Genomic DNA, 56580 nt, shown 5'->3' with positions numbered 1-56580 from the left:
ACGCAGTTCTGCAACGGCTCGACCATGTCCAGGTGCTCGTCGCTGCTGACCCAGCGCAGGAAGGGCTCGGCGGTCTCCCACTCGCTGGTGAGGAGCCATTGGGTGGGGTTGTCGACGGACTGGCACAGCTGGTCGGTGATATGTCCCGGAACGGCGGCGACCCGGTCGCGGATGCCGTCGTAGGCGTTCAGGAACTCCTGCTGCATTCCGTCGTGGATGTCCAGCATCAGCACGACCCGTACGCGGGATCCGTCGAACGCCGATGTCGATACGCCGTCGGCGTCCGCGGCCGGGGCGACGGGCGTCGCCCGGGCGTCAGTGGTCAGGGCATCCGCCGACACGCCATCCGTGGTTTCGACGGGAGAGACCGTCATCCGGCCCACCTCTTCTCCGGGGAACTTTCTCTGGGACTGGGGGCGATCGTCGCGGCGCACGCCATGGCTCGGGCGGGTACGCCGGTCGCAATAAGCCGATCGTCGGCCGTGCCCGCGAGGACCGCGCGCCAGGCGTGACAAGCGGGTGAAAGCTCCTCCACCGCGGGCCTCATCAGGCCCGACGGGGAAGGCATGAGAGCCCCGGCGCACATCTGGCGCGGGGCGAATCACTCGACGACGGTCCCGCACACGCGGACGCCCGTCGGTCACAGCGAGGACTACGTCCGCCAAACCGAAGGACGGACGTGTGTCACAACGGAGGACGAACAATGAACGAAAGAGCCGACCGGCCCGGAGGCGCCGCCGCCCCTGCGGTCCACCGGGTCCCGGTCCTCATCGTCGGCGGATCCCTGGTGGGCCTGTCGACCTCGGTGTTCCTGGGGCGCCTCGGCGTCCGGCACACCCTGGTGGAGCGCCACGCCGGCACCTCCATCCACCCCCGCGGACGCGGCAACAACGTCCGCACCATGGAGATCTTCCGGGTGGCCGGCACCGAGCCGGACATCAGGAAGGCCGCCGCCACCCTGGCCGAGAACCACGGCATCCTTCAGACCACGACGCTCGTCGGCGACGAGGGGGAGTGGCTGCTCAAGGAGATGGACCCGGGCGGCGGACTGGCCCGCTTCAGCCCCAGCGGCTGGTGCCTGTGCAGCCAGAACGACCTGGAGCCCGAACTCCTCACCCACGCCACCAACCTCGGCGGTGACCTGCGTTTCGGCACCGAGCTGCTGTCGTTCGAGGACGACGCGGACGGCGTCACGGCGGTGGTGAAGAGCCGGGAGACCGGCGAGCACACCACCATCCGCGCGGACTACCTGGTCGCCGCCGACGGTCCCCGCAGCCCCATCCGCGAGCAGCTCGGCATCGGCCAGAGCGGCCCGGGCGACCTCTTCCACAACGTCAGCGCCACCTTCCGCTCCCGCCGCCTGGCCGACGTGGTGCGCGACCGCCGCTTCATCGTCTGCTACCTGACCGGTGAGGACGCCGACGGCGCCCTCCTGCCGGTCGACAACCGCGAGAACTGGGTCTTCCACCTCCCGTGGCACCCCGAACAGGGCGAGACGGTCGAGGACTTCACCGAGGAGCGCTGCGCCGCGCACATCCGCCGCGCGATCGGCGACCCGGACCTCGACGTCGAGATCACCGGCAAGGCCCCCTGGCACGCCGCCCAGCGCGTGGCCCGCAGCTACCGCGCCGGCCGCGTCCTGCTGGCCGGCGACTCGGCCCACGAGATGTCCCCGACCGGCGCCTTCGGCTCCAACACCGGCATCCAGGACGCGCACAACCTCGCCTGGAAGCTGGCCGCGGTCCTGGAGGGCTGGGCGGGCGAAGGCCTCCTGGACACCTACGACGCGGAACGCCGCCCGGTCGCCGAGGCCACCAGCGCCCGAGCCGCGGGCCGCTCGGTGGAACACAGCCACCCGGGCTTCGCCCCGCCGCCGGGGATGACGGGTGGGGGGCCGGGTGCCGGCGGTGGGCCCGGTGGTCCTGCTGATCCTGGCGGTCCTGGTGGGGCGCCTGGTGGTCCGGGCGGTCCCGGTGGTGCGGCCGGTAGGCCGGGCGGCCCCGGTGGCGCGCCTGGCGGCCCGGGTGGGCCCGGTGGTCCTGGCGGCCCTGGCGGCCCTGGCGGTCCTGGCGGTCCTGGCGGAGCACCCGCCGGCGGCCCGGGCGGCATCCTGAACGTCGCCCTCGGCTACCGCTACCCCCAGGGCGCGGTGGTCGGCGCCGACCCGGCGACCCCGGTGGTCCCGGAGGGCCTCGACCTCTCCGGCGCACCCGGCAGCAGGGCCCCGCACCTCTGGCTCCGCCAGGGCGACGCCCGCGTCTCCACCCTGGACCTCTACGAGGACTCCCTGGTCCTGCTCAGCGACGCGGCCCAGCCCACCGGCTGGCACGAGGCGGCGACCCGACTGGCGGCCGAGATGCGGATCCCGCTGAAGCCGTACCGCGTGGGCGGCACCCCGGAGGCCGACCTGGTCCAGGACGACGAGGACAAGGACTGGGCGAAGTCCCACGGAGTGACCCGTGGCGGCGCGGTCCTGGTCCGCCCCGACGGCTTCGTCGCCTGGCGCTCCCCGGGCCCGGCCCCGGACCCCGAGTCGATGCTGCGCCAGGTACTTAGAACGGTGCTGGCCCGCGCGTGACGCGCACGGGACCGAGCACCTGACAGGGGCACCCCACCCTAAACGTGGACCACTCCCCACTTGTTTGCTACCGTCTCGACGGCAGCCAAAACGGGGAGTGGTCCCCGTTAATGCGGTAAGGGGTCGGACATGACGAAGCAGCTGAACACCGCCCTGGTCCTGGGCGGAGGGGGCCTGACCGCCTACGGCTGGCAGGTCGGCGTACTGGCGGGACTGGCCGACGCCGGTGTGCACCTCGGCGACGCCGACGTCCTGGCCGGCACGTCGGCCGGCTCCCTGCTGGCCCTGGACCTGGCGAAAGGCTCGACACCGTCCGCCCTCTACACGGAACAGATCAACCGCGACCGCCGCATGATCGACGTGGACTTCACCCTGTCGATGACGGTCAGGTACCTGTGGGCGTCCCTGCGCTCGCGCGACCAGGACAAGACACTCGAGCACCTGAGCCGGCTGGCCCTCTCCGTACGCGACATACCGGAGTCCGCGGTCCTGGAGGCGATAGGCCCCCACATCCCGGTCCCGGACTGGCCGGAGCGCGAGGTACGCCTCTTCGCGGTGGACGCCCTCACCGGCACGCCCACCGCCTTCACGGCGGCCGACGGAGTCGACCTCCCGCACGCCATGGCCGCCACCTGCGCCCTGCCACCCCTCTTCCCGCCGATCACCATCGGCAAGGCCCGCTGGATGGACGGCGGCGTACGCTCCACGACCAACGCCGACCTGCTCACGGACTGCGCGAGGGTGGTCGTCCTGGCCCCCATCCCGAAGGCGGCGGGCGCCACCCCGAGCGCCCAGTCCCACATCCGCACCCTGACGAACCACGGCACGCGAGCCACCCTCCTGACCCCCGACCGAGCCGCCCGCCGAGCCTTCGGCCGCAACCCTCTCAACGCGGCCCGCATCCCGGGCTCGGCCCGGGAGGGCCGACGCCAGGGCAGGGAGTACGCGGAGGTGGTACGGGGGGTGTGGGACGGCTCGGGTGGACCGGAGGGCGAGCAGGTCCCGGCGCGGCGGTCGCGCACGGCGCGGAGGCACTGAAAGAAGCCGCCTGCGCGGCACGGTCGGTGTCGGCCGTGGTCGGACAAATGCGACGCCCGCCCTGGGAGAGTGTCACGCGACGGAACCCCGTACTCGCCCGTGGCCACCCGCTCAGGAGGACCGACATGCGCACACTCGCGATCACCGAGAACATCACCGTCGACGGCTCGATCGAGATGCTCACCGACTGGTTCGATCCCCAGGCCCAGGGCGAGGTCGACATGGCCGACGTCATGGAGGAGAGCCACCGGCAGGACAGCCGCGCCGACGCGCTGCTGCTGGGCCGCCGGACGTTCGAGGACTTCCGCGGCTACTGGCCGAACCAGACCGACGACCCCACCGGCATCACCGCGTACCTCAACCAGGTCCAGAAGTACGTCGTGTCCACCACGCTCACCGACCCGAGGTGGGACCACTCGACGGTACTGACGGGCGACCCGGTCGAGGAAGTCCGCGCCCTCAAGGCACAGCAGGGCGGCAAGGACATCGTCCTGACCGGCAGCATCAGCCTGGCCCACACCCTGATCGAGGCCGGCCTCGTGGACGAGTACCGCCTCTTCGTCTACCCGGTGGTCCAGGGCAGGGGCCGCAGACTCTTCCCCGACGGCTTCGAGATCCCCACCCTCCGACTGGCCGACACGAAGACGTTCCGCAGCGGCATCGTGCTGACCCGATACGTCCCGGCGTGAATCTTTCCCCGACTCTGCGTCCACGGATGTCGAGACAGCGCCCGCGGCTCCGTCCCAGGGACGTAACCGCCACCACCGGCCGCACGACAACGGCCGAAAAGGGAGAACAGAGATCATGGCGATTCAGCGCATGGACAACATCGGCATCGTCGTGGAGGACATGGACGCCGCGATCGCGTTCTTCGTGGAACTCGGCATGGAGCTGGAGGGCAGGACGGAGATCGAGGGTCCCGTCGCCGACCAGTGCACCGGACTCGACGGCGTCCACTGCGACATCGCGATGCTCCGCACCCCGGACGGCCACAGCCGCCTCGAACTGTCGAGGTACCGCACCCCGAAGGCAACAGCCGACACCCCCCGCGACCGCCCCCACAACATCCTGGGCACGCACCGAGTCATGTACGCCGTCGACGACCTGAAGTCCACGCTCACCCGCCTGCGCCCCCACGGCGCCGAACTCCTCGGCGAGATCGCCAACTTCGAGGACACGTACCTCCTCTGCTACGTCCGCGGCCCGGAGGGCATCATCATCGGCCTGGCCGAGCAACTGGGCTGAAAGACCGCCCTTGTTGCTGCGCTTGTCAGCCGATGAGGGCTTGGGTGATCTGCCGGGTCGTCTGCGCGGCGACCCGGGGGTTGACGGCGGCGTAGTAGGTGTAGGCGTTCAGGCCGGTGGCGAGGGCCCAACCGCGGCCCCGCATCCAGGTGGCGTCGTCCACGCCGAGCGCGTCGCGGAATGCGGCTCGGCTGTCCGCCGACATCAGGGTGAAGGCGATCATCAGGTCGCAGGCCGGGTCGCCGATGCCGAGCCCGCCGAAGTCGATCACGGCACTGAGGCGGCCGTCGCGAGCCAGCAGGTTGCCGGTGTGGAAGTCGCCGTGGAACCACACCGGAGAGCGGTCCCATCCGGGCGCGCTCAGCGCCGCGTTCCACAGCTCCGTCATCGCCGTCGCGTCGAACACGCCGTCGACCTCGGCGATGGCGACCCGCGTCGCGCGATCCCGGTCGGACAACGGGCGGCCGGCGAGGGCGTCCCTGGCGTTTCCGTCGGCGTAGCCCTCGGGCGCTACCCCTTGCAGGGCGACGAGGAACCGGGCCAGGTCAACTGCGGCTCCGGGGGAATCCCCCAGCGCCTCGACGGTCGCCACTTCCCCGTCCAGCCAGCGGGACACCGCCCACGGCCACGGATAACCGAAGTCGGGTTCGCCCACTCCCACTGGCACCGGGACGGCCAGGGGAAGGTGCGGGGCGAGCCGCGGCAGCCACTGCAATTCCTTCCGGGCCTGCCCGATGGCCCCGGAGTGACGGGGCAGCCGAACGGACAACTCCTCACCCAACCTGTAGATCACATGATCGGACCCAGCGGGCTCGAGCAGCTTCAACTCCATCCCTGCCCACTGCGAAAACTGACTGTCAACCAGCCGCCTGACCAGCGCCTCGCCGATCTGAGGACGGACGTCCACAGTTCTCTTAGCCTCCAAGACCAACTCCCATGGCCGGCCCGCCCCGTGCGACGGACGGTCGCAGCCATCACAGTCGTCCATACCCGCACCTGTCGAGTATCCGAGCTCAGCCTACTCACGAGAGTAGGTGGGGCTCCTGGTGGATGCTGGAGTGAAGGAAGGCCTGGCAGAGGATCGCCCCTGGCAACTCGCAGCAGGTCGCAGCAAGCGTCTGAACTCAGCCTGCCAACTGGCCCGGAACCCTCTGGATACGGCACCGTGTCTCCGGCTGGTTGAGTCGACTAGGGGGAATTGACTTTGTGGGATCAGGTGCCAGCTTTGCTGGGTGTCGTCGTTGGAGCCGCGAGTTCCTACGTGGCGACGAACATGACGGAGCGGAGCCGGTGGCGACGAGGCAAAGCTGAGCGGTGGGATGAAAAGAGGCTGGATGCGTATGCGTCCTACGCCAACACCTTGAAGCAGCAGCTGAGCGTTGCACAGCGCATGGGTGCGGCAAGAGGGTTTCCGCATGCAGTGGACCCCCTGGATCCCGAGCAGGGCATGACGCAGCTTGCCGAGAATGAAGTACGGCGTGCAGCCGAGTGGGAATCCGTGCTGCTGATCGGCGACGCAGAAACGATCGGGGCGGCACGTACGTGGCACGAAGCGGTTTGGAACGTTGAGCTGTACGCGCGCGGTATGAAGGACGATCATGCGGGATGGACAAGAGCCGTGAAGCAGGTGAGCCGAGCGCGTGACGCCTTCTACGCCCTTGCCCGACGTGATCTCGATATAGCAGGGCCGCCACCCCCCTCTGGTAACTGGCCGCGGGTCTGGCAGCGCGAGGACGAGCCCGGCGGCGGGACCTGACCCCGGCACACCTCCGACACGCGAACCTGCGGCAGGACGGCCACTGGACCACAGTCCGGGGGCCTTGGCGTTTCCAGGTTCTGATCCTCCGGTTCCCTGGCCCTGCGGCCAGCCCACCCCGGCACTCGACATACAGCCGCTCCGGGCGGCACAGGCCCGCACATACGCGAAGACCCCGTCTCAGCGAAGCGCTGATGGCGGGGTCTTTGGGCGCCTCATGCAAGGTGCCCCCGGCAGGATTCGAACCTGCGCACACGGCTCCGGAGGCCGTTGCTCTATCCCCTGAGCTACGGGGGCGTGTTCGTCGCGTTCGGTGTTGCTCGCGGCGACGGGTAGAACACTACCAGCTCCCCCGGGGTGGTCATGAACGGGTTTTCGCGGGTCGTGGGGGCCGTCGGGGGCACGCGCGCGGGGCGTTGTCCCCCGCAGGGGTGGAAGTGGGGAAAAGCCGGACGCGGTGGCCGGTCCGGACCTACTCTCGAGTTGTGCCTAGGGCGTCTGGCCGGGTTCTTGTTGTGGACGACAACAAGGTCATCCGGCAGCTGATCAGGGTCAATCTCGAGCTGGAGGGCTTCGAGGTCGTGACCGCGGGCGATGGTGTCGAGTGTCTGGATGTCGTCCATCAGGTGCGGCCCGACGTGATCACGCTGGACGTGGTCATGCCCCGCCTGGACGGGCTCCGGACCGCCGCGCGGCTGCGTGCCGATCCGCGTACCCAGGAGCTTCCGATCGCGATCGTGAGCGCCTGTACGCGGTACGAGGTCGACGCGGGGTTCGCCGCCGGGGTCGACGCCTTCCTCTCCAAGCCCTTCGAGCCGGCCGAGCTCGTCAGACTCGTACGGCAGTTGGCCGAGCGGACCGTCACCGGGGTCGGTGTGGCGGGTGGGGACGGGGCCGCCTCGTCCTCCCGTGCGGGGGAGAGTGAGTCCTCCGCGCAAGCGTGATCGCCCCCGCTGCCTCCCTCGGGCGCCTTCCGTCCATATCCCGGGACTCCCCGAAACCGGTTGGCCACCCCACCCCCCTCCTCCCATACGCTTGACCCGTGACCCCCGTAGAGCTCTCCCGTACCGTGCTGCGCGCGGTGCGTCGCGCTGTCGACGACGGAGAGCTGGACGTGGACGTGCCCGTGCGGGTCCGGGTGGGGCCGCCGGGGCCCGGTGGGTACGGTGACTACGCCACCGGTATCGCCCTGCAACTGGCCCGGCCGGCCGGGCAGCCGCCGTACCAGGTCGCCGAGGTGCTGCGGGCGCGTCTCACAGGAGCCGACGGCATCGCCGACGTCGTCCTCACCGGGCCCGGGTTCCTCAACATCAGCCTCCACCGCGCCGCCCCGGCCGAGCTGGTCGCCGAGGTGCTGCGGCGCGGGCCACGGTACGGCCACTTCGACCCCGAGGGCGAAGAGGGCGAACGGCGGCGCGTGCGGTTGCAGTGCGACCAGCATCCCCGCGCCCTCGTCGTCGCCGACGCCGCCGCCCGCATCCTGCGTTCCCAGGGCGCCCTCGCCCGCGTCAGCTGCGCGACCCCGCCCGCGCCGGGATGGGCCGGGGTCCTCGGCGTACGTGTCGATGCCGAGGGACCCGCGCCCGACGAGCCGGCCGTCCAGGTCAGGCCCGTGCCCGCCCCCGGCGACCCCCTCCCTCTCGGCCGGGACGCCGGGCGCTGGGCGCTGCTCCACCCCGCCGCCCACGACCGGCCCCGGATCGGTGACGAGCACCTCGTCCAGCGCGAGAGCAACCCCCTCTTCCGTGTGCGCTACGCCCACGCCCGCACCCGCGCCCTCGCGCGCAACGCGGCCGACCTCGGCTTCGCCGCCGAGCCGGGGTCCACGGAGGACGCGAACGAGATCCACGCGCTGCTCGCCGACCACCCCCGCGTACTCGCCGCCGCCGCGGCCCACCACGCTCCCGACCGCCTCGCCCGGCACCTCGTCACCGTCGCCGATGCCGTGCTGCCCTTCCTGCCCACCGTGCTGCCGCGGGGTGGGGAGAAACCCTCGGCCGCCCACCGTGCCCGGCTCGCCCTCGCCGAAGCCGCCGGGACGGTGCTGGCCGGCGGCCTGACCCTGCTCGGTATCGACGCACCCGACCACCTGTGAAGCCAGCGAGAGAGTCAGCGAAGAAATGAGCCGTTCCGCACACCCCGCCGGGCCCCGTCACGCCGACGTCCTCACCGAGGGGCGCTCCGCAGCAAGCACAGTGCCGCCCGCCGATCTCAACGCCCTCGACCCCAAGGTGTGGGCCCACACCGTCGGGCGGGACGCGGACGGTGCCGTCACCGTCGGGGGGATCGCCGTCACCCAGCTCGCCGAGGAGTACGGCACCCCCGCCTACATCCTCGACGAGACCGACTTCCGGGAGCGGGCGCGGGCCTGGCGCACCGCCTTCGGGACCGGCGCCGACGTCTTCTACGCCGGCAAGGCCTTCCTGTCGCGCGCCGTCGTGCGGTGGCTGGACGAGGAGGGGCTCAATCTCGACGTGTGCTCCGGCGGCGAGCTGGCCACCGCGCTGTCCGCGGGCATGCCCGCCGAGCGCATCGCCTTCCACGGCAACAACAAGTCGCCGGAGGAGATCGAGCGGGCCGTCGCCGCGGGCGTCGGGCGGATCGTGCTCGACTCCTTCCAGGAGATCGTGCGCGTTGCCCACACCGCCGAGTCGCTGGGCAGGCGGCAGCGGGTGCAGATCCGTATCACCGTCGGCGTCGAGGCGCACACCCACGAGTTCATCGCCACCGCCCACGAGGACCAGAAGTTCGGCATCCCGCTGGCCGGCGGGCAGGCCGCGGAGGCCGTGCGGCGGGCGCTCCAGCTCGACGGGATCGAGCTGATCGGGATCCACTCCCACATCGGGTCGCAGATCTTCGACATGTCCGGGTTCGAGGTCGCCGCGCACCGGGTGGTCGGGCTGCTCAAGGACATCCGCGACGAACACGGGGTCGAGCTGCCGGAGATCGACCTGGGTGGTGGGCTCGGGATCGCGTACACGAGCGACGACGATCCCCGTGAGCCGCACGAGATCGCCAAGGCGCTGACCGAGATCGTGACGCGGGAGTGCGAGAACGCGCGGCTGCGCACGCCGCGGATCTCCGTCGAGCCCGGGCGGGCCATCGTGGGCCCGACCGCCTTCACGCTCTACGAGGTCGGCACCGTCAAGCCGCTCGACGGGCTGCGGACGTACGTCTCCGTGGACGGCGGGATGTCGGACAACATCCGGACCGCGCTCTACGACGCCGAGTACAGCGTCGCCCTCGCCTCCCGCACCTCCGACGCCGAGCCGATGCTGGCCCGCGTCGTCGGCAAGCACTGCGAGAGCGGGGACATCGTGGTGAAGGACGCGTTCCTGCCGGGTGACCTGGCCCCCGGCGACCTGATCGCCGTACCGGCGACGGGCGCGTACTGCCGCTCCATGGCCAGCAACTACAACCACGTGCTGCGCCCGCCGGTCGTCGCGGTGCGGGACGGCGAGGCGCGGGTCATCGTGCGGCGCGAGACCGAGGAGGACCTGCTGCGTCTCGACGTCGGCTGAGAGCCGGGGTCGGGGGAGGCCGGGGAGGGGAAGACGGGCGCGGGCGAAGATCTTTCGTTCCGGGCCCGTCGGAAAATGAAATAAACGTCTCACGATCCGGACGAAAGGCAGAAAATCCCGTCCGGTGCGTGAGACTGGTCCAACCGTAGACGGTATGAGGAAACGAGGTCGGATGATGCGTACGCGTCCGCTGAAGGTGGCGCTGCTGGGCTGTGGTGTGGTCGGCTCAGAGGTGGCGCGCATCATGACGACGCACGCCGACGACCTCGCCGCCCGCATCGGGGCGCCGGTGGAGCTCGCGGGCGTGGCCGTACGGCGGCCGGACCGGGTGCGCGAGGGCATCGACCCCGCCCTCGTCACCACCGACGCCACCGCTCTCGTCAAGCGCGGGGACATCGACGTCGTCGTCGAGGTCATCGGCGGCATCGAGCCCGCCCGGACCCTCATCACCACCGCCTTCGAGCACGGCGCCTCCGTCGTCTCCGCCAACAAGGCGCTCATCGCCCAGGACGGCGCCTCGCTGCACGCCGCGGCCGACGAGCACGGCAAGGACCTGTACTACGAGGCCGCCGTCGCCGGCGCCATCCCGCTGATCCGGCCGCTGCGCGAGTCGCTCGCCGGCGACAAGGTCAACCGGGTGCTCGGCATCGTCAACGGGACGACCAACTTCATCCTCGACGCCATGGACACCACGGGCGCCGGATACCAGGAAGCGCTCGACGAGGCCACCGCCCTCGGGTACGCCGAGGCCGACCCGACCGCCGACGTCGAGGGCTTCGACGCCGCCGCCAAGGCCGCCATCCTCGCCGGGATCGCCTTCCACACGCGCGTGCGCCTCGACGACGTCTACCGCGAGGGCATGACCGAGGTCACCGCCGCCGACTTCGCCTCCGCCAAGGAGATGGGCTGCACCATCAAGCTGCTCGCCATCTGCGAGCGGGCGGCGGACGGGGGCTCGGTCACCGCGCGCGTGCATCCCGCGATGATTCCGCTCAGCCACCCGCTCGCCAACGTGCGCGAGGCCTACAACGCCGTCTTCGTGGAGTCCGACGCCGCGGGGCAGCTCATGTTCTACGGGCCCGGCGCCGGCGGTTCGCCGACCGCGTCCGCCGTACTCGGCGACCTCGTCGCCGTCTGCCGCAACCGGCTGGGCGGCGCGACCGGACCCGGCGAGTCCGCGTACGCCGCACTGCCCGTCTCGCCGATGGGCGAGGTCGTCACGCGTTACCACATCAGCCTCGACGTGGCCGACAAACCGGGCGTGCTCGCCCAGGTCGCGACCGTGTTCGCGGAGCACGGTGTCTCCATCGACACCGTGCGGCAGTCCGGCAAGGACGGCGAGGCATCCCTCGTCGTCGTCACCCACCGTGCGTCCGACGCCGCCCTCGGCGGTACGGTCGAGGCGCTGCGCAAGCTCGACACCGTGCGGGGTGTCGCCAGCATCATGCGGGTTGAAGGAGAGTAACCAGCAATGACCCACCAGTGGCGCGGAATCATCGAGGAGTACCGGGACCGGCTGCCCGTCTCCGACAGCACGCCCGTCGTGACGCTCCGCGAGGGCGGCACGCCGCTCGTGCCCGCACAGGTGCTCTCCGAGCGCACGGGCTGCGAGGTCCACCTCAAGGTCGAGGGGGCGAACCCGACGGGGTCCTTCAAGGACCGCGGCATGACCATGGCCATCAGCAAGGCCAAGGAGGAGGGCGCGCAGGCCGTCATCTGCGCCTCCACCGGCAATACCTCCGCCAGTGCCGCCGCGTACGGCGTGCGCGCGGGCATGGTGTCCGCCGTGCTCGTGCCGCAGGGCAAGATCGCGCTCGGCAAGATGGGCCAGGCCCTCGTGCACGGCGCGAAGATCCTCCAGGTCGACGGCAACTTCGACGACTGCCTCACGCTGGCCCGCGCGCTCAGCGACAACTACCCGGTGGCGCTGGTCAATTCGGTCAACCCGGTGCGTATCGAGGGGCAGAAGACGGCCGCCTTCGAGATCGTGGACATGCTCGGCGACGCGCCGGACATACACGTCCTGCCGGTCGGCAACGCGGGCAACATCACCGCGTACTGGAAGGGGTACCGCGAGTACGCCGCCGACGGGGTCAGCACCAGGACGCCCCGCATGTGGGGGTTCCAGGCCTCCGGCAGCGCCCCGATCGTGCGCGGCGAGGTCGTCAAGGACCCGTCGACGATCGCCACCGCCATCCGGATCGGCAACCCGGCCTCGTGGGACCTCGCGATCGCCGCGCGGGACGAGTCCGGCGGCGCCATCGACGAGGTGACGGACCGTGAGATCCTGCGCGCCTACCGGCTGTTGGCCTCCCAGGAGGGCGTCTTCGTGGAGCCCGCGTCCGCCGCGTCGGTCGCCGGTCTGCTGAAGGCCGCCGAACTGGGCAAGGTGGACCCCGGGCAGCGGATCGTGTGCACCGTCACCGGTAACGGCCTCAAGGACCCGGACTGGGCCGTCGCCGGCGCCCCGCAGCCGGTCACCGTCCCGGTCGACGCGGCGACGGCGGCCGAGCGGCTCGGCCTGGTCTGAGCCGGCGACGCCACTCCCACCGGCGTACGAGGGCGTAAGCGACGTCCGGCCGGGAAAGCCACTTACGGGGGGTGCACAGGGGGCTTGCGACACGCATCGTGCGCCTCCTGTGCGCCCTATGTCGCCACGGAACCTTCCTTCGATAGGCTGTACCCGAACCCGCCTGCCGCATATGCCGCCCAGCCGCGCCGGCAGTGGCGGCCACCGAAGGTTCCGTACGTCATCGGATGCCGGATCGAACGTCATTCGACAAACCACGCAGCTCAAGGAGAGTCATCGAGAGATGGCCGGTCCAGCGTTCCGCGCCGCCGCCGTCAGGGTGCGCGTCCCCGCAACCAGCGCCAACCTCGGCCCGGGCTTCGACGCCCTCGGTCTCGCGCTGGGGTTGTACGACGACGTGGTCGTCCGGGTGGCCGACTCCGGGCTGCACATCGACATCGCCGGTGAGGGCAGCGAGACGCTGCCGCGCGACGAGAAGCACCTCCTCATCCGCTCCCTGCGCACCGCCTTCGACCTCCTGGGCGGCCAGCCCCGCGGCCTGGAGATCGTCTGCGCCAACCGCATCCCGCACGGCCGCGGCCTCGGCTCCTCCTCCGCCGCCATCTGCGCCGGCATCGTCGCCGCGCGCGCGGTGACCATAGGCGGCGAGGCCCGCCTCGACGACGCCGCGCTGCTCGACCTCGCCACCGAGATCGAGGGCCACCCCGACAACGTGGCGGCCTGTCTGCTGGGCGGCTTCACCCTGTCCTGGATGGAGTCCGGCGCGGCCCGCGCGATCAGGATGGAGCCCGCCGATTCCATCGTTCCGGTGGTTTTCGTGCCCGGAAAGCCGGTACTGACGGAGACCGCGCGCGGACTGCTCCCGCGCCATGTCCCGCACGTCGACGCCGCCACCAACGCCGGCCGCGCCGCGCTGCTCGTCGAGGCCCTGACCAGGCGCCCCGAGCTGCTGCTTCCGGCCACCGAGGACCGCCTCCACCAGGAGTACCGCGCACCGGCCATGCCGGAGAGCGCGGCGCTGGTGGAACGGCTGCGCGGCGACGGCATCCCCGCGGTGATCTCGGGTGCCGGACCCACCGTGATGGCCCTCGCCGACGCCGACACGGCCGACAAGGTCGAGGCGTTGGCCGGGACGGACTGGGCGGCCAACCGGCTGAGCCTGGACCAGCAGGGCGCGAGCGTGCTGCCTCTGGCAACCCCCGGTGACATCTAGACGCGGAGGGTTGCCGGATTTCGAGAGGGGGAATGTTTGTTGGATCCGGTAGTGTTAACCTCAAGTCTGCACCCGACCCCACCATGGCGAGGTGCCTCGTGTCCCCGTCCGGGACAGACATCCTTCCGGGAGCCCCCCAAGTCGCACTGTGTGGTGGATGTCGTACGTGAACAGTACGACCGACACGGACACTGAGCGACCCGCCGGGCACGCTTCGGAACCGGTGCGACCAGGCCGCGTGTCACAGACATTGGGTGCCACGGCCAGGGGGCGCGCCATCACCAGATATCTCTTCCGCCGTTCAGGCGGACCACCGCCCCGGCACGGTTCGCACAGCAAGGACCGAAGCCGGACAGCACAACCGGTCGCCGAGCCAGACAGGCCGACGTCCGCTCCAGGGAAGGACCCTTCGTGAGCGACACCACCGATCTGATGGGCGCACGTGTCGAGGAGACCGCTGCCGCGCCCGCCACGGACGCCTCCGCGCCTGCCAGCGGTGCCGGCTCCCGGCGGCGCCGCGGTACCGGCCTCGAGGGCATGGTGCTGGCCGAGCTGCAACAGGTCGCATCCGGCCTCGGCATCAGGGGCACCGCGCGTATGCGCAAGAGCCAGCTGATCGAGGTCATCAAGGAGGCGCAGGCCGCCGGGGGTGCCCCCGCCAAGGCCGCGCCCGCCGCGGACGCCGCCGGCGAGACCAAGCCGAAGCGCCGCAGCACCTCCCGGGCCCGTACGGGCGACGAGGCCCCCGCCGAGAAGGCGGAGAAGGCCGGCAAGGCCGAGAAGAAGGCGGACAAGGCGACCGCCGACCAGCAGCAGATCGACATCCCCGGTCAGCCGTCCAAGGTCTCGCCCGCCGCCGACCAGTCCGGTGCCGCCGGTGACGACGCCCCCTCCGAGCGCCGTCGTCGCCGCGCCACCGCCGACGCGGGCAGCCCGTCCGCCGAGACGGTCGCCGTCGAGACCCGCGAGCCGAAGGGCGACTCGGCCCAGCAGTCGCAGGGCCAGGGCGACGGCCGCTCCGACGGCGACGGCGGCGAGGGCCGCCGCCGCGACCGCCGTGACCGTGGCGACCGCGGTGAGCGCGGTGACCGTGGCGACCGCGGTGACCGCGGGCGCGACCGCCGCAACAAGGGCGACGACCAGCAGGGCCAGGGCGGTGGCCAGCAGCGTCAGCAGGGCGGCGGCCGCCAGGACCGCCAGCAGCAGCAGGACGACGACGATTTCGAGGGCGGCCGCCGGGGCCGTCGCGGACGCTACCGCGACCGCCGGGGCCGTCGCGGACGCGACGAGATCCAGGAGCCGCAGATCAACGAGGACGACGTCCTCATCCCGGTCGCCGGCATCCTCGACATCCTCGACAACTACGCGTTCATCCGGACCTCCGGCTACCTGCCCGGACCCAACGATGTGTACGTCTCCCTCGCCCAGGTCCGCAAGAACGGCCTGCGCAAGGGCGACCACCTCACCGGTGCCGTGCGCCAGCCCAAGGAGGGCGAGCGCCGCGAGAAGTTCAACGCGCTGGTGCGCCTGGACTCGGTCAACGGCATGGCGCCCGAACACGGCCGCGGGCGGCCGGAGTTCAACAAGCTGACGCCGCTGTACCCGCAGGACCGCCTCCGCCTGGAGACGGACCCCGGTGTCCTCACCACCCGCATCATCGACCTGGTCGCGCCCATCGGTAAGGGGCAGCGCGGTCTGATCGTGGCCCCGCCGAAGACCGGCAAGACCATGATCATGCAGGCGATCGCCAACGCGATCACGCACAACAACCCCGAGTGCCACCTGATGGTCGTCCTCGTCGACGAGCGTCCGGAAGAGGTCACCGACATGCAGCGGTCGGTGAAGGGCGAGGTCATCTCCTCGACCTTCGACCGTCCGGCCGAGGACCACACGACGGTCGCCGAGCTGGCCATCGAGCGCGCCAAGCGCCTGGTGGAGCTGGGTCACGACGTCGTCGTGCTGCTCGACTCGATCACCCGCCTGGGCCGTGCGTACAACCTCGCCGCCCCGGCCTCCGGCCGCATCCTGTCCGGTGGTGTCGACTCGACCGCCCTGTACCCGCCGAAGCGCTTCTTCGGTGCGGCCCGCAACATCGAGGACGGCGGCTCGCTGACCATCCTCGCCACCGCGCTGGTGGACACCGGGTCCCGCATGGACGAGGTCATCTTCGAGGAGTTCAAGGGCACCGGCAACGCCGAGCTGAAGCTCGACCGGAAGCTCGCCGACAAGCGCATCTTCCCCGCGGTGGACGTCGACGCGTCCGGCACCCGCAAGGAGGAGATCCTGCTCGGCAACGAGGAGCTGGCCGTCACCTGGAAGCTCCGCCGGGTGCTGCACGCCCTCGACCAGCAGCAGGCGATCGAGCTGCTCCTCGACAAGATGAAGCAGACCAAGTCGAACGGCGAGTTCCTGATGCAGATCCAGAAGACGACGCCCACCCCGGGCAACGGCGACTAGTCACCGCCGGCCGTCTTCGGCACTGGGAGTCCCGCTCCGTCACTCGGGTGATGGAGCGGGACTTCCGCCTTGTAGGATCAGCGCACCGCAGTGGGGGGGAACGTATTTTCGGATACGCCCACAGGGCGATCTGTGCTGCCTTCACGGGCCCGCGCCCGCCGGGATCTTCTCTCCTGCCTGCGTACACAGCGACAGGAGACCTGAGTGACCTCAACCCCTCGAAGACGCCGCCTGGCTCTTCCCGCGGCCGCCGCCGCACTCGCCCTGTCGGGCGCGGTCCTCTCGACCGTTCCCGCGCAGGCCTCCGGCGCCACGCCGGTACCCCCGCAGCCCACCCTGACCGAGCGGCCCGCCGCCTCGGACGCCGAGCTGGTCCGGCGGATCCAGGGCTCCGGGGCCGCCCTCGAGGACTACACCGCCGCCGCGCCCGGGACCACCCCGGAGGCCCAGGCCCCGTCCGGCCGCGTCGACCCGAAGATCATCGGCGGTAAGGACGCCACGATCAGCGAGGCGCCGTGGATGGTGCAGCTGCACTACTACGACGACAAGGGCACCTCCAGCACCGCCGACGACGAGGGCTACTTCTGCGGCGGCACCCTGGTGGCCCCCGCGAAGGTCCTCACCGCGGCGCACTGCGTCTACGGCCTCGACTGGACGGCGAACGGAGCCGTCCTCGGCGGCACGGCCCAGCTGCCGGACGGCAACGACCTGCACGGCGGCCGGGTGGCCGGCGTATACCGCCAGTGGGTCAACCCGACCTACCGGCCGAGCACCACCTCGGGCGGTGACCTCGCGGTCCTCACGCTGAACGAGGCGCTGCCGTACAAGACGCTCCAGCCCACGTCGAGCGGCGACAACGCCTCGTACGCGAACGGCACCCCGGCGACCGTCTACGGCTGGGGGCGCACCGACTCCGCCAGCCAGGACATCTCGCCGACGCTGAAGAAGGCGACCGTGCCGATGCGCACGGACGCCACCTGCGACGCGTACTGGGGCGCCGACTTCGTGCCCGGCCAGATGGCCTGCGCCGGGAACCCGGCCAGCGGCCAGAACGCCGGCACGGTCTCCCCGTGCAACGGCGACTCCGGCGGCCCGCTCGTGGTCAACGGCCGGATCGCCGGCGTCGTGTCCTGGGGCGTCAAGGACTGTGTCGCCTCCGGCGCCTACGGCGTCTACGCCAAGACCCGCTCCTACGTCGGTGAGATCAACGCCCGCGTCGACGACAGCGACCTCGACTTCGACGGACTCGCCGACCTCTTCGTCCGCACCCCGGGCGGCGAGGCCTACGAGTACTACTCGCGCGGCGACCGGGCGCCCTACCTGGCCGACCGGGTCTCGCTCGGCGACTGGAGCGGGCTGAGCCTGGTGCGCCAGGCCGACCTGAACCGCGATTTCTACCAGGACTACCTGTACCGGACCCCGGACGGTGTGCTGTACGACTTCGCGTTCAACGGCGACGACCGCTACGAGTCGGTCCGGGTCGGCGGCGGCTGGAACGCGATGGCGGACATCCGCGTCCCCGGCGACCTCTCCGGCGACGCCCTGCCCGACCTCGTCGCGAAGGACAAGGCCGGAGTCCTGTGGCTGTACCCCGGCAAGGGCAACGGCCTCTTCGGCACCCGCGCCCGCATCGGCGGCGGCTGGACCTCGTACACCATCACCGGCAAGGGCGACTACAACCGCGACGGCAGGTCCGACCTGCTCGCGCGGGACGGTTCCGGCGTCCTGTGGATGTACCCCGGCACCGGCAAGGCCGCGACGGCCCTCGGCGCCCGCGTCCGGGTCGGCGGCGGCTGGTCGGCGTACAACGCCCTCGCCACCGCCGGTGACGTCACCGGCGACGGCAGGCCCGACCTGCTGGCCCGGGACACCTCCGGGGTGCTGTGGCTGTACAAGGGCACCGGCTCCACCGGCTCGGCGACCTTCAAGGCCCGCGTCAAGGTCGGCGGCGGCTGGGGAGCGTTCAACCTCCTCGGCTGACCACGCGGCCTTCCGCGCCCTTCAGGGGCCGTCTCCGTACGGAGGCGGCCCCTTCGCGCTGCGACCTTCACCACAGGACGGGAGCCCGGGGCCGTTGCGGGGTACCCGGGCGGGCGTCCCCGGATTCCCAGGTCAGCGACGCGCTCTCGCTCGATGTGAACACGTTGCGTGACCATTTGCCCACCAGATCACCACAGACCGTTGTGCAACCCTGTCCCGAGTTCCCCCGTCTCAGCTATGGGGGGACGATGGTGAGGTACCGGTGGAAACCGCCGGATCCCGACCGACCCCGACCCTGAGCGCAGGGGGTAGACCGACCGGACGAACACTGAGGAGCCCATGTCAGCCGAGAGCACGCCGGACCCCGCGATACCCGGCCCCGGAGAGTCCAGTGGCACCGGACCCGGCCGCCGGGGCAAGGGCCGCCGCCGCAAGCCCAAGGCCAAGCGGCGCAAGGCCCTGCTCGTCGCCGCCTGGAGTGCCGCGGGCATCGTGGTGCTGGGCGGCACCGGCGCCGGAGTCCTGTACTTCAAGCTGAACGGCAACCTCACGAGCGTCGACATCGACCAGGCACTCGGCGCCGACCGGCCCGACAAGGCCGACAACGGCTCCGAGAACATCCTGGTGCTCGGCTCGGACACCCGCGCCGGCGGCAACGACAAGCTCGGCGGCGGCACCGACGACGGCACCGCCCGCTCGGACACGGCGATGATCGTGCACGTCCACAAGGGCCACAAGAAGGCCAGCGTGGTCTCCATCCCGCGGGACACCCTCATCGACCGCCCCGCGTGCGGCGGCGCCAACGGCGACGAGCAGCCCGCCGCCAAGGACGTGATGTTCAATTCCGCCTACTCCACCGGTGGCGCCGCCTGCGCCGTGAAGACCGTCGAGTCGATCAGCGGCCTGCGCATGGACCACTACCTGGAGGTCGACTTCAGCGGCTTCCAGAACCTCATCGACGACCTCGGCGGTGTCGAGGTCACCACCACCGAGAGCATCAAGGACCCCGACAGCCACCTGAACCTCACCGCCGGGACCCACACCCTCGACGGCGAGCAGGCGCTCGGCCTGGTCCGCACCCGGCACGGCGTCGGCGACGGCTCCGACCTCGGCCGCATCCAGCTCCAGCAGGCCTTCGTCAAGGCCCTGGTCGACCAGGTCAAGAACGTCGGCGTGCTCGGCAACCCGAAGAAGCTGTACGACCTCGCCGACACCGCCACCAAGACCGTGACCACCGACTCCGAGCTGGGCTCGGTGAACTCCCTGATGTCCTTCGCGAGCGGCCTCAAGGGCATCAGCCCGGAGGGCATGAACATGGTCACCATGCCGGTGGTCTACGACCCCGCGGACGCCAACCGGGTCCTGATGGAGAAGGCCAAGGCCCAGCAGGTGTGGACGGCCCTGAAGAACGACCGGCCGATCCCCGCGAGCGCCACCGAGGGCACCGCCGCCGGTGGGGCCAAGGGCGTCGTGAACGCCTCCTGACCGCCTCGGAATAGATGACGGCCGCCCCCGGTTTTGGGGAGTGACCCCAGTCCTGGCAGACTGGTACGTCGGCCCCGGTTCACGCTCCCGCATCCCGCGGCGGCGACCCGGCGCCCTCCCGAACCTAGGAGACACCTTGAAGCGCGACATCCACCCCGAGTACGTCGAGACGCAGGTCAGCTGCACCTGCGGCGCGTCGTTCACCACCCGCAGCACCATCGAGTCCGGCACCGTCCGCGCCGAGGTCTGCTCCGAGTGCCACCCGTTCTACACGGGCAAGCAGAAGATCCTCGACACCGGTGGCCGCGTGGCCCGCTTCGAGGCCCGCTTCGGCAAGGCTTCCGCCGGCTCCAAGAAGTAGCGAGCCCCCAACCGCCGGTCCACGGCCGCATCCCCCGCCCGGGGAAGCGCCGGGACCGGCGTTTTTGGTCGCCCGCCTTCCCCTTCCCCCGCAGTGCAGGAGCCCAAGATGTTCGAGGCCGTCGAGGAACTCGTCGCCGAGCACGCCGACCTGGAGACGAAGCTCGCCGACCCGTCGGTCCACTCCGACCAGGCCAACGCCCGCAAGCTGAACAAGCGTTACGCCGAGCTGACCCCGATCGTCGCCACGTTCCGCTCCTGGAAGCAGACGGGCGACGACATCGAGACCGCGCGCGAGCTGGCCGCCGACGACCCCGACTTCGCCGCCGAGGTCAAGGAGCTGGACAAGCAGCGCGGGGAGCTCACCGAGAAGCTCCGCCTCCTGCTCGTCCCGCGCGACCCCAGCGACGACAAGGACGTCATCCTGGAGATCAAGGCCGGCGCGGGCGGCGACGAGTCCGCCCTGTTCGCCGGTGACCTGCTGCGCATGTACCTGCGCTACGCCGAGCGGGTCGGCTGGAAGACCGAGATCATCGACTCCACCGAGTCCGAGCTGGGCGGCTACAAGGACGTCCAGGTCGCCGTGAAGACCAAGGGCGGCCAGGGCGCCACCGAGCCGGGCCAGGGCGTCTGGGCGCGGCTGAAGTACGAGGGCGGCGTGCACCGCGTGCAGCGGGTGCCGGCCACCGAGTCCCAGGGCCGGATCCACACCTCCGCGGCCGGCGTGCTGGTCACGCCCGAGGCCGAGGAGATCGACGTCGAGATCAACCCCAACGATCTGCGCATCGACGTCTACCGCTCCTCCGGACCCGGCGGTCAGTCGGTCAACACCACCGACTCCGCCGTGCGGATCACGCACATCCCGACCGGGGTCGTCGCCTCCTGCCAGAACGAGAAGAGCCAGCTCCAGAACAAGGAGCAGGCGATGCGTATCCTGCGCTCCAGGCTGCTCGCGGCCGCGCAGGAGGAGGCGGAGAAGGAGGCGGCGGACGCCCGGCGCAGCCAGGTCCGCACCGTCGACCGCTCCGAGAAGATCCGTACGTACAACTTCCCGGAGAACCGCATCTCGGACCACCGCGTCGGCTTCAAGGCGTACAACCTGGACCAGGTCCTGGACGGCGACCTCGACTCGGTGATCCAGGCCTGCGTCGACGCCGACTCGGCCGCCAAGCTCGCCGCGGCGTAAGCACCGCCGCACCACCCGCACCGGACAACAGCTCAGCCCCGGAGGACCAGCGTGAACCTGCTGCTCATGGAGGTGGCCCAGGCCACCCAGCGGCTGGCCGACGCCGGCGTGCCCTCACCGCGCACCGACGCGGAGGAACTCGCCGCGTACCTGCACGGCGTCAAGCGGGGCGAGCTGCACACCGTGCCGGACGCGGAGTTCGACGCCCGCTACTGGGAGGTCGTCGCCCGCCGTGAGGCGCGCGAGCCGCTCCAGCACATCACCGGCCGCGCCTACTTCCGCTACCTGGAGCTCCAGGTGGGCCCCGGCGTCTTCGTGCCCCGCCCCGAGACCGAGTCCGTCGTCGGCTGGGCCATAGACGCGGTGCGCGCCATGGACGTGGTCGAACCCTGCATCGTGGACCTGTGCACCGGCTCCGGCGCCATCGCGCTCGCGCTCGCCCAGGAGGTGCCCCGCTCGCGCGTGTACGCCGTGGAGCTGTCCGAGGACGCGCTCAGGTGGACCCGCAAGAACATGGAGGGGTCCAGGGTCGAGCTGCGCCAGGGAGACGCCCTGACGGCCTTCCCGGACCTCGACGGACAGGTCGACCTGGTCGTCTCCAACCCGCCGTACATCCCGCTCACCGAGTGGGAGTACGTCGCACCCGAGGCCCGCGACCACGATCCGCAGATGGCCCTGTTCTCCGGCGAGGACGGCCTCGACCTGATCCGCGGCCTGGAACGCACCGCGCACCGCCTGCTGCGCCCCGGCGGTGTGGTCGTCGTCGAGCACGCCGACACCCAGGGCGGCCAGGTGCCGTGGATCTTCACCGAGGAGCGGGGCTGGGCCGACGCGGCCGACCACCCCGACCTCAACAACCGCCCGCGGTTCGCGACCGCCCGCAAGGCACTGCCGTGAGCACCGCCCCGACTTCCATCCCGCAGTACGTGTACGAGGAGGCCCGCTAAATGGCACGGCGATACGACACCAACGACGCGACCGACCGAGTGACCGGTCTGCGCGAGGCCGCGTCCGCCGTCCGCCGTGGCGAGCTCGTGGTGCTCCCGACCGACACGGTGTACGGCATCGGCGCCGACGCGTTCTCCGGGGAGGCCGTCGCCGACCTGCTGGACGCCAAGGGCCGCGGCCGCAACATGCCCACGCCCGTCCTCATCGGCTCCCCGAACACCCTGCACGGCCTGGTCACCGACTTCTCCGAGCTGGCCTGGGAGCTGGTCGACGCCTTCTGGCCGGGCGCGCTGACGCTGGTCGCCAAGCACCAGCCGTCCCTCCAGTGGGACCTCGGCGACACCCGCGGCACGGTCGCCGTGCGCATGCCGCTGCACCCCGTCGCCATCGAGCTGCTCACCGAGTTCGGCCCCATGGCCGTCTCCTCCGCCAACCTCACCGGGCACCCGGCGCCCGAGGACTGCGACGCCGCCCAGCAGATGCTCGGCGACTCCGTCTCCGTCTACCTCGACGGCGGCCCCACCCCCGGCAACGTCCCGTCGTCCATCGTCGACGTCACCCGCGAGGTGCCCGTGCTGCTGCGCGCGGGCGCGCTCTCCGCCGAGGAGCTGCGCAAGGTGGTACCCGACCTCGAGGTGGCGAATTGACGGCCCCTGGGACGGGGCGTGGCATAGGCAACGGCGAACGTGCCGCGGAGATCACGACGACGTTCGTCGGGCTTCCGCGCGACAGCTTCCGCATCCTCCACGTCAGCACCGGCAACGTCTGCCGCTCGCCCATCACCGAGCGGCTGACCCGGCATTTCGTGACGGAGCGGCTCGGCGTGCTGGGCGGCGGCCTCATCGTGGAGAGCGCGGGCACCTGGGGCCACGAGGGCGCGCCGATGGAGGCGAACGCGGAGACGGTCCTCGCGGACTTCGGCGCGGACGCGGCCGGGTTCACCGGGCGTGAGCTGCTCGACGAGCACGTGATCCGCGCCGACCTGGTGCTCACCGCCACGCGGGACCACCGGGCGCAGGTCATCTCCATGGGCCACTCGGCCGGACTGCGCACCTTCACCCTCAAGGAGTTCACCCGCCTGGTCAACGCCATCGACCCGGCGACGCTGCCGTCCCTGGACGAGGGTGTGGTCACCCGCGCACGCGCCCTGGTCCGCGCGGCGGCGGCCCTGCGCGGGTGGCTCCTGGCGCCCACCGTGGAGGCGGACGAGGTGTACGACCCCTACGGCGCGCCGCTGACCTTCTTCCGCTCGGTGGGCGACGAGATACACCAGGCGCTGGACCCCGTGGTGACGGCGCTGACGGGGGTCGCGGCACGGGCGTAGGGCGTACGGCCCGCGACGCCGGGCGGCATCCCGCCCCCGGGCCTACATTGGTCGTACGTCACCGTCGACGCACGCCCGGAGCACACCATGTCGGTCACCCACGACGTCCCCCTGGCCGAATACGGCGCGCTCGCGGGACTGGGCCGCCAGGACCCCGAACTGGCCGAGATCCTGGTCGCCGAGCGCCGCCGGCAGTCGACGACCCTCCAGCTGATCGCCGCCGAGAACTTCGTGTCGCCCGCGGTGCTGGCCGCGCTCGGCTCCCCGCTGGCCAACAAGTACGCCGAGGGCTACCCGGGCGCCCGCCACCACGGCGGCTGCGAGATCGTGGACGTCGCGGAGCGGCTCGCCGTGGAGCGGGCCCGGGAGCTGTTCGGCGCCGAGCACGCCAACGTGCAGCCCCACTCCGGCTCCTCCGCCGTGCTGGCCGCCTACGCCGCCCTGCTGCGCCCCGGCGACACCGTCCTCGCCCTCGGCCTGCCGTACGGCGGCCACCTCACCCACGGTTCGCCCGCCAACTTCTCCGGCCGCTGGTTCGACTTCGTCGGCTACGGGGTGGACGCGGAGACCGGCCTCGTCGACCACGAGCAGGTGCGCACCCTGGCCCGGTCGCGCCGGCCCAAGGCGATCGTGTGCGGTTCGATCGCCTACCCCCGCCACCTCGACCACGCCTTCTTCCGCGAGGTGGCCGACGAGGTGGGCGCCTACCTCATCGCGGACGCCGCCCACCCGATGGGGCTGGTCGCCGGGGGAGCGGCGCCCAGTCCGGTGCCGTACGCCGACATCGTGTGCGCCACCACACACAAGGTGCTGCGCGGGCCGCGCGGCGGCATGGTGCTGTGCGGGAGCGAGCTGGCGGAGCGGGTGGACCGGGCCGTGTTCCCCTTCACACAGGGCGGCGCGCAGATGCACACCATCGCCGCCAAGGCGGTCGCCTTCGGGGAGGCGGCGACCCCGGCCTTCGCGGCGTACGCCCATCAGGTGGTCGCCAACGCCCGGGTCCTCGCCGCCCACCTGGCCGCCGAGGGCCTGGTCGTCACCACCGGCGGAACCGACACCCACCTGCTCACCGTCGACCCGGCCCCGCTCGGCGTCGACGGCAGGACCGCGCGGGGCCTGCTGGCGGCGGCCGGGATCGTCCTGGACTGCTGCGCGCTGCCGCACGCGGACCTCCGCGGACTGCGCCTGGGCACCGCGGCCGTCACCACACAGGGCATGGGGGAGCGGGAGATGCGGGCGGTCGCGACGCTGCTCGCGGCGGTGCTCCGCGGCGCCACCGACCCGTCCGCCGCCCGGGACGACGTGCGCGCCCTGGTCACGGAATTCCCGCCCTATCCGGACTGAGGTGGGGTGGACGTACGCACGTGCACAGCCACTCGTGCAACCATCGTCGATACCCGGAAGTCCTCAACCGTATGCGTGCATCGCTAGGGTGTGGGGCTGAGGATGGCCAGCGAGACCTGTGGGGAAGCCCGTGCGTGAATACCTGCTGACGCTCTGCATCACGGCCGCGGTGACGTATCTGCTGACAGGGCCGGTACGGAAGTTCGCGATCGTGGCCGGAGCGATGCCGGAGATCCGGGCACGTGACGTGCACCGGGAGCCCACTCCGCGGCTCGGCGGGATCGCCATGTTCTTCGGGCTGTGCGCGGGCCTGCTGGTCGCCGACCACCTCACCAACCTCAGTGAGGTCTTCGAGAAGTCCAACGAACCGCGCGCCCTGCTCTCCGGCGCCGCGCTGATCTGGCTGATCGGCGTCCTGGACGACAAGTTCGAGATCGACGCCCTGATCAAGCTGGGCGGGCAGATGATCGCCGCCGGCGTGATGGTGGTGCAGGGTCTGACCATCCTGTGGATCCCGCTGCCCGGCATCGGCACGGTGGCGCTCACCCAGTGGCAGGGCACCCTGCTCACGGTGGCGCTGGTGGTCATCACCATCAACGCGGTGAACTTCGTGGACGGCCTCGACGGCCTCGCGGCGGGCATGGTGTGCATCGCGGCGGCGGCGTTCTTCATGTACGCCTACCGGATCTGGTACTCGTACGGCATCGAGGCCGCCGCGCCGGCCTCGCTCTTCGCCGCGATCCTGATGGGCATGTGCCTGGGCTTCCTGCCGCACAACATGCATCCCGCCCGGATCTTCATGGGCGACTCCGGCTCGATGCTGATCGGGCTGGTGCTGGCGGCCGGCGCGATCTCCGTCACGGGCCAGGTGGACCCCGACGTGATGAAGCTCTTCTCCGGCTCCGAGCGCAACGCCGTGCACCAGATGGTGCCGGTCTACATCCCGCTGCTGATGCCGCTGACCATCATCGCCATCCCGGCCGCCGACCTGATCCTGGCGATCGTCCGGCGCACCTGGCGCGGCCAGTCGCCGTTCGCGGCGGACCGCGGGCACCTGCACCACCGGCTGCTGGAGATCGGCCACTCGCACAGCCGCGCGGTGCTGATCATGTACTTCTTCTCGGCGCTGATCGCCTTCGGGGCGCTCGCCTACTCCGTGAACGCCGCGTCCATGTGGATCGTGCTGGGTGTGGTCTTCCTCAGCGCGATCGGACTGGTCCTGCTCCTGCTGCCGCGCTTCACGCCGCGCGCCCCGCGCTGGGCCGAGCGGTTCGTGCCGCCCCGCTACCGGCGCCGCAGGGCCGGGACGGAGACGGAGGCCGCGGAGGAGGCGGTGGTCGCGGACGAGGCCGCCGAGGAGCGGGTGCCGGTCGCCGCGGGTGTCTCGGGCGTCAACGGGGCCACCGCCATCGGACCCCGTTCGCGCACAAGGTAAGAATCTGACTAGAGCATTGCCAAGTCGTGGTGGAGCGAATCGCCCCATTACCAGACAAGTGGGTGCAGTGATTGCACATACGCGCGCTGTCACTCTCATGTGTGACAGCAAGCACACCCACAGGTAAAGACCTCATCAAATAGTTTGTGATACGGTTCACGAGAACCCCCGGGTAGAGCCTAAGGACCGTGATGCGACGGTCTCTTGGGCGTGAGGACTCCGTTCGGCCCGGGACTACGCTCGTCCATGACGACACCCTGCCCCCTGTGAAAAGCGGAGTTGCCGCCATGCCGTCCAATGACGTCCGGACCTTGCTTCAGGCTGCCGTGCCCACGGCTGCCGTCGGCGCAGTAGCCGCCGTCGTCAGCGCCGTGGCCGCCGGCGGCAAGGGCGCGGTCGGAGCCGTCGTCGCGACCTTGGTGGCGATGCTCTTCATGGGGATCGGTCTCTACGTCCTGCAGCGCACGGCGAAGTCACTTCCGCACCTTTTCCAGGCGATGGGCCTGATGCTCTACGCGGCGCAGATCCTGCTGCTGTTCGTCTTCCTCGCCGCGTTCAAGAACACCACGCTGTTCAACCCCCGGTCCTTCGCGATCACCCTGGTCGTGGTCACACTCACGTGGATCGCCGCCCAGACGCGGGCCCACATGAAGGCCAAGATCCTCTACGTCGAGCCCGATTCCTCGAGCGACAAGCCCGAGAAGACGGGCCACTCGTCGTGAGGGGTAGGGCCGGGATAAAGAGGCATGTGAAGTCCTGCTATCGTCCGGTGCCAACTGCGGCATCGCGGGCGCGGGCATCCGAGCTGACGCCTGCTCATTCGCGAGGCGAGATGCCCCACAGCCGCCCCCACATCCGTAACACCAGTCCCGTGCCGAACTGCGGCCCCGCGCCGCGCCGACACAACGAGGTTGCCGTACCCATGCGCCACGATGAAGGAGCCCGCGGTGAGTGCTGACCCGACGCAGGTGCTCGCCTTCGAGACCGACTGCCACCTGTTCGACGGGTGTGGCTTCCCGGCTCCCGGCCTGCACTCGTTCCTCTTCGAGCCGCTCTGGGGCAACGCAGACGGCAACGGCATGTACTTCAACAAGCCGATGCTGCTGGCCCTCCTCGGCTCGATCATCATCGTGGGCTTCTTCTGGGCCGCCTTCAACAAGCCGAAGGTCGTCCCGGGCAAGCTCCAGATGGTCGCCGAGGCCGGCTACGACTTCATCCGCCGCGGCGTCGTCTACGAGACGATCGGCAAGAAGGAAGGCGAGAAGTACGTACCGCTGGTCGTCTCGCTCTTCTTCTTCATCTGGATGATGAACCTTTGGTCGATCATCCCGGTCGCCCAGTTCCCGGTGACGTCGATCATCGCCTACCCCGCCGGTATGGCCTTGATCGTCTACGTCCTGTGGGTCTCGCTCACCTTCAAGCGTCACGGCTTCGTCGGCTTCTTCAAGAACGTGACGGGCTACGACAAGTCGCTCGGCCCGGTGCTCCCGCTGGCCATGACGATCGAGTTCTTCTCGAACCTGATCGTCCGCCCGTTCACGCACGCCGTCCGGCTCTTCGCGAACATGTTCGCGGGACACACGCTGCTCCTGCTGTTCACGATCGCCAGCTGGTACATGCTCAACGGCATTGGTATCGCCTACGCCGGTGTCTCGTTCGTGATGGTCATCATCATGACCGCCTTCGAACTCTTCATTCAGGCGGTTCAGGCCTACGTGTTCGTCCTGCTGACGTGCACCTTCATCCAGGGTGCGCTCGCCGAGCACCACTGAGCAGCCCCGCTCCTCGCAATCCCAGTCGTCCGGTGGCCAACCCCCACCGGTCCGTAAAGAGAAGGAAGAACAAGCATGTCCAACCTTGCTGCTGTCACCGGTGACCTCGGTTCCGTCGGTTACGGTCTTGCGGCCATCGGCCCGGGCGTCGGCGTTGGCATCATCTTCGGTAACGGCACCCAGGCCCTCGCCCGCCAGCCCGAGGCGGCCGGTCTGATCCGCGCCAACCAGATCCTGGGCTTCGCGTTCTGTGAGGCGCTCGCCCTCATCGGTCTCGTCATGCCCTTCGTCTACTAAGACGAGCTGACGACCGACCCTTTCGACGAAAGGCACTGATGTGAACTCCGCCCTGGTACTTCTGGCGGCTGAGGGTGAGAAGGAGAACCCCCTCATCCCGCCGTGGCCGGAAGTCGTCATCGGCCTCATCGCTTTCGTCATCGTCTTCGGCTTCCTCGCCAAGAAGCTGCTCCCGAACATCAACAAGGTTCTGGAAGAGCGTCGCGAGGCCATCGAGGGCGGTATCGAGAAGGCCGAGGCCGCGCAGACCGAGGCCCAGAGCGTCCTTGAGCAGTACAAGGCCCAGCTCGCCGAGGCCCGTCACGAGGCCGCGCGCCTGCGCCAGGAGGCGCAGGAGCAGGGCGCCACGCTCATCGCCGAGATGCGCGCGGAAGGCCAGCGGCAGCGTGAGGAGATCATCGCCGCCGGTCACGCCCAGATCCAGGCCGACCGCAAGGCCGCCGCGTCCGCGCTGCGCCAGGACGTCGGCAAGCTGGCCACCGACCTGGCCGGCAAGCTCGTTGGCGAGTCCCTCGAGGACCACGCCCGCCAGAGCCGCGTCATCGACCGCTTCCTGGACGAGCTGGACGACAAGGCGACGAAGGCAGAGGCAACCCGATGAACGGAGCGAGCCGCGAGGCCCTGGCTGCCGCACGCGAGCGTCTCGACGCGCTGACGGACTCCACGTCCGTGGACGCCGGCTCGCTCGCCGACGAGCTGGCCGCCGTCACCGCGCTGCTCCACCGCGAGGTGTCGCTGCGTCGGGTCCTGACCGACCCGGCGCAGGCCGGCGAGGCCAAGGCCGACCTTGCCCAGCGCCTCCTCGGCACCCAGGTCAGCGGCCCCGCCGTCGACCTGGTGGCCGGTATGGTGCGCTCCCGCTGGTCGCAGTCCCGCGACCTGGTGGACGCGCTGGAGGAGCTGGCGAACACCGCCGACCTCACCGCGGCCCAGAAGGCGGGCCGGCTCGACAACGTCGAGGACGAGCTGTTCCGGTTCGGCCGGATCGTCTCCTCGAACACCGAGCTGCGCGCCGCGCTGACCAACCGCTCCGCCTCCACCTCGGCCAAGAGCGAGCTGCTGCGCAGCCTGCTCGGCAGCCGTGCGGACGCGAGCACCGGGCGTCTGGTCACGCGTCTCGTGACCGCGCCGCGGGGACGTAGCCTGGAGACGGGACTCGAGTCCCTGTCCAAGCTCGCCGCCGACCGGCGGGACCGGATGGTCGCCGTGGTCACCTCCGCGGTGCCGCTGAGCGACACGCAGAAGCAGCGCCTCGGCGCCGCCCTCGCGAAGGTCTACGGCCGCCCGATGCACCTCAATCTCGACGTGGACCCCGAGGTCGTCGGAGGCATCCGGGTGCAGGTCGGTGACGAGGTCATCAACGGTTCCATCGCGGACCGTCTGGAGGAGGCCGGCCGCCGCATGGCGAGCTGACTCCCCGCGAGACAACAGCACAGCAAGCAGTACGTACTTACGACGGCCCTGGTTGGGCCGTGCAGAGGATTCACCTCTTACTGGGGGGAGTCCCCGACTCGTGGAATACCCCCCAAGTGAAACTTCGGGCCCAACAAGGAGAGCAGGGAACTCAGATGGCGGAGCTCACGATCCGGCCGGAGGAGATCCGGGACGCACTGGAGAACTTCGTCCAGTCGTACAAGCCGGACGCGGCCTCGCGCGAGGAGGTCGGTACGGTCACCCTTGCCGGCGACGGCATCGCGAAGGTCGAGGGCCTGCCCTCGGCCATGGCCAACGAACTGCTGAAGTTCGAGGACGGCACCCTCGGCCTCGCCCTCAACCTCGAGGAGCGCGAGATCGGTGCCATCGTCCTCGGTGAGTTCAGCGGTATCGAGGAGGGCCAGCCGGTCAGCCGCACGGGCGAGGTCCTGTCGGTCGCCGTGGGCGAGGGCTACCTCGGCCGCGTGGTCGACCCCCTCGGCAACCCGATCGACGGCCTCGGCGAGATCGAGACCGAGGGCCGCCGCGCCCTCGAACTGCAGGCCCCCACGGTCATGCAGCGCAAGTCGGTGCACGAGCCGATGGAGACGGGCTACAAGGCCGTCGACGCCATGACCCCGATCGGCCGCGGTCAGCGCCAGCTGATCATCGGCGACCGCCAGACCGGCAAGACCGCCCTGGCCGTCGACACGATCATCAACCAGCGCGACAACTGGCGCACCGGCGACCCGAACAAGCAGGTCCGCTGCATCTACGTCGCCATCGGCCAGAAGGGCTCCACCATCGCGTCGGTCCGCCGCGCGCTGGAGGAGAACGGCGCGCTGGAGTACACGACCATCGTGGCCGCCCCGGCTTCCGACCCGGCCGGCTTCAAGTACCTGGCGCCGTACACCGGCTCGGCCATCGGCCAGCAGTGGATGTACGAGGGCAAGCACGTCCTGATCATCTTCGACGACCTGTCGAAGCAGGCGGACGCCTACCGCGCCGTGTCGCTGCTGCTGCGCCGCCCGCCGGGCCGCGAGGCCTACCCGGGTGACGTCTTCTACCTGCACTCCCGTCTGCTGGAGCGCTGCGCCAAGCTCTCCGACGACATGGGCGCCGGTTCGATGACCGGTCTGCCGATCGTCGAGACCAAGGCCAACGACGTCTCGGCGTTCATCCCGACCAACGTCATCTCCATCACCGACGGCCAGTGCTTCCTGGAGTCCGACCTGTTCAACGCCGGTCAGCGTCCGGCCCTGAACGTCGGTATCTCGGTCTCCCGCGTCGGTGGCTCCGCCCAGCACAAGGCCATGAAGCAGGTCTCCGGCCGGCTCCGCGTGGACCTCGCCCAGTTCCGCGAGCTGGAGGCGTTCGCCGCCTTCGGTTCCGACCTGGACGCCGCGTCGAAGTCGCAGCTGGAGCGCGGTCAGCGCATGGTCGAGCTGCTGAAGCAGGACCAGTACCAGCCGATGGCCACCGAGGACCAGGTCGTCTCCGTCTGGGCCGGCACCACCGGCAAGATGGACGAGGTGCCCGTCAACGACATCAGCCGCTTCGAGAAGGAGCTGCTCGAGTACCTGCACCGCCAGGAGCAGGGCCTCATGACCTCCATCAAGGAGGGCGGCAAGATGTCCGACGACACCCTTCAGGCCGTCGCCGAGGCGATCGCGTCGTTCAAGAAGCAGTTCGAGACCTCGGACGGCAGGCTGCTCGGCGAGGACGCCCCGTCCGCCGCCAAGTGACGTAAGGAAGGGACCTGACTCATGGGAGCCCAGCTCCGGGTCTACAAGCGTCGCATCCGATCCGTCACCGCGACCAAGAAGATCACCAAGGCGATGGAGATGATCGCCGCCTCGCGCGTCGTCAAGGCGCAGCGCAAGGTGGCGGCCTCCACGCCGTACGCGCAGGAACTCACCCGCGCGGTCACGGCGGTCGGTACCGGGTCGAACACGAAGCACCCGCTCACCACGGAGGCGGAGAACCCGACCCGTGCCGCGGTCCTGCTCCTCACGAGCGACCGCGGTCTGGCCGGCGCCTTCAACTCCAACGCCATCAAGGCGGCGGAGCGGCTCACCGAGCGCCTCGAGCGCGAGGGCCGGGAGGTCGACACGTACATCGTCGGCCGCCGCGGTCTGGCCCACTACAACTTCCGTGAGCGCAAGGTCGCGGAGTCGTTCTCGGGCTTCACCGACGAGCCCTCGTACGCGGACGCCAAGAAGGTCGCGGCGCCGCTGATCGAGGCCATCGAGAAGGAGACGGCGGAGGGCGGCGTGGACGAACTCCACATCGTCTACACCGAGTTCGTCTCGATGATGACGCAGACGGCGGCCGACTCCCGGCTGCTGCCGCTGAGCCTCGAAGAGGTCGCGCAGGAGTCGAAGGCGAAGGACGAGATCCTTCCGCTGTACGACTTCGAGCCGTCGGCGGAGGACGTCCTCGACGCCCTGCTGCCCCGCTACGTGGAGAGCCGGATCTACAACGCGCTGCTCCAGTCGGCCGCTTCCAAGCACGCCGCCACGCGGCGCGCGATGAAGTCGGCCACCGACAACGCGGGTGAGCTGATCAACACGCTCTCCCGTCTTGCCAACGCGGCCCGCCAGGCCGAAATCACCCAGGAAATCAGCGAGATCGTCGGTGGCGCCAGCGCCCTGGCCGACGCGACCGCGGGGAGTGACAACTAATGACCACCACTGTTGAGCCGACCGCTGCGTCGGGCGTGGCCTCCGGCCGCGTCGCGCGCGTCATCGGCCCGGTCGTCGACGTGGAGTTCCCCGTCGACGCGATGCCGGACATCTACAACGCGCTGCACGTCGAGGTCGCCGACCCGGCCCAGGAGGGTCAGCTCAAGACCCTGACCCTGGAAGTCGCCCAGCACCTGGGTGACGGCCTGGTCCGCACGATCTCGATGCAGCCCACCGACGGTCTGGTCCGCCAGGCCGCGGTGACCGACACGGGTTCGGCCATCTCCGTGCCCGTCGGCGACTTCACCAAGGGCAAGGTGTTCAACACCCTCGGTGAGGTGCTGAACGTCGACGAGCAGTACACGGGTGAGCGCTGGCCGATCCACCGCAAGGCGCCCAACTTCGACGAGCTCGAGTCGAAGACCGAGATGTTCGAGACCGGCGTCAAGGTCATCGACCTGCTGACCCCGTACGTCAAGGGCGGCAAGATCGGTCTGTTCGGCGGCGCCGGCGTCGGCAAGACGGTGCTCATCCAGGAGATGATCTACCGCGTCGCCAACAACCACGACGGTGTCTCCGTGTTCGCCGGTGTCGGTGAGCGCACCCGTGAGGGCAACGACCTCATCGACGAGATGAGCGAGTCCGGCGTCATCGACAAGACCGCGCTGGTCTTCGGTCAGATGGACGAGCCGCCGGGCACCCGTCTGCGCGTCGCGCTGGCCGGCCTGACCATGGCCGAGTACTTCCGTGACGTCCAGAAGCAGGACGTGCTGTTCTTCATCGACAACATCTTCCGCTTCACCCAGGCGGGCTCCGAGGTGTCGACCCTGCTCGGCCGCATGCCCTCCGCGGTGGGCTACCAGCCGAACCTGGCCGACGAGATGGGTCTCCTCCAGGAGCGCATCACCTCGACCCGCGGTCACTCGATCACCTCGATGCAGGCGATCTACGTCCCCGCGGACGACCTGACCGACCCGGCCCCGGCCACCACCTTCGCCCACCTCGACGCGACGACGGTGCTCTCCCGTCCGATCTCCGAGAAGGGCATCTACCCGGCCGTGGACCCGCTGGACTCGACGTCCCGCATCCTCGACCCGCGGTACATCGCGGCGGACCACTACCAGGCCGCGATGCGCGTGAAGAACATCCTGCAGAAGTACAAGGACCTCCAGGACATCATCGCGATCCTCGGTATCGACGAGCTCGGCGAGGAGGACAAGCTGGTCGTCCAGCGTGCCCGCCGCGTGGAGCGCTTCCTGTCCCAGAACACCCACGTCGCCAAGCAGTTCACCGGCGTGGACGGCTCGGACGTGCCGCTGGACGAGTCGATCACCGCGTTCAACGCGATCTGCGACGGCGAGTACGACCACTTCCCGGAGCAGGCGTTCTTCATGTGCGGTGGCATCGAGGACCTGAAGAAGAACGCCAAGGAGCTCGGCGTCTCCTGAGCCTCGCGCTCGTGGTGGGCCCCACGGCTCACACCGGAGGGGGCGGGTGCGTCCCGTCCCCTCCGTCACGCCCCTTAGACTTGTAACCAACACCCGGCTCTCCCGCCGGGTGGTGACCCGAGGAGCCACCTTGGCTGCTGATCTGCACGTCGCGCTGGTCGCGGCCGACCGAGAGGTCTGGTCCGGCGAGGCCACCCTGGTCGTCGCGCGCACCACGTCCGGCGACATCGGCGTCATGCCCGGTCACCAGCCGCTGCTCGGTGTGCTGGAGTCGGGCCCGGTGACCATTCGTACGAGTGACGGTGGGACGGTCGTCGCCGCGGTGCACGGCGGTTTCATCTCGTTCGCCGACAACAAGCTGTCCCTGCTGGCCGAGATCGCCGAGCTGTCGGACGAGATCGACGTCCAGCGCGCGGAGCGGGAGCTCGAGCGCGCGAAGGCGGAGGGCGACGCCCACGCCGAGCGTCGCGCGGACGTCCGACTGCGCGCGGCGGCGGGGCGCTGATCGACGGCGCTGTGCTATGACGTGACTCAGCCGCGGCTGGGACCGGAGCAATCCGGACCCGGCCGCGGCTGAGGCAGATCCGGGTGTTTTTTCCGTTCCGTTACCTAGGAGACGAGGAGGTCGGTGTCGATGGTCCTCGCTCTGACTGTGTGCGGAATTGTCGTCGCCCTGGTGGTGATCGGGCTCTTCGTCTTCGGTCTGCGCCGCCGGCTGATCCAGCGGTCGGGCGGCACCTTCGACTGCTCCCTGCGCTGGGACGCGCCCAAGGAGGGCGACGACGCCGGCGGCAAGGGCTGGTCCTACGGCGTCGCCCGCTACAACGGCGACCGGGTCGAGTGGTACCGCGTCTTCTCGTACTCCCCGCGCCCCCGTCGCGTCCTGGAACGCTCCGCGATCGAGGTGGCCGGCCGCCGGGTGCCCGACGGCGAGGAGGAGATGGCGTTGCTCTCCGACGCCGTGGTCCTGGCCTGTCTGCACCGGGGCACACGGCTCGAACTGGCGATGAGCGAAGACGCGCTGACCGGATTCCTCGCGTGGCTGGAGGCAGCCCCGCCCGGTCAGCGCGTCAATGTTGCTTGAGGGTGCTCGTTACTTCAGGCCGCTGTTGATGGCGCTCACCAGCTCGCCGTTCGCGGTGTCACCGCTGAACTCCCAGAAGAAGGCGCCGCCCAGGCCCTGGTTCTTGGCCCAGGTCATCTTGCCCGCGATGGTCGACGGGGTGTCGTAGGACCACCACTGGTTGCCGCAGTGCGCGTACGCCGTGCCGGCGACCGTGCCGGTGACGGGGCAGGCGTTCTTCAGGACCTTGTAGTCCTCGATGCCGGCCTCGTAGGTGCCGGGTGCCGCGCCGGTCGCCGTGCCGCCGGGGGCCGACTGGGTGACGCCGGTCCAGCCGCGGCCGTAGAAGCCGATGCCGAGCAGGAGCTTGGCGGAGGGCACGCCCTTGGCCTTGAGCTTGGCGATCGCGTCCGCGGAGTTGAAGCCCGCGGTCGGGATGCCGGAGTACGAGGTCAGCGGGGAGTGCGGGGCGGTCGGGCCGGTGTTGGCCCAGGCGCCGAAGTAGTCGTACGTCATCACGTTGTACCAGTCGAGGTACTGGGAGGCGCCGCCGTAGTCGGCCGCGTCGATCTTGCCGCCGCTGGAGCCGTCCGCGGTGATGGCCGCGGTGACCAGGTAGTTGGAGCCGAACTCGTTGCGCAGCGCCTGGGAGAGGTTCTTGAAGGCCGCGGGACCGGAGGTGTCGCAGGTCAGGCCGCAGGCGTTCGGGTACTCCCAGTCGATGTCGATGCCGTCGAAGACGTCGGCCCAGCGCGGGTCCTCCACCACGGCCTTGCAGGACTTGGCGAACGCCGCCGGGTTCTGCGCGGCCTGGCCGAAGCCGCCGGAGTAGGTCCAGCCGCCGAAGGAGTACAGCACCTTGATGTGCGGGTACTTGGCCTTCAGCTGGCGCAGCTGGTTGAAGTTGCCGCGCAGCGGCTGGTCCCAGGTGTCGGCGGTGCCGCTGACGGACTGGTCGGCGGTGTAGGCCTTCTCGTACGCGGCGAAGGTGTCGTCGACGGTGCACTGGCCGTTCTTGACGTTGCCGAACGCGTAGTTGATGTGGGTGATCTTCGAGGCGGAGCCGGAGGTCACCAGGTTCTTGACGTGGTAGTTGCGGCCGTAGATGCCCCACTCGGTGAAGTAGCCGAGGTTGACCTTGCCGCTCGGGCCGGGCTCGCCCCCGCCGCCGCCGGTGGTGCGGACCTGGACGGCGCCGCTGGCCGGTCCGGTCTGGTCGGCGGTGTCGCGGGCCTGGACCGTGTACGAGTAGTCGGTGCCCTTGGTGAGGCCGGTGTTGGTGTAGGTGGTGCCGGTGACGGTGGCGACCTTCGTGCCGTCGCGCAGGACGTCGTAGTTCTTGATGCCCTTGTCGTCGGTCGCCGCCGACCAGGACAGCTTCACCGAGGTGTCGGTGACGTCCGAGGCGGTGGGGGTGCCGGGGGCGGAGGGGGCCGCGTCGCCCGGGGTGGACCCGCCGTCACAGCTGCCGCCGTTGAGCTTGCAGTTGGAGGGGGAGCCGGGGCCGCTGCCGTTGAAGCCGAAGGAGACCGAGGCGCCGGGGGCGAGCGTCCCGTTCCAGCCGACGTTCTTGGCGGTCCAGTGGTCGCCGGAGTTGGTGACCGTTGCGTCCCAGGCGGAGGTGACCTTGGTGCCGGAGGGGAAGTCCCACTCGACGGTCCAGGAGCTGATGGACGTGGTGCCGGTGTTCTTCACCGTCCAGTTGCCGCCGAAGCCCGTGCCCCAGTCCGAGGTCTTGCTGAACGTGGCCGTGGCACTCGTCGCGGCCTGGGCCGGACTCGCCAGGCCGACCAGTCCGGCCAGCGGGAGTGACAGACACGCGACGAGGGCCGCGACTCTGTGTCTGAAGCGCATGCTGCGCCTCCTTATGTGAGGTTGTGTTGTGGCCATGACTGAGCCTCATGTCCACAGTGCCGCGAGAATAGAAAGGTCTGGACCTTAGGTCAATAGGTCTGGACCAGTGGGGGGCGCTTCCTCCTAGATCCCCAACTCCTGTGCGAGCACCGCTGCTTGCACGCGGCTGCGCAGTGACAGCTTCCCCAGCAGGCGGCTGACGTGCGTCTTCACCGTGGCCTCCGCCATGTCGAGACGCTCGGCGATCGCGGCGTTGGACAGGCCCTCGCCGAGGCAGGACAGCACCTCGCGCTCCCGCCGGGTCAGCTCCCGCAGCCCCGCCGGGTCGGCGGCCGGATCCCGCACCGGCTTCGCGGCGAACTCCGCGATCAGGCGCCGGGTGACGGCCGGGGCGACGATGCCCTCGCCGCCCGCCACCGTGCGCACGGCCGTGAGCAGGTCCCGGGCCTCCGTGTTCTTCAGCAGGAACCCGGCGGCTCCCGCCCGCAGCGCCCCGAAGACGTACTCGTCCAGGTCGAAGGTGGTCAGCACCAGCACGTCGGCCAGCCCCTCGCCGACCACCATCGCGGTCGCCGCCACACCGTCCATGCGCGGCATCTGAACGTCCATCAGCACCAGGTCGGGGCGCAGCTCCCGGGCCAGCGCCACCGCCCGCTCGCCGTCCGCGGCCTCCCCGACTACCTCGATGTCCGGTGCGCTGCCGAGGATCAGCACCAGTCCCGCCCGCACGGCGGACTGGTCCTCGGCGACGACGACGCGGATCATGCCAGGTCTCCTTCGGTCAGGGGCAGCACGGCGCACACCGCCCAGATCTTGCCGCCCGGTGCGCCGGGGTCCGCCACCGCCCCGGCCTCGAAGCTGCCGCGCAGCAGCGCGGCACGCTCCCGCATGCCGACCAGACCGGCGCCGGAACCGGGCACCCGGGGGGTGTCCCGGCCGCCGTAGGGGCTGGTCACGCGCACCCGCAGGGCCGTTTCGTCGCGGGTGAGCCGGACCAGGACCGTCCCCGGCGAGCCGTGTTTGAGGGCGTTGGTCAGGGACTCCTGCACGATCCGGTACGCGGCCAGCTCGACCGGCGCGGGCAGGTTCTCGCCGGGGGCCGCGTCCAGCGTGACGTCGAGGCCGTTGGCGCGGGCGCCGTCGACGAGCGCGCCGAGTCCCTCGAGGGTGGGGGCGGCGGCCGGTTCGGTGTCCCCGCCGTCGTCCCGCAGGATGCCGATCAGGCGGCGCATCTCGGCCAGCCCCTCCACGCTGTTCTCGCGGATCACACCGAGCGCCTGCCGGGTGGTGGCCGGGTCGTCCAGGGAGAGCGCGGCGGTGGAGTGGATGGCGATCGCGGAGAGGTGGTTGGCGACCATGTCGTGCAGCTCGCGGGCCATCCGGGAGCGTTCCGCGGTCACGGCCTGGACCCGGTCCATCTCGGCCAGCAGCGCCGTCTGCTCGGCCCGCAGCAGGGCCGCGTCGGCGGCCTCGCGGTGGTTGCGCACGATCAGTCCGGTGGAGGCGGGCGCGAAGGACACGATCCCGACGGCGACCCCGATCAGCAGCGCCTCGGGCTGCCGCCACAGGGCGAACGGCACGACCGTCCCGGCCACCGTGAGCAGCCCGGTGATCCAGGGGATGCGGCGGGCCGAGGCGGGCGGGCCGTAGAGCACGGCGGCGTACATCACGTCGGTGTACATGATCACCGTGACCAGGCTGCCCTGGGTGAGCGTGTCCCCGATCAGCGCGGCGGTGCCGATCAGCAGACCGGTGCGGGGAGCGGAGCGGCGCAGCAGTTCGCAGGCCGCCATGACCACGAGCGGGACCAGCAGCGGCCACTTGCCGTCGAACAGCACGACCGGCTCGTCGGCCGGACGCACACCCAGCCCGATGCCCCACAGCAGCAGGCCGCCGAGCAGTCCGGCCGCGGCGGCGTAGCAGTCGAAGCGGCGCGGGCGGGGGAGTCGTGCGGCCATGTCCCCATCCAACACGGCCCGCAGCCCGCCCGCCTGATGCCGGCGAAGGGTCCCGCACTGCATCTTTCGATGTACCGGAGGTTCGTCACCGGCGACGACGATCCGGGGCGGACGGCACGGGAGCCTGGAAGGGCGATCGAGAGGAGCGAACCGTGATCGTCACCCTGATCATCGTCTGCGAGATCGGCTTCTGGGTGCTGCTGGCGGCCGGGCTGTCCGTCCGCTATCTGCTGCGGATGCCGCGCACGGGCATGGCGCTGCTGCTGTGCGAGCCGCTGCTGGAGGTCGTGCTGCTGGTGGTCACCGCGCTGGACCTGAAGAACGGCGCCGACCCGAGCTGGAAGCACGGCCTCGCGGCGCTGTACATCGGCTACACCGTCGGCCACGGCCACCGCACCGTGAAGTGGCTCGACGGCCACGCCGCCCACCGGATCGGCGGCGCCCCCAGGCCGGCCGGGCCCCCGCGCTACGGCATGGCCCGCGCCCGGCACGAGGGCAGGGTGTGGCTCGGCACGCTGCTCGCCGCCGCGGTGGCGACCGGGCTGCTCCAGATCGCCATGTGGTACGTCGACGACCCGAGCCGCACCACGTCCCTGGAGAGCTGGCAGTACACGGCCTGGCGCGCGGCAGGCATCCACGGCCTGATCGCCCTCACCTACGCGATCTGGCCGAAAAAGGCCCCGTCAGGACAGCGCCCCGAAGGGGCGCGGGGAACTGCGCGCCCAGCCACGACGGACCCGCAGCCGTACGACGACACGGCCCCCCGCCCCACCGAGCGGAGCGTCTAGCGCTCGCCCCCCGGCACCCACAGCACGTCCCCGACCTCCTTGTTCGCCGTGCGGGCCAGGATGAACAGGAGGTCGGAGAGGCGGTTGAGGTAGGTCGCGGTGAGCGGGTTCATGGTCTCCCCGTGGGCCTCCAGGGCCGCCCAGGTCGAGCGCTCGGCCCGCCGCACCACCGTGCACGCCTGGTGCAGCAGCGCCGCGCCGGCCGTGCCGCCGGGCAGGATGAAGGAGCGGAGCTTCTCCACCTCGGCCAGGTAGCGGTCGCAGTCCGCCTCCAGCTTGTCGACGTAGAACTGCTCGACCCTGAGCGGCGGGAACTCCGGGTTCTCCACCACCGGCGTCGACAGGTCCGCGCCCACGTCGAACAGGTCGTTCTGGACCCGGACGAGGACCTTGACGACGTCCTCCGGCAGACCGCCCAGGGCGATGGCCGTGCCGATCACCGCGTTCGCCTCGTTGGCGTCGGCGTAGGCGGAGATCCTGAGGTCGGTCTTCGGGACCCGGCTCATGTCACCGAGGGCGGTGGTGCCCTGGTCGCCGGTCCGGGTGTAGATGCGCGTCAGGTTGACCATGGGGCCAGCCTAGTTACGCACCGGCGCTCCGGAACACGCGTGTGCCCACCGTCACGGCCAGTGCGGTGAACGCGAGCGCCACCAGCGTGCCGTACAGCATGTGCGCCGTCGCGTAGCTGCCGACGTAGGCGTCCCGCACGGCGTCGACCAGATAGCGGAACGGCATCAGGTGCGACAGCACGTCCAGCCATGCCGGTCCCAGCGTCATCGGCAGCATCAGGCCGGACAGCAGCATCGACGGCATCGTGAGCGCGTTGACGGCGGGCCCGAACGACTGCGGCGTGCGGACCTTCATCGCCAGCGCGTACGAGAGGGACGCCAGTGACACCGTGAGCAGGGCGACGAACGCGAAGCCGATCAGCACCCCGGCCAGCGGCGCCCGCAGGCCCATCACCACGGCCGCCAGTACCAGCAGCACCGCCTGGAAGGCGAAGACCGTGGCGTCCCGCAGCACCCGGCCGAGCAGCAGCGCCAGTCGGCTGACCGGAGTGACGCGCATGCGTTCGACCACGCCCTGACCGTTCTCGATGATGACCGAGAAGCCGGCGAAGGAGGCGCCGAACAGCCCCAGCTGGAGCAGCAGGCCCGGCACCAGCACCTGCCAGGAGCTGCCCCGCCCGCCGAGCGGCAGATCGGTCAGCAGGGGGCCGAAGAAGAGCAGGTACAGCAGCGGCATCAGCACGCCGAACAGCAGGGCGAAGCGGGAGCGCAGGGACTGGCGCAGGTAGCGGCCGTAGATGAGCGCGGTGTCGTGGAACAGCATCGGTCAGCCTCGGATCTCGGGGTGCGGTACGGCGGCTAGGGGCTTCTGCGGAGGCGGCTTGGGGCTTCTGCGGGGGGTGGCTCGGGGTTTCTACACGGCCACGGGCGTGGCGTCGGCCGGCGCGGCGCCGCGCCCGGTGATGGCGAGGAAGGTGTCCTGGAGCGTGGCGTCGGCCGCGCCGCCGTACTCCCGCTTCAGAGCGTCCGGTGTGCCCTCGGCGACCACCACCCCGCCGTCCACGACGACCAGCCGGTCGGAGAGCGCGTCGGCCTCGTCGAGGTAGTGGGTGGTGAGGAAGACCGTCGTGCCCTGCTCGTCGCGCAGCCGCCGCACCAGGTCCCACAGGTCGGCGCGGCTGCCCGGGTCGAGCCCGGTGGTCGGCTCGTCCAGGAAGAGGACCTTCGGACGGTGCGTGAGCGCCATCGCGATGTCCAGCCGCCGCCGCTGACCACCGGAGAGCGCGCCGCACTTGCGGTCGAGCAGCGCGCTGAGGTCCAGGTCGCGGGCGAGCTCTTCCGCGCGCTCCTCGGCCCGCGCCCGGGGCAGCCGGTACAGGCGGCCCTGGGTGACCAGCTCCTCCCGCACGGTGATCTGCGGGTCCACCCCGCCCGACTGCGCCACGTACCCGCAGGCCCGGCGCACCCCCGCGGGGTCGGCCGCCAGGTCGTGTCCCGCGACGGTGGCCGCGCCGCCGGTGGGGGCGAGCAGCGTCGTGAGCATCCGCAGGGTGGTGGTCTTGCCGGCGCCATTGGGTCCCAGGAAGCCGAGGATCTCGCCCTCGCGGACGGTCAGGTCGATGCCGCGCACGGCCTCGACCGGGCCGCGCGCGGTCGTGAAGGTCCGGGCCAGGCCGGCCGTACTGATGATTGCCATGCGCCCCAGAAAAACAGAGTCACTTAAATTTTGCAATGGCCCCAATTTTCTAGCGGCACCAGCGAAGCCTAGGATGGGCGCATGGCCGAGGGACTCAGGGAACGGAAGAAGCGGCAGACCCGGCAGTACCTCTCGGACGTCGCCACGGGGCTGTTCCTGGAGCGCGGCTTCGAGGCGGTGACGGTCGCCGAGGTCGCGGAGGCCGCGAACGTCTCCGTGAACACCGTGTACAACTACTTCCCGGCCAAGGAGGACCTGTTCCTCGACCGCTCCAAGGGCGTGGTCGACCGGCTGTCGCGCTGGGTGCGCGGACGGGGCGCCGGAGAGTCCGCCGCGTACGCCGTCCTGCGCGAGCTGCGCGACGAGGTCGAGTCGGTCTCGCCGCGCGTGGGCCTGATGGACGGGTACGCCGGATTCATGAAGGTCGTGCACGAGTCGCCCGCCCTGCGGTCCAGGATGTGGGCCATCGGCCAGGAGGTCCTGGCCAATCTGGAGGTGACCCTCAGGGAGGAGACCCGCGCCGCGGCCGACGACCCGCTGCCCGCCCTGATGGCCGGTCAGATCAACTGGCTGCACGGCACCGTGATGATGGGAATCGGCCGGCGCATGGTCGCCGGGGGCAAACCCGCCCAGGTCTCCCGCGAGATGCTCCTGCTGCTGGACGAGATGGAGGAGCTGCTGAGTGAGAAGGTGCTCAACTACGCCGTACGGGGCGCGGAGTGACACCCGAATGACACACGTCGGTGTGATGTCCGTCATGTGAGACGTGACGCGCGTTACTAACCGGTCACACAGCCCCTCACGCCCGCTAATCTCCGGCCGAGAGACCAAGGACAGCTTGTATCAGGGGAGTCGCACAGTGGCACGGAAGCTCGCCGTCATCGGAGCCGGCCTCATGGGGTCCGGCATCGCCCAGGTCGCCGCACAGGCGGGCTGGGACGTCGTCCTGCGGGACGTCACCGACGAGGCGCTGCGGCGCGGCACGGACGGCATCCGCACCTCGTACGACAAATTCGTCGCCAAGGGGAAGCTGGCGGCCGAGGAGGCCGACGCCGCGCTCGCGCGGATCACCGCGACCACCGACCTGGACGCCGTCGCGGACGTGGACGTGGTCGTGGAGGCCGTCTTCGAGAAGCTAGAGGTCAAGCACGAGATCTTCCGAGCGCTCGACAAGCTGGTGAAGGACGGGGCGATCCTCGCGTCCAACACCTCCGCCATCCCGATCACCAAGATCGCGGCCGTGACGGAACGCCCCGAACGGGTCGTCGGCACCCACTTCTTCTCGCCGGTCCCCATGATGCAGCTGTGCGAACTGGTGCGCGGCTACAAGACCAGCGACGAAACGCTCGCCACCGCACGTGAGTTCGCCGAGTCCACCGGCAAGACCTGCATCGTCGTCAACCGCGACGTCGCGGGCTTCGTGACCACCCGCCTCATCTCCGCCCTCGTCGTCGAGGCCGCGAAGCTGTACGAGTCGGGTGTCGCCACCGCCGAGGACATCGACCTCGCCTGCAAGCTGGGCTTCGGCCACGCCATGGGGCCGCTGGCCACCGCCGACCTGACGGGCGTCGACATCCTCCTGCACGCCACGGGCAACATCTACACCGAGTCCCAGGACGAGAAGTTCGCCCCGCCGGAGCTGATGCGCCGGATGGTGGACGCCGGTGACATCGGCCGCAAGAGCGGGCAGGGCTTCTACAAGCACTGAAGTCCCATCGGCCCCGGGAGACATCACACGCCGGGGTGAATTCGGTATCGGTTCGCTTACAGGCGGCAACCTCCGGTCGTTCCGGCCAGTCAGAGGATGCAACACCTGATACCGCCGAGAGATCACGTCGAAGAATCGAAGAGACGAACAAGGACGCACGCCGGGGAGCGCATATGCACATCAGGGGCGACCACGTCGAGCTGGTCGTCGGGGGCCGCCTCGACGTCCGCAGCGCGGCGGACGCCCGTACGGTCCTGCACTCGGCCGTCGACGACGGAGTCGGCGACCTGGTGCTCGACCTGTCAGAGCTGGACTCCTGGGACGCCACCGGACTCGGCGTGATCATGGGGGCCCACCGGCGGGCCGGCCGCTGCGGCCGGCGGCTGGTGCTGCGCGGAGTACCTCCGCAGATGCAGCGCCTGCTGGTGGCCACCCGGCTGCACAGGATCCTGGCCATCGAGGGCGGCATCGGCGTGGAGACCCTGCCCAGGGTGTGACGTCCCGTGCCCGACACACCCAATCCTCACGAGACCGTGACGTCTCGGGCGGGGCGGTACCCCGGGCTGTCGTAGATACTGAGCGAAGGTTTAGGGTCTGGCTGCCCGCACTTTTGCGAACCCATCGGCGGGACCGGACCAGAAGCGACAGCGCGGTGTGCGGCAAGGCCGGGAGGGTGGTCCCGACCGGGGCCCTGCACACGACGCTTTTGGGGGGCTTGAACCGATGGACCCGAACACCCGGGGACCCGAGGAGTACGGCCACGATGGCGACACGCCGCGCCCGCGCCCTCCCAGGGATCCCCTCACCTCCGACTTCGGACAGCCCGCGCTCGCCCGCACGGTGCAGCTCGTCTCCGGCGACTTCCTGCTCACCGTCAACCCCGTCGACGGCAGCGAGATCGAGGTCTGCCCGCCCGCCGAACGGCCCGCCCGCCCGGAGAAGCTCACCGCGGCCGAACGCGCGGAGACGGCCCGCGCCGCCCTGCCGCCCGTCCCGCCGGGGCCCACCAAGACCGTGCTGGGGCTGCTGGCCCGCGAGGACGAACGCGAACGCCTCGTACGACTGCTCGCCCGCGGCCGCTCCGTCCGCCTCACCGGCCCCGGCGGCTCCGGCCGTACCAGCCTCCTCGACCTCGTCGCCGAGGACTGCGCCGGCCTCGCGCCCGACGGCGTCGTCCGCCTGAACGGCTTCCACCGCACCGCCGACGACCTGCTCCACGACCTCTTCTACGCCGTCCACCGCGCGCCGCTGCACCGCCCGGGCCGGGAGGAACTGCTCGGGCACCTGCGCGAGGTCGGCGCCGTCGTCGTCCTGGACGACATCGAGTTCGGCGGCACCGCCCTCGACGAACTGCTGGAGGCCACCCCCGAGTGCGCCTTCCTCATCGGCGCCACCCCGGACGTGCCCGCCCCCTCCGCCGACTCCGCCGTCGAGGAGGTCTTCCTCACCGGCCTGGACCGCTCGGACGGCGTGGAACTGCTGGAGCGCGCCGCCGGCCGCGGTCTCACCGAGGAGGAGGCCAACTGGGCGGGCGACCTCTGGTTCGAGTCCGAGGGCCTGCCCCTGCGCTTCGTCCAGGCGGGTGCCCTGCTGCGCCGCCGTGACCGGCTGCGGGCCGGCGCCGACGCGGTGGACGAGTTCGGCGTCTTCGCCGACGCCCGCCCGGCCGACGACGACACGCCCTACGACGCCGCCGAGGCCGACGCAGGAGACGTGTCGCCCCTGCCGTCCCTCGGCGAGGCCGCCGCGCCCGCGCCGCTGCTGGCCTCCCGGCTGAGCGCCTCGGCCCGCGCCACCCTGGAGTTCGCCGTCGCGCTCGGCGGCGAGCTGCCGCACCAGGCGCATCTGCCCGCGCTGGTCGGCGACACCCACGCGGACGCCGCCCTCGGCGAGCTGGCCGACTGCGGACTGGTCTCGCCGGTCGGCTCCCGCTACCGGCTGGCCGCCGGTGTGCTCACCCAGCTGGAGAGCGGCGGCTACACCGACGGCATGGGGGCCCGTGCGCTGGCCGCCGCCCAGCACTACGCCTGGTGGACCGGGCACCCCTCGGTCACCCCGGAGCGGGTCTGCGCCGAGGCCGACGCCGTCCTGGCCGCCCTCGCGGTACTGGTGCCGACGACGACCCGGACCGCGGACGACGAGGAGAGCCCCGCCGTCCAGCTGGCCCGCACCGCGGCGCCCGCGTTCGCCGCCGGGCTGCACTGGAGCGCCTGGGAGCGGGCCCTGCGGGCCGGCACCGAGGCCTCCCGGCTCGCCGGGGACGTCGCCGAACAGGCCTACTTCCACCACGAGCTGGGCGTCCTCGCCCTCTGCGAGGACCAGCTCGACCGGGCCCGCGCCGAGCTGGAGGCCTCCATCGGCCTGCGCGGCGCGCTCTCCGACAAGCACGGCGCCATCGCCGGCCGCCGTGCCCTCGCCCTGGTCGCCGACCGGACCGGGGACACCCCCGGCCTGGGCAGCGGCGCGGGTGCCTTCGCTGCCGTGGGGGCCGCCGCCGGACTCGGCGTCGTCGGCGCCGGCCTCGGCCCGACGGCGGGGGAGGAGGTGCCCGACGCCCGGCACGAGGAGTCGGCGTCGCCGTCCGCGGGCGTCCCCGCGCCCTTCCCGCCGCTCCAGCCGCCGCCGCAGTCCCCGACCCTGGTCACCAGCCGCGAGCATGCCGAGGAGCCGTCCCGCACGGTCGGCAGCGGCATCAAGGGCTTCGCCCGGCGCAACCTGGTGGCCGCCGGGGCGGGCGCGCTGCTCGTCGCCGTGCTCGGCACGGTGGTGACGCTCGGCGCCACCTCCGAGAACGACCCGGGCGACCCCTCCAACGAGGTCGGCGTCAACCCCTCGGCCAGCCAGGGCATCGACGACGGCGGCATCGGCGCGGACCGGCCGTCCGACGACGGCCAGGGACAGGGCACCACTGGCCGGCCGAGCGACTCCGGCACGCCGGACGCCCCGACCCCCTCCGAGTCGGGGCGGACCTCGCAGTCGCCGAGCAGCCCGGGCAGCACCGGCGCCCCCGGCGGCGACGAGAGCCCGGACGACCCGGACTCGCCGGACACGCCCACCAAGTCGCCCAGCTCGCCGACGACGAAGCCGACCTCGCCGAAGCCGACGGACACCGAGCCGACGGAGCCGACGCCCACGGATTCCGAGCCGACCTCTCCGGAGCCATCGGAGAGCGAGACCACCTCGCCCTCGGAGCCGGAGACGTCCGACACCGCCAGCGGTCCGGTGACGCCGACCAGCGCGGCCGGCTCCCCCGGGGACACCCCGAGCGCCTCGCAGAGCAGCACGGGTACGGGTACGGGTACGCCGAGCGGCTCGGAGCAGACGACCGAGCAGATCATCTGAGGTCCGTGCCAGACAGGCACACAGGAGGGCCGGGTCCGCGTGCCGGACCCGGCCCTCCCGTATGCCTGTCGTGGGTGAAGCCCGCTCAGAACAGCCGCAGCTTGTCGTCCTCGATGCCCCGCATGGCGTTGTAGTCCAGCACCTGGCAGCCGATGCCGCGGTCCGTGGCCAGTACCCGGGCCTGCGGCTTGATCTCCTGCGCGGCGAACACGCCGCGCACCGGGGCGAGATGGGGATCGCGGTTCAACAGCTCCAGATAGCGCGTGAGTTGCTCCACGCCGTCGATCTCGCCGCGCCGCTTGATCTCGACCGCGACCGTCCCGCCGTCGGCGTCGCGGCACAGGATGTCGACGGGGCCGATGGCCGTCATGTACTCGCGGCGGATGAGGGTGTAGCCCTCGCCCAGCGTCTCGATGCGGTCGGCGAGCAGTTCCTGGAGGTGTGCTTCCACGCCGTCCTTGATCAGGCCGGGATCGACGCCCAGTTCGTGCGACGAGTCGTGGAGGACCTCCTCCATCGTGATGATGAGCTTCTCGCCCGCCTTGTTGACGACGGTCCAGACGCCCTCCTCCTCGCCCGTGCCCTCCTTCAGGGTGCAGGGCGGCGACATCCAGTTGAGGGGCTTGTAGGCCCGGTCGTCGGCGTGGATCGAGACGCTGCCGTCCGCCTTGACCAGGATCAGGCGGGGCGCCGAGGGCAGGTGGGCGGTGAGCCGCCCGGCGTAGTCGACGGAGCAGCGGGCAATGACGAGACGCATGGTCGGCAACGCTACTCGACGTGCCCGGCCCGACGCGATTCGCCCGTACCCGGACGCCCGGTGGGCTGTCCCACTTCTCCCATTGGCCCCGGCTTGCGCACTGGCCGATTGTGCGCCTACGGGATGGTGTCCATCTCGGCATTCTCCTGGTGCGGTCACGATCGGTTGCTTACGGTATTGAACGGGAGGTCGCGAACTGTGTACGCAGCGTGTTCAAAATCGCGGACTCCCTCAACTGTCCGGCAACCCCCGCCCGTCGGGGGTGCGAGAGGAGAACCCATGTCGCTCGACGTCTCACCGGCCCTACTCGAACAGGCCGAGCGAGGCGAGGTCGACGAAGCAGCCTTCGTCGACTGCGTCCGGACTTCCCTGCCCTACGCATGGGAGATGGTCAGCTCCCTGGTGGCACAGCTGAAGGTCGACGGCGGTGCGTTCGCCGACAACCAGACGCCTCCGCCGGACGAGCAGGCGCGCGGTCAGCTGCTGCGTGCGCTCGCGAGTGACGCCATACGCGGCGCACTGCAGCGGCACTTCGGGGTGCGGCTGGCCTTCCAGAACTGCCACCGGGTGGCGGTGTTCCCGTTGGACTCCTCTGTCGACGAGAAACTGACCCGCTTCACCTCGGTGCGCAGCCAGGTGCTGAACCAGTCGCCCGAATTCCGCGACTGCTGACGCCACGATCGTCCGCTTGCCGCTCCGTACGCGGGAGGTGCAGTTCTGTACCGGAGCGGCAAGCTCCCCGCCCATGGCCTCAGCCGAGCTGGGGGAGTACCTCGGCGCCGAGTCGCCGTACGTTGTCCTCGGTCGCCGCGAGGTCTCCGGAGCCCTCGACGAGCAGCGCGAAGCGGGAGATGCCGGTGCGCTCGGACGTGGCCGCCAGCCGGTCCGCGCAGAGCCGGGGCGTGCCCACCGGGTGCAGGCCGCAGAGCAGTTCGGTGTACGCGTGCGGGTCGCGCATCTGCCGGGCGCGGCCGTCCACCGTGACGTGCGCGCCCAGCCCTTGGCGCAGCCAGCCCGGCATCGCCTTGAGCAGGGTCTCCGCAGCGTCCGTGCGCCGGTCGGCGATCTGGCAGACGCCGGCCGACACATGGGCCGCGGCGGAGACCTCTGCGTCCGGGCGTCCGGCCGCGCGGGCGTGCCGCCGCCACAGGGCGACCATCTCCGCCTTCTCCTCGTCGCCGACGTGCATGCCCAGCAGCATCGGCAGCCCCCGCTCGGCAGCCATCCGCACGCTCGACGGCGAGGTGCAGGCGACGACGACCTCCGGGCCCGCCGCCTCCGAGAGGGCCTCCGAGGGGCGCGGCACGACGGGCACCTCGCGGAAGCTGAAGCGTTCCCCCGAGGCGCCGACGGCCGGTTCGCGCAGCCAGCGCACCAGGAGGTCGAGCGACTCCGGAAACCCCTTCTCGTACGCCTCCAGGCCCGCGCCGAAGACCTCCAGGTCCACCCACGGGCCGCCCCGGCCCACGCCCAGCGAGAAGCGGCCGCCGCTCGTGACGTGCAGCAGCGCGGCCTGCTCGCCGAGCGCCACGGGATGGACGGTGGGCAGCACGCTGACCGCGGTGCCGACCCGGATGCGCCGGGTGCGGCCCAGCAGCAGCGCGGCCAGCGTCACGGCCGACGGGCACGTGCCGTACGGCACGAAGTGGTGTTCGGCCAGCCAGACCGCGTCGAGCCCGGCCTCCTCGGCGACCTCGGCCGAGCGGACCGCGCGGTGCAGCGCCTCCCCCTGACCCTGGCCCGGGAACTGGGCCCCCAATACGAAACTTCCAACGCGCATTGCCTTTTCCTGCTTCCTCGGCCCCGACTCGGAGCTCCCCCACACGGCATAACCGCCTGACACGTGCCGAGGACACGGCCGGACGGAGGATTTTCCGGATTGTCTGCAGAATCGGTCGTCGTGGAAGGGGCCGGGTACCCCGGTCCGTACCGCGTAGGCTGGATGCCGCCCGTACTTCCTGTATAGCTCCGTGAGGTGTCCCGTGTCCCCGCGTCGCAACCGACCGAAGGAAGCCGCTTCGTCCGGCCGGAGCGCCGAGGACGACGGCGCCGGCCGCTACGGAGGCTGGCAGTCGTCGGAGGACTGGCAGGGCGAGGAGTGGAACGTACGGCACGTGGCGGGGGCGAGCGCGCAGGGGAAGTCGTACCGCTGCCCGGGCTGCGACCAGTTGATTCCGGACGGCGTCCCGCACGTGGTGGCCTGGCCGGCGCACTCGGGGGTCGACGACCGCCGGCACTGGCACAAGGCGTGCTGGAACGCGAAGGACCGCCGCACCACGCGGGTGCAGCGGTCCCGTAGCGCCCCGAAGTTCTGAGCCGGGTCAGACGTCCCGCTTCTCCAGCAGGGCGAAGGCGCCGGCGAACGCGGCCGCGGTCACGCCGAGCACGATCCACAGCGGGTCCCAGCCCGAGGGGCCGGACTCGGACAGCGAGTTGGCGTAGAAGATGCTCATCTGGTTCGGGATCGAGTACTCGAACAGCGCCTGCTGCACGTCCTTCAGGGACTCCGAGAACATGAACAGCGCGATCACCAGCGGCGCGAGCAGCACGCCGATCATGATCGTGATGGCGCCCGCCGAGTGCCGGATGACCGAGCCGACGGCCAGCGAGAGCAGGCCGAGCAGCGCGATGTACAGCGAGACGCCGACGGTGCCCTTCAGCCACTCCGAGCCGGTGGGCTCGGCCGCGCCGTTGCCCTCCAGCATCGCCACGTGCGCGAGGGCGACCAGCGTCGCGGAGACCAGGGTCACCACGAAGGCGACCAGGAAGAAGACGATCGCCTTCGCCGTCAGCACCCGGCCGCGGCTGGGGCACGCGGTCATCGTCGTACGGATCATGCCGGTGCCGTACTCCGAGGCGGTGGTCATCACGCCGAGCGTGATGACGCAGATGCTTCCCAGCAGCAGCCCGAAGAAGCCGAGGCTCAGCGCGCTCTCGCCGGCCAGGTCGGAGGACGAGTTCGCCACGACCACGCCGGTCAGCAGGCCGATGCCGATGACCAGCAGGACGAACACGCCCAGCGTCCACATCGTGGAGCGCACCGACTTGATCTTCGTCCACTCGGAGGCGAGCGCGTGCGCGAGGCTCGTGCGCACCACCGGGATCGGCGACGTGTAAGTCGGGTACGGCGAACCGGGCGCCGACTGCCAGTCGGGGGCGGCCTGAGGGGTCGGGGGCTGGGGCGTGCTCATCGGGCGTCCTCGGGCTTGGTCGGGTCGGTGACGGGGGCGGCGGCGGGCGGCGCCGGGGCCGGAGCGGCGGCCTGAGGCGCCTGCGGGGCCTGCGGCGCCGCGTACGGGTTGGCAGACTGCGCGCCGGGCGCGGCCGGGGCGCCGTACGGTCCCGCAGGCGCTTGGCCCGGCGTGCCCTGCGCCGCGAAGGGCTGACCGCCCTGCTGGGGCGGCGGCGGGGCGTACCAGCCGGGCTGGCCCTGGCCGGGCACCGGCATCGGCGGCTGCGCGCCGGGCGGCAGCGGCTGCTGGAGCCCCGCCTTCTGGTCCGCGGTCGACCGGTAGTCGACGGCGCCCTGCGTCATCCGCATGTACGCCTCCTCCAGGGACGCCTGGTGCGGCGACAGCTCCCACAGCCGCACGTCACTGCCGTGCGCGATGTCGCTGATGCGGGGGAGCGCGAGGCCGGTCACGCGCAGCGCGCCGTCCTGCTCGGGCAGCACGTGGCCGCCCGCCTCGGTCAGCGCGGAGGTCAGCTTCTCGCGCAGCTGCGGGTCGGTGTCCGGCGTCCGCACCCGCGCGAAGTCGGCGGAGTTGGCCGAGATGAACTCCGTCACGCTCATGTCGGCGAGCAGCTGGCCGCGCCCGATGACGATCAGGTGGTCCGCGGTCAGTGCCATCTCGCTCATCAGGTGCGAGGAGACGAAGACGGTACGGCCCTCCGCCGCGAGCGCCTTCATCAGGTTGCGCACCCAGTGGATGCCCTCGGGGTCGAGGCCGTTGACCGGCTCGTCGAAGAGCAGCACCTGGGGGTCGCCGAGCAGCGCCGCGGCGATGCCGAGCCGCTGGCCCATACCGAGCGAGAAGCCCTTCGAGCGCCGCTTGGCCACGTCCTGGAGGCCGACCACGCCGAGTACCTCGTCCACCCGCCGGGCGGGGATGCCGGAGAGCTGGGCCAGGCTCAGCAGGTGGTTGCGGGCGGACCGGCCGCCGTGCACCGCCTTGGCGTCCAGCAGCGCGCCGACGTGCCGCGCGGCGTTCGGCAGCCTGCGGTACGGGTGGCCCCCGATCGTCACGTGACCCGCGGTGGGGTTGTCCAAGCCGAGGATCATCCGCATCGTCGTCGACTTGCCCGAGCCGTTGGGCCCGAGGAAGCCGGTGACGGCACCGGGCCGCACCTGGAAGGAGAGGTTGTACACGGCGGTCTTGTCGCCGTATCGCTTGGTCAGGCCGACAGCCTCGATCATGCTCCGCACCCATCGAAAGGTTCAGGACAGCAGGGCACACGCCCCCGTAAGGCTTAGGAGGATATCCACGCGCTGACGGTTCCGTTCAAGCCAGGGCAAAATCCGACGCTCCACGGAACCTTTTCAGCACCGGTCGAGGACCTAGGCGTCCCGTCGTTTCAGCACCACGTACCCGCCGACGAGGGCCGCGATCACCCACAGGACCATGATCCCGAGGCCGCCCCAGGGGCCGTAGGGGACGTCGTCGTCGATCGGGGTGACCACCTGCATGATCTTGCTGCCGGCCTGGTCGGGCAGGAAGCGGCCGACCTTCTCGGTGGCCGGGACGTTGCCCAGGATGTTGGAGATCAGGAAGAAGAACGGCATCAGGATGCCCAGCGACAGCATCGGCGAGCGCAGCATCGCGGCGACGCCCATCGAGAACATCGCGATGAGGGTCATGTAGAGGCCGCCGCCGATCACCGCGCGCAGCACACCCGGGTCGCCGATCGACGCCTTGAGGTCGCCGAGCATGGCCTGCCCGAGGAAGAAGGTCGCGAAGCTGGTGATCATGGCCACGACGAAGGCGAGCGCGGTGGCCACCGCGATCTTGCTGAACAGGAAGCTGCCGCGCCGCGGCACCGCCGCCAGCGAGGTGCGGATCATTCCGGAGCTGTACTCGTTGCCCACGACCAGCACGCCGAACACGATCATCGCCAGCTGGCCGAGGCTGGTGCCGGCGAAGCTGATGAAGGTCGGGTCGAAGGAGAGCTGGTCCCGCTGGCTCATGCTGTCGAACTCGCTCTTCGACAGCGCTGAGATCAGCATGCCGAGGGCGATGGTGACGACCACGGCGAGGGACAGCGTCCACACCGTGGACGCGACCGAACGGATCTTGGTCCACTCCGACCGGACGACCTGTGCCGTCGCCATGCTCATCCCCTCTTCCAGTCGCTGCCCCACGGCTGCTGCTGTTGCTGTGGTTGCTGCGGCACCGCGCCGGGCGGCTGCCCGTCGTGCGCGTGGTACTCCACGGACTCCGCCGTCAGCTGCATGAACGCCTCCTCCAGCGAGGCCCGCTGCGGGCTCAGCTCGTGCAGCACCACCTGGTTGCTCGCCGCCAGCTCGCCGACGGCCTCCGACTTGTCGCCGTCCACCTCCAGCACCTCGGCGCCGGTGTCGACGACCTCGATGCCGGCGCCGTGCAGCGCGTCGAGCAGCCGCTCGCGGTGCGGGGTGCGGATCCGGACGTAGCTGCGCGAGTTCTCCGCGATGAAGTCGGCCATCGAGGTGTCCGCGAGCAGCCTGCCCTGGCCGATGACCACGAGGTGGTCCGCGGTCAGCGCCATCTCGCTCATCAGGTGCGAGGAGACGAAGACCGTGCGCCCCTGCGCGGCCAGAGTCTTCATCAGGTTGCGGATCCAGTGGATGCCCTCGGGGTCGAGGCCGTTGACCGGCTCGTCGAACATCAGGATCCGCGGGTCGCCGAGCAGCGCCCCGGCGATGCCGAGCCGCTGTCCCATGCCGAGGGAGAACCCCTTCGTCTTCTTCCTGGCGACCGCCGACAGCCCCACCGTGTCCAGCACCTCTCGCACCCGGGTCGCCGGGATGCCGTTGCTCTGCGCGAGGCACAGCAGATGGTTGTAGGCGCTGCGCCCGCCGTGCCACGCCTTGGCCTCCAGCAGCGCCCCGATGTACGTCAGCGGGTCGGTCAGCTGGTCGTAGTGCTTGCCGTCGATCCGCACGTCCCCGGCGGTCGGCCGGTCCAGGCCCAGCACCATGCGCATGGTCGTGGACTTGCCCGCCCCGTTCGGGCCGAGAAAGCCCGTGATGATGCCGGGTCTGACGGTGAAGGAGAGATTGTTGACCGCCACCTTCTCGCCGTACCGCTTGGTCAGCCCCTCGAGCTCGATCATGGCGCCCACGCTAGAACGGGACGAGGCCCACTGCCACCCCAGTGACAGAAGGCCTCGTCCTTGTTCCGTTTGTGTTCGGCCGCGGGACGTCCCGCGTCAGCGGGACTGCTGGGCCGGCACCCCGCGGGAGACCGACTCGTCCTCGGCCGGCGTACCGGCTGCGGCCACCGCGGCGCCCGTGAGGGTCGCCAGCATCTCGCGCACGTTGGTGAGCTGCGCGTTGATGGAGTCGCGGCGGTTGGTGAGGGCGGCCAGCTCGCGCTCCGACTCCGAACGGATCCGGTCGGCCTTGGCGTTGGCGTCGGCCACGATGTCCTCGGACTGGCGCTGCGCGGTCTCGACGGTCTGGCGGGCCCGGCGCTCGGCGTCCGTGCGCAGCTTCTCCGCCTCCAGGCGCAGCTGCTCGGCGCGGTGCTCGATCTCCGCGAGGCGCTTCTCGGCCTTGGCCTGACGGGAGGCCAGGTCGCGCTCGGACTGCTCGCGGCGCTTGGCGAGGTTCGTCTCGAAGTCGGCGGCGGCCTGGGCGGCCTTGGCGCGGGTCTCCTCGAAGAGGGCGTCCGCCTCCTCGCGCTTGGACTGCGCGTCCTTCTGCGCCTCGGAACGGAGCTGCGAGGCGTCGCCCTTGGCCTTCTCGACGATCCGGACGCCCTCGTCCTCGGCCTTGGCCTTGCGCTCCGCGGCGTACGACTCCGCGTCGTTGCGCACCTGCTGGGCCGACGACTCGGCCAGCTCGCGGTGCTGCTCGGCCGCGCGCCGGGCCTCCTCGCGCAGGTCCTTCGCCTCTTCCTCGGCGAGCCGCAGGATCTTCTCGACCCGGGCGCCGAGACCGGCGTACGACGGCTCGGCGTCGTTGACCTGGGCCTGGGCGTTCTGGGTCTCGAGGTGAAGCTCCTCGATGCGCTTTTCCAGAGCGGTGATGCGGGCGAGAGCGCTGTCACGGTCGGAGACGAGCTTGGAGATGCGTTCGTCCACCTGAGCGCGGTCGTACCCACGCCGCACAAGCTCGAAGCCGTAGGGGGAAGTGTCGCTCATGGGGTTCCTGTCGAAAGAGACCGGGTGAGGTGATAGAGGGAATCCTAGGCGCCAATGCGGTGTGTCATCGAGCGGATGCGCGTTTGATACGGAGAATGACACCTCTTTTGAGTGGCTGACCCGCGGATGGCTTGCCAAAGTTCTGGGCAAGGGTCCGGTCAGGAGTCAACCAAAGATCTCCAGGAGACACCGAATCCGCTCCGCGCGCTAGCCGTCTGACGACTTGCCACCCGAACGTGGGGCGCCCACCGTGGCTCCGGCCTTCACGCCGTTCTCCTTCGCGCCCCCCGGCGTCTCGAAGGACTCCAGCGCCTCCAGCACGTCCTGCACCCGGGAGATCTCGGCGTTGATGTCCTCGCGGCGCCGCACCAGGATCTCCAGCTCGCGCTTGCCCTCGTCGACCGTGCGCCTGGCCTCCTGGACCGCCTCGGCCTTCAGCTCCTCGGCCTCCCGGACCAGGGTGGCCTTCTTCTGCTCGGCCTCCTTCAGCAGCCCCTCGGCCTTCTTGACGGCGGCGATGCGCACCTTGCCCGCCTCGGAGTTCGCCTCCGACACCAGCTCCTTGGCCTTCGCCTCCGCCTTGGCCAGCTGCTCCTCGGCGGCCTTGATGAGCGCGTCGCAGCGGTCGCCCGCCGACTTCATGGTCTCCGCGGCCTCGCGGCGCGCCCGCTCGTGCAGTTCCTCGATCTCGGACGTGAGACGCTCGCGCAGCTCCTCCGCGCGCTCCCTTATGGCGGTCGCGTCCCGGCGGGCGCCGACCAGCAGCTCGTCCGCGTCCGTACGGGCCTTCTCCACCCGGGTGTTGCCCTCGACCGTCGCCTCCGAGACGAGCCGGTCGGCCTCCGCGCGGGCCGCGCCGACCATCGTGTCGGCCTGCGACTCGGCCTCCGCGGTGGTCTTCTGGGCCTGCTGCTGCGCCTCGGAGAGCAGCTTGTCGGCCTCGGACGTGGTCTCCGTGATGAGCGTGTCGACCTGCTCGGCCGCCTCCGAACGCCGCTTGTTGGCGTCCTTGCGGGCCTCGTCCAGGGTGCGGTCGGCCTCCTCGCGGGCGGCCGTGGTGACCCGCTCCGCCTCCGCCGCGGCCTCGGCACGGACCCGGTCGGCCTCGGTGCGGATCCGCTCGGCGTGCTGCTGGGCGGACCCGACGGTGTCGGCGGCCTCGGCCCGCAGCCGCTCCGCCTCCCCGGTGGCGTCCGACAGCAGCCGCTCGGCGCGGGCGCCCGCCTCGGCCCGCACCCGCTCCGCCTCGCTCGACGCCTCGGTACGGACGCGCTCCGCCTCCGCGACCGTCTCCGTCCGGATCCGGTCGGTCTCGGCCGCCGTCTGCGTGGTGAGCCGCTCCGCCTCGGCGCTCGCCTCGGTGATCAGGGTGTCCGCCTGCGTCGCCGCGTCGGAACGGATGCGGTTGGCGTCCTCGCGGGCGTCCGCCCGGGTGCGCGACGCCGCCTGCTCGGCCTCGGCGATGGCGTCGGAGGCCTCGGTGCGCACCCGCTGGGCGTGCTCCGAGACGTCGGTGCGGATCCGGTCGGCCTCCGTGATGGCCTCGG

General features: G+C 70.8%; 54 protein-coding genes and 1 tRNA gene (2 of these 55 running past the window's edge). 38 read left to right on the top strand and 17 right to left on the bottom strand.

The window, feature by feature from the left end; all coding sequences use genetic code 11:
* A protein-coding gene (locus tag ACZ67M_RS12100) for a SchA/CurD-like domain-containing protein (RefSeq protein WP_385798166.1) crosses the window boundary here: on the bottom strand, nucleotides 1–374 show its 5' end (the start). The gene continues 871 nt to the left of window position 1, outside the view; 374 of the gene's 1245 nt are visible here — the first part of the coding sequence; the start codon lies at nucleotides 372–374; its stop codon lies off the left edge, out of view.
* Nucleotides 375–703: 329 nt separating this feature from the next.
* On the opposite strand from ACZ67M_RS12100, the gene ACZ67M_RS12095 reads away from it, so the two are divergent.
* The 4 genes from ACZ67M_RS12095 to ACZ67M_RS12080 all read left to right on the top strand — a co-directional run bounded on the left by ACZ67M_RS12095 (nucleotide 704) and on the right by ACZ67M_RS12080 (nucleotide 4861).
* A complete protein-coding gene (locus tag ACZ67M_RS12095; RefSeq protein ID WP_469850783.1) occupies nucleotides 704–2578 on the top strand; it encodes an FAD-dependent oxidoreductase in 1875 nt (624 codons plus the stop codon).
* A gap of 129 nt (nucleotides 2579–2707) precedes the next feature.
* A complete protein-coding gene (locus ACZ67M_RS12090; protein ID WP_469850781.1) occupies nucleotides 2708–3616 on the top strand; it encodes a patatin-like phospholipase family protein in 909 nt (302 codons plus the stop codon).
* A 125-nt stretch (nucleotides 3617–3741) separates the two neighbouring features.
* Nucleotides 3742–4305: a dihydrofolate reductase family protein gene (locus ACZ67M_RS12085; protein WP_469850780.1), complete on the top strand. Its 564-nt coding sequence runs from the start codon at nucleotides 3742–3744 to the stop codon at nucleotides 4303–4305.
* A 115-nt stretch (nucleotides 4306–4420) separates the two neighbouring features.
* The gene (locus ACZ67M_RS12080) at nucleotides 4421–4861 is read left to right on the top strand and encodes a VOC family protein (protein WP_392010682.1); all 441 of its coding nucleotides are present in this window, start codon (nucleotides 4421–4423) and stop codon (nucleotides 4859–4861) included.
* A gap of 25 nt (nucleotides 4862–4886) precedes the next feature.
* Here the strand turns inward: ACZ67M_RS12080 and ACZ67M_RS12075 are convergent, their stop codons facing one another.
* Entirely contained in the window at nucleotides 4887–5786 is a 900-nt protein-coding gene (locus tag ACZ67M_RS12075; protein WP_469850778.1) for an aminoglycoside phosphotransferase family protein, read from the bottom strand.
* Between the two features lie 435 nt (nucleotides 5787–6221).
* On the opposite strand from ACZ67M_RS12075, the gene ACZ67M_RS12070 reads away from it, so the two are divergent.
* On the top strand, nucleotides 6222–6617 hold the full coding sequence (locus ACZ67M_RS12070; protein WP_469850776.1) for a hypothetical protein: 396 nt from the start codon (nucleotides 6222–6224) through the stop codon (nucleotides 6615–6617).
* A gap of 225 nt (nucleotides 6618–6842) precedes the next feature.
* On the opposite strand, the gene ACZ67M_RS12065 is transcribed toward ACZ67M_RS12070, so the two are convergent.
* Nucleotides 6843–6914 (bottom strand) — tRNA-Arg (locus ACZ67M_RS12065).
* A 140-nt stretch (nucleotides 6915–7054) separates the two neighbouring features.
* Between ACZ67M_RS12065 and ACZ67M_RS12060 the strand changes: the two genes are divergently transcribed.
* The 26 genes from ACZ67M_RS12060 (at nucleotide 7055) to ACZ67M_RS11935 (ending at nucleotide 35098) form a co-directional block, all read left to right on the top strand.
* Nucleotides 7055–7561, top strand: a complete 507-nt coding sequence (locus ACZ67M_RS12060; RefSeq protein ID WP_382803012.1) for a response regulator — start codon at nucleotides 7055–7057, stop codon at nucleotides 7559–7561.
* Nucleotides 7562–7659: 98 nt separating this feature from the next.
* Nucleotides 7660–8712: an ArgS-related anticodon-binding protein NrtL gene (gene nrtL / locus ACZ67M_RS12055; RefSeq protein ID WP_469850774.1), complete on the top strand. Its 1053-nt coding sequence runs from the start codon at nucleotides 7660–7662 to the stop codon at nucleotides 8710–8712.
* A gap of 25 nt (nucleotides 8713–8737) precedes the next feature.
* Nucleotides 8738–10138: a diaminopimelate decarboxylase gene (gene lysA, locus ACZ67M_RS12050; protein ID WP_392010690.1), complete on the top strand. Its 1401-nt coding sequence runs from the start codon at nucleotides 8738–8740 to the stop codon at nucleotides 10136–10138.
* Between the two features lie 172 nt (nucleotides 10139–10310).
* Nucleotides 10311–11603: a homoserine dehydrogenase gene (locus tag ACZ67M_RS12045; protein ID WP_355834595.1), complete on the top strand. Its 1293-nt coding sequence runs from the start codon at nucleotides 10311–10313 to the stop codon at nucleotides 11601–11603.
* 6 nt (nucleotides 11604–11609) lie between these two features.
* Entirely contained in the window at nucleotides 11610–12668 is a 1059-nt protein-coding gene (gene thrC, locus ACZ67M_RS12040; RefSeq protein WP_361351604.1) for a threonine synthase, read from the top strand.
* Nucleotides 12669–12951: 283 nt separating this feature from the next.
* Nucleotides 12952–13881, top strand: a complete 930-nt coding sequence (gene thrB / locus ACZ67M_RS12035) for a homoserine kinase (RefSeq protein ID WP_122616242.1) — start codon at nucleotides 12952–12954, stop codon at nucleotides 13879–13881.
* A 411-nt stretch (nucleotides 13882–14292) separates the two neighbouring features.
* Entirely contained in the window at nucleotides 14293–16338 is a 2046-nt protein-coding gene (gene rho, locus ACZ67M_RS12030) for a transcription termination factor Rho (RefSeq protein ID WP_469850772.1), read from the top strand.
* A gap of 204 nt (nucleotides 16339–16542) precedes the next feature.
* Nucleotides 16543–18318, top strand: a complete 1776-nt coding sequence (locus ACZ67M_RS12025) for a trypsin-like serine protease (RefSeq protein ID WP_469850770.1) — start codon at nucleotides 16543–16545, stop codon at nucleotides 18316–18318.
* A 339-nt stretch (nucleotides 18319–18657) separates the two neighbouring features.
* Complete coding sequence (locus tag ACZ67M_RS12020; protein WP_385798183.1) at nucleotides 18658–19803, top strand: LCP family protein; 1146 nt, start codon at nucleotides 18658–18660, stop codon at nucleotides 19801–19803.
* A 136-nt stretch (nucleotides 19804–19939) separates the two neighbouring features.
* On the top strand, nucleotides 19940–20164 hold the full coding sequence (gene rpmE / locus ACZ67M_RS12015) for a 50S ribosomal protein L31 (RefSeq protein WP_064729851.1): 225 nt from the start codon (nucleotides 19940–19942) through the stop codon (nucleotides 20162–20164).
* 108 nt (nucleotides 20165–20272) lie between these two features.
* The gene (gene prfA, locus ACZ67M_RS12010) at nucleotides 20273–21349 is read left to right on the top strand and encodes a peptide chain release factor 1 (RefSeq protein ID WP_361351594.1); all 1077 of its coding nucleotides are present in this window, start codon (nucleotides 20273–20275) and stop codon (nucleotides 21347–21349) included.
* Nucleotides 21350–21400: 51 nt separating this feature from the next.
* Complete coding sequence (gene prmC, locus ACZ67M_RS12005) at nucleotides 21401–22246, top strand: peptide chain release factor N(5)-glutamine methyltransferase (protein ID WP_122616246.1); 846 nt, start codon at nucleotides 21401–21403, stop codon at nucleotides 22244–22246.
* 50 nt (nucleotides 22247–22296) lie between these two features.
* On the top strand, nucleotides 22297–22944 hold the full coding sequence (locus ACZ67M_RS12000) for an L-threonylcarbamoyladenylate synthase (protein WP_122616247.1): 648 nt from the start codon (nucleotides 22297–22299) through the stop codon (nucleotides 22942–22944).
* Nucleotides 22941–23621: an arsenate reductase/protein-tyrosine-phosphatase family protein gene (locus ACZ67M_RS11995; RefSeq protein WP_122616248.1), complete on the top strand. Its 681-nt coding sequence runs from the start codon at nucleotides 22941–22943 to the stop codon at nucleotides 23619–23621. The genes ACZ67M_RS12000 and ACZ67M_RS11995 overlap by 4 nt, the downstream gene beginning before the upstream one ends.
* Before the next feature lie 87 nt (nucleotides 23622–23708).
* Nucleotides 23709–24965: a serine hydroxymethyltransferase gene (locus ACZ67M_RS11990; protein ID WP_469850768.1), complete on the top strand. Its 1257-nt coding sequence runs from the start codon at nucleotides 23709–23711 to the stop codon at nucleotides 24963–24965.
* A gap of 130 nt (nucleotides 24966–25095) precedes the next feature.
* Nucleotides 25096–26400: an MraY family glycosyltransferase gene (locus tag ACZ67M_RS11985; protein ID WP_469850767.1), complete on the top strand. Its 1305-nt coding sequence runs from the start codon at nucleotides 25096–25098 to the stop codon at nucleotides 26398–26400.
* A gap of 287 nt (nucleotides 26401–26687) precedes the next feature.
* Nucleotides 26688–27122, top strand: a complete 435-nt coding sequence (locus ACZ67M_RS11980; RefSeq protein ID WP_064729857.1) for a hypothetical protein — start codon at nucleotides 26688–26690, stop codon at nucleotides 27120–27122.
* A gap of 210 nt (nucleotides 27123–27332) precedes the next feature.
* Entirely contained in the window at nucleotides 27333–28172 is an 840-nt protein-coding gene (gene atpB, locus ACZ67M_RS11975) for a F0F1 ATP synthase subunit A (protein ID WP_393723248.1), read from the top strand.
* 75 nt (nucleotides 28173–28247) lie between these two features.
* A complete protein-coding gene (gene atpE, locus ACZ67M_RS11970) occupies nucleotides 28248–28469 on the top strand; it encodes an ATP synthase F0 subunit C (RefSeq protein WP_004925497.1) in 222 nt (73 codons plus the stop codon).
* 40 nt (nucleotides 28470–28509) lie between these two features.
* Nucleotides 28510–29070, top strand: a complete 561-nt coding sequence (locus tag ACZ67M_RS11965; RefSeq protein ID WP_185832462.1) for a F0F1 ATP synthase subunit B — start codon at nucleotides 28510–28512, stop codon at nucleotides 29068–29070.
* Nucleotides 29067–29882: a F0F1 ATP synthase subunit delta gene (locus ACZ67M_RS11960; RefSeq protein ID WP_122616250.1), complete on the top strand. Its 816-nt coding sequence runs from the start codon at nucleotides 29067–29069 to the stop codon at nucleotides 29880–29882. The genes ACZ67M_RS11965 and ACZ67M_RS11960 overlap by 4 nt, the downstream gene beginning before the upstream one ends.
* A gap of 155 nt (nucleotides 29883–30037) precedes the next feature.
* Complete coding sequence (gene atpA, locus ACZ67M_RS11955; protein ID WP_064729860.1) at nucleotides 30038–31627, top strand: F0F1 ATP synthase subunit alpha; 1590 nt, start codon at nucleotides 30038–30040, stop codon at nucleotides 31625–31627.
* 21 nt (nucleotides 31628–31648) lie between these two features.
* Entirely contained in the window at nucleotides 31649–32566 is a 918-nt protein-coding gene (locus tag ACZ67M_RS11950) for a F0F1 ATP synthase subunit gamma (RefSeq protein WP_064729861.1), read from the top strand.
* The gene (atpD, locus tag ACZ67M_RS11945; RefSeq protein ID WP_122616252.1) at nucleotides 32566–34014 is read left to right on the top strand and encodes a F0F1 ATP synthase subunit beta; all 1449 of its coding nucleotides are present in this window, start codon (nucleotides 32566–32568) and stop codon (nucleotides 34012–34014) included. Before ACZ67M_RS11950 ends, atpD begins: the two co-directional genes overlap by 1 nt.
* 130 nt (nucleotides 34015–34144) lie before the next feature.
* Complete coding sequence (locus ACZ67M_RS11940) at nucleotides 34145–34519, top strand: F0F1 ATP synthase subunit epsilon (RefSeq protein ID WP_064729863.1); 375 nt, start codon at nucleotides 34145–34147, stop codon at nucleotides 34517–34519.
* Between the two features lie 129 nt (nucleotides 34520–34648).
* The gene (locus tag ACZ67M_RS11935) at nucleotides 34649–35098 is read left to right on the top strand and encodes a DUF2550 domain-containing protein (protein WP_392010717.1); all 450 of its coding nucleotides are present in this window, start codon (nucleotides 34649–34651) and stop codon (nucleotides 35096–35098) included.
* Between the two features lie 9 nt (nucleotides 35099–35107).
* On the opposite strand, the gene ACZ67M_RS11930 is transcribed toward ACZ67M_RS11935, so the two are convergent.
* The 3 genes from ACZ67M_RS11930 to ACZ67M_RS11920 all read right to left on the bottom strand — a co-directional run bounded on the left by ACZ67M_RS11930 (nucleotide 35108) and on the right by ACZ67M_RS11920 (nucleotide 38889).
* On the bottom strand, nucleotides 35108–36931 hold the full coding sequence (locus ACZ67M_RS11930; protein ID WP_361646898.1) for a glycoside hydrolase family 18 chitinase: 1824 nt from the start codon (nucleotides 36929–36931) through the stop codon (nucleotides 35108–35110).
* A 123-nt stretch (nucleotides 36932–37054) separates the two neighbouring features.
* The gene (locus ACZ67M_RS11925) at nucleotides 37055–37696 is read right to left on the bottom strand and encodes a response regulator (protein ID WP_392234829.1); all 642 of its coding nucleotides are present in this window, start codon (nucleotides 37694–37696) and stop codon (nucleotides 37055–37057) included.
* Nucleotides 37693–38889 carry a sensor histidine kinase gene (locus ACZ67M_RS11920; protein WP_469850764.1) on the bottom strand — a complete coding sequence of 399 codons (1197 nt, stop codon included), beginning with the start codon at nucleotides 38887–38889 and terminating at the stop codon, nucleotides 37693–37695. Before ACZ67M_RS11920 ends, ACZ67M_RS11925 begins: the two co-directional genes overlap by 4 nt.
* Nucleotides 38890–39041: 152 nt before the next feature.
* Between ACZ67M_RS11920 and ACZ67M_RS11915 the strand changes: the two genes are divergently transcribed.
* Complete coding sequence (locus tag ACZ67M_RS11915; RefSeq protein ID WP_361351571.1) at nucleotides 39042–39677, top strand: hypothetical protein; 636 nt, start codon at nucleotides 39042–39044, stop codon at nucleotides 39675–39677.
* On the opposite strand, the gene ACZ67M_RS11910 is transcribed toward ACZ67M_RS11915, so the two are convergent.
* The 3 genes from ACZ67M_RS11910 to ACZ67M_RS11900 all read right to left on the bottom strand — a co-directional run bounded on the left by ACZ67M_RS11910 (nucleotide 39674) and on the right by ACZ67M_RS11900 (nucleotide 41882).
* Nucleotides 39674–40246 carry a cob(I)yrinic acid a,c-diamide adenosyltransferase gene (locus tag ACZ67M_RS11910; RefSeq protein ID WP_226484933.1) on the bottom strand — a complete coding sequence of 191 codons (573 nt, stop codon included), beginning with the start codon at nucleotides 40244–40246 and terminating at the stop codon, nucleotides 39674–39676. The genes ACZ67M_RS11915 and ACZ67M_RS11910 overlap by 4 nt on opposite strands.
* Before the next feature lie 13 nt (nucleotides 40247–40259).
* A complete protein-coding gene (locus tag ACZ67M_RS11905; RefSeq protein WP_122616260.1) occupies nucleotides 40260–41009 on the bottom strand; it encodes an ABC transporter permease in 750 nt (249 codons plus the stop codon).
* Nucleotides 41010–41099: 90 nt separating this feature from the next.
* Nucleotides 41100–41882, bottom strand: coding sequence for an ABC transporter ATP-binding protein (locus ACZ67M_RS11900; protein ID WP_361351565.1), 783 nt, complete (start codon nucleotides 41880–41882; stop codon nucleotides 41100–41102).
* 81 nt (nucleotides 41883–41963) lie between these two features.
* On the opposite strand from ACZ67M_RS11900, the gene ACZ67M_RS11895 reads away from it, so the two are divergent.
* From ACZ67M_RS11895 to ACZ67M_RS11880, 4 genes are all read left to right on the top strand, one after another.
* Nucleotides 41964–42605 (top strand): TetR/AcrR family transcriptional regulator, encoded by a 642-nt coding sequence (locus tag ACZ67M_RS11895; RefSeq protein ID WP_392010733.1) that lies wholly within the window; start codon nucleotides 41964–41966, stop codon nucleotides 42603–42605.
* Nucleotides 42606–42741: 136 nt separating this feature from the next.
* On the top strand, nucleotides 42742–43590 hold the full coding sequence (locus ACZ67M_RS11890; protein WP_469850763.1) for a 3-hydroxyacyl-CoA dehydrogenase family protein: 849 nt from the start codon (nucleotides 42742–42744) through the stop codon (nucleotides 43588–43590).
* A gap of 173 nt (nucleotides 43591–43763) precedes the next feature.
* Nucleotides 43764–44087 carry an STAS domain-containing protein gene (locus ACZ67M_RS11885; RefSeq protein WP_003973611.1) on the top strand — a complete coding sequence of 108 codons (324 nt, stop codon included), beginning with the start codon at nucleotides 43764–43766 and terminating at the stop codon, nucleotides 44085–44087.
* Between the two features lie 226 nt (nucleotides 44088–44313).
* Complete coding sequence (locus ACZ67M_RS11880) at nucleotides 44314–46932, top strand: ATP-binding protein (RefSeq protein WP_469850761.1); 2619 nt, start codon at nucleotides 44314–44316, stop codon at nucleotides 46930–46932.
* Between the two features lie 85 nt (nucleotides 46933–47017).
* Here the strand turns inward: ACZ67M_RS11880 and nucS are convergent, their stop codons facing one another.
* A complete protein-coding gene (gene nucS, locus ACZ67M_RS11875) occupies nucleotides 47018–47689 on the bottom strand; it encodes an endonuclease NucS (RefSeq protein ID WP_064729874.1) in 672 nt (223 codons plus the stop codon).
* Nucleotides 47690–47968: 279 nt separating this feature from the next.
* Here nucS and ACZ67M_RS11870 point away from each other — a divergent pair, with 279 nt between their 5' ends.
* Entirely contained in the window at nucleotides 47969–48361 is a 393-nt protein-coding gene (locus ACZ67M_RS11870; RefSeq protein WP_055421911.1) for an SCO5389 family protein, read from the top strand.
* Between the two features lie 79 nt (nucleotides 48362–48440).
* Here the strand turns inward: ACZ67M_RS11870 and ACZ67M_RS11865 are convergent, their stop codons facing one another.
* On the bottom strand, nucleotides 48441–49469 hold the full coding sequence (locus ACZ67M_RS11865) for an LLM class flavin-dependent oxidoreductase (protein ID WP_392010740.1): 1029 nt from the start codon (nucleotides 49467–49469) through the stop codon (nucleotides 48441–48443).
* Between the two features lie 202 nt (nucleotides 49470–49671).
* On the opposite strand from ACZ67M_RS11865, the gene ACZ67M_RS11860 reads away from it, so the two are divergent.
* Nucleotides 49672–50004: an ATP/GTP-binding protein gene (locus tag ACZ67M_RS11860; RefSeq protein ID WP_361351553.1), complete on the top strand. Its 333-nt coding sequence runs from the start codon at nucleotides 49672–49674 to the stop codon at nucleotides 50002–50004.
* Nucleotides 50005–50010: 6 nt separating this feature from the next.
* Here ACZ67M_RS11860 and ACZ67M_RS11855 read toward each other — a convergent pair whose 3' ends face one another.
* The 6 genes from ACZ67M_RS11855 to scy all read right to left on the bottom strand — a co-directional run.
* Nucleotides 50011–50880 carry an ABC transporter permease gene (locus ACZ67M_RS11855; RefSeq protein WP_385803116.1) on the bottom strand — a complete coding sequence of 290 codons (870 nt, stop codon included), beginning with the start codon at nucleotides 50878–50880 and terminating at the stop codon, nucleotides 50011–50013.
* The gene (locus ACZ67M_RS11850) at nucleotides 50877–52106 is read right to left on the bottom strand and encodes an ABC transporter ATP-binding protein (RefSeq protein WP_469850758.1); all 1230 of its coding nucleotides are present in this window, start codon (nucleotides 52104–52106) and stop codon (nucleotides 50877–50879) included. The genes ACZ67M_RS11855 and ACZ67M_RS11850 overlap by 4 nt, the downstream gene beginning before the upstream one ends.
* A 141-nt stretch (nucleotides 52107–52247) precedes the next feature.
* A complete protein-coding gene (locus ACZ67M_RS11845) occupies nucleotides 52248–53018 on the bottom strand; it encodes an ABC transporter permease (RefSeq protein ID WP_385803112.1) in 771 nt (256 codons plus the stop codon).
* A gap of 2 nt (nucleotides 53019–53020) precedes the next feature.
* The gene (locus ACZ67M_RS11840) at nucleotides 53021–54001 is read right to left on the bottom strand and encodes an ABC transporter ATP-binding protein (RefSeq protein ID WP_392010747.1); all 981 of its coding nucleotides are present in this window, start codon (nucleotides 53999–54001) and stop codon (nucleotides 53021–53023) included.
* 96 nt (nucleotides 54002–54097) lie between these two features.
* Nucleotides 54098–55033, bottom strand: a complete 936-nt coding sequence (locus ACZ67M_RS11835; RefSeq protein ID WP_122616272.1) for a coiled-coil domain-containing protein — start codon at nucleotides 55031–55033, stop codon at nucleotides 54098–54100.
* Nucleotides 55034–55240: 207 nt separating this feature from the next.
* Nucleotides 55241–56580 carry the 3' end of a polarized growth protein Scy gene (scy, locus tag ACZ67M_RS11830; RefSeq protein ID WP_469850755.1) on the bottom strand. The gene runs 2575 nt beyond the window's last position, so 1340 of the gene's 3915 nt are visible here — the last part of the coding sequence; the start codon falls outside the window, past its right edge — the gene reads right to left on this strand; its stop codon occupies nucleotides 55241–55243.

It is taken from the genome of Streptomyces sp. NPDC107500, from assembly GCF_055582785.1.
Note: the sequence above shows the minus strand (reverse complement) of the source record. Positions and strands in the feature narration are given on the sequence as shown.

Bases quoted from the DNA above. Each gene is read 5' to 3' on its own strand.
- ACZ67M_RS12095 (WP_469850783.1), top strand. From the start codon at position 704: ATGAACGAAAGAGCCGACCGGCCCGGAGGCGCCGCCGCCCCTGCGGTC.
- ACZ67M_RS12090 (WP_469850781.1), top strand. From the start codon at position 2,708: ATGACGAAGCAGCTGAACACCGCCCTGGTCCTGGGCGGAGGGGGCCTG.
- ACZ67M_RS12085 (WP_469850780.1), top strand. From the start codon at position 3,742: ATGCGCACACTCGCGATCACCGAGAACATCACCGTCGACGGCTCGATC.
- ACZ67M_RS12080 (WP_392010682.1), top strand. From the start codon at position 4,421: ATGGCGATTCAGCGCATGGACAACATCGGCATCGTCGTGGAGGACATG.
- lysA (WP_392010690.1), top strand. From the start codon at position 8,738: ATGAGCCGTTCCGCACACCCCGCCGGGCCCCGTCACGCCGACGTCCTC.
- ACZ67M_RS12045 (WP_355834595.1), top strand. From the start codon at position 10,311: ATGATGCGTACGCGTCCGCTGAAGGTGGCGCTGCTGGGCTGTGGTGTG.
- thrC (WP_361351604.1), top strand. From the start codon at position 11,610: ATGACCCACCAGTGGCGCGGAATCATCGAGGAGTACCGGGACCGGCTG.
- thrB (WP_122616242.1), top strand. From the start codon at position 12,952: ATGGCCGGTCCAGCGTTCCGCGCCGCCGCCGTCAGGGTGCGCGTCCCC.
- ACZ67M_RS12020 (WP_385798183.1), top strand. From the start codon at position 18,658: ATGTCAGCCGAGAGCACGCCGGACCCCGCGATACCCGGCCCCGGAGAG.
- prfA (WP_361351594.1), top strand. From the start codon at position 20,273: ATGTTCGAGGCCGTCGAGGAACTCGTCGCCGAGCACGCCGACCTGGAG.
- ACZ67M_RS12000 (WP_122616247.1), top strand. From the start codon at position 22,297: ATGGCACGGCGATACGACACCAACGACGCGACCGACCGAGTGACCGGT.
- ACZ67M_RS11990 (WP_469850768.1), top strand. From the start codon at position 23,709: ATGTCGGTCACCCACGACGTCCCCCTGGCCGAATACGGCGCGCTCGCG.
- ACZ67M_RS11980 (WP_064729857.1), top strand. From the start codon at position 26,688: ATGCCGTCCAATGACGTCCGGACCTTGCTTCAGGCTGCCGTGCCCACG.
- atpB (WP_393723248.1), top strand. From the start codon at position 27,333: ATGAAGGAGCCCGCGGTGAGTGCTGACCCGACGCAGGTGCTCGCCTTC.
- atpE (WP_004925497.1), top strand. From the start codon at position 28,248: ATGTCCAACCTTGCTGCTGTCACCGGTGACCTCGGTTCCGTCGGTTAC.
- ACZ67M_RS11960 (WP_122616250.1), top strand. From the start codon at position 29,067: ATGAACGGAGCGAGCCGCGAGGCCCTGGCTGCCGCACGCGAGCGTCTC.
- atpA (WP_064729860.1), top strand. From the start codon at position 30,038: ATGGCGGAGCTCACGATCCGGCCGGAGGAGATCCGGGACGCACTGGAG.
- ACZ67M_RS11950 (WP_064729861.1), top strand. From the start codon at position 31,649: ATGGGAGCCCAGCTCCGGGTCTACAAGCGTCGCATCCGATCCGTCACC.
- atpD (WP_122616252.1), top strand. From the start codon at position 32,566: ATGACCACCACTGTTGAGCCGACCGCTGCGTCGGGCGTGGCCTCCGGC.
- ACZ67M_RS11935 (WP_392010717.1), top strand. From the start codon at position 34,649: ATGGTCCTCGCTCTGACTGTGTGCGGAATTGTCGTCGCCCTGGTGGTG.
- ACZ67M_RS11930 (WP_361646898.1), bottom strand. From the start codon at position 36,931: ATGCGCTTCAGACACAGAGTCGCGGCCCTCGTCGCGTGTCTGTCACTC.
- ACZ67M_RS11925 (WP_392234829.1), bottom strand. From the start codon at position 37,696: ATGATCCGCGTCGTCGTCGCCGAGGACCAGTCCGCCGTGCGGGCGGGA.
- ACZ67M_RS11920 (WP_469850764.1), bottom strand. From the start codon at position 38,889: ATGGCCGCACGACTCCCCCGCCCGCGCCGCTTCGACTGCTACGCCGCC.
- ACZ67M_RS11910 (WP_226484933.1), bottom strand. From the start codon at position 40,246: ATGGTCAACCTGACGCGCATCTACACCCGGACCGGCGACCAGGGCACC.
- ACZ67M_RS11905 (WP_122616260.1), bottom strand. From the start codon at position 41,009: ATGCTGTTCCACGACACCGCGCTCATCTACGGCCGCTACCTGCGCCAG.
- ACZ67M_RS11900 (WP_361351565.1), bottom strand. From the start codon at position 41,882: ATGGCAATCATCAGTACGGCCGGCCTGGCCCGGACCTTCACGACCGCG.
- ACZ67M_RS11895 (WP_392010733.1), top strand. From the start codon at position 41,964: ATGGCCGAGGGACTCAGGGAACGGAAGAAGCGGCAGACCCGGCAGTAC.
- ACZ67M_RS11885 (WP_003973611.1), top strand. From the start codon at position 43,764: ATGCACATCAGGGGCGACCACGTCGAGCTGGTCGTCGGGGGCCGCCTC.
- ACZ67M_RS11880 (WP_469850761.1), top strand. From the start codon at position 44,314: ATGGACCCGAACACCCGGGGACCCGAGGAGTACGGCCACGATGGCGAC.
- nucS (WP_064729874.1), bottom strand. From the start codon at position 47,689: ATGCGTCTCGTCATTGCCCGCTGCTCCGTCGACTACGCCGGGCGGCTC.
- ACZ67M_RS11870 (WP_055421911.1), top strand. From the start codon at position 47,969: ATGTCGCTCGACGTCTCACCGGCCCTACTCGAACAGGCCGAGCGAGGC.
- ACZ67M_RS11865 (WP_392010740.1), bottom strand. From the start codon at position 49,469: ATGCGCGTTGGAAGTTTCGTATTGGGGGCCCAGTTCCCGGGCCAGGGT.
- ACZ67M_RS11855 (WP_385803116.1), bottom strand. From the start codon at position 50,880: ATGAGCACGCCCCAGCCCCCGACCCCTCAGGCCGCCCCCGACTGGCAG.
- ACZ67M_RS11850 (WP_469850758.1), bottom strand. From the start codon at position 52,106: ATGATCGAGGCTGTCGGCCTGACCAAGCGATACGGCGACAAGACCGCC.
- ACZ67M_RS11845 (WP_385803112.1), bottom strand. From the start codon at position 53,018: ATGGCGACGGCACAGGTCGTCCGGTCGGAGTGGACCAAGATCCGTTCG.
- ACZ67M_RS11840 (WP_392010747.1), bottom strand. From the start codon at position 54,001: ATGATCGAGCTCGAGGGGCTGACCAAGCGGTACGGCGAGAAGGTGGCG.
- ACZ67M_RS11835 (WP_122616272.1), bottom strand. From the start codon at position 55,033: ATGAGCGACACTTCCCCCTACGGCTTCGAGCTTGTGCGGCGTGGGTAC.